General features: G+C 61.3%; 44 protein-coding genes (2 of these 44 only partly in view). 12 read left to right on the forward strand and 32 right to left on the reverse strand.

The features are described 5' to 3' along the window. On the forward strand, positions 1 to 1,657 hold the 3' portion of the coding sequence (locus N688_RS14450) for a glycoside hydrolase family 10-like protein (RefSeq protein WP_162179564.1). It extends 2 nt beyond the left edge of the window; only the last 1,657 of its 1,659 coding nucleotides appear in the window; the start codon is cut by the window's left edge — 1 of its three bases falls inside, at position 1; its stop codon occupies positions 1,655 to 1,657. Between the two features lie 233 nt (positions 1,658 to 1,890). On the opposite strand, the gene N688_RS14455 is transcribed toward N688_RS14450, so the two are convergent. The 4 genes from N688_RS14455 to N688_RS14470 form a co-directional block, all read right to left on the reverse strand. Next, positions 1,891 to 4,080 (reverse strand): alkaline phosphatase family protein, encoded by a 2,190-nt coding sequence (locus tag N688_RS14455; protein ID WP_052889938.1) that lies wholly within the window; start codon positions 4,078 to 4,080, stop codon positions 1,891 to 1,893. A 618-nt stretch (positions 4,081 to 4,698) separates the two neighbouring features. Further along, the gene (locus N688_RS14460) at positions 4,699 to 5,172 is read right to left on the reverse strand and encodes a nuclear transport factor 2 family protein (RefSeq protein WP_052889939.1); all 474 of its coding nucleotides are present in this window, start codon (positions 5,170 to 5,172) and stop codon (positions 4,699 to 4,701) included. Between the two features lie 745 nt (positions 5,173 to 5,917). Beyond that, positions 5,918 to 7,705, reverse strand: a complete 1,788-nt coding sequence (locus N688_RS14465) for a substrate-binding and vWA domain-containing protein (RefSeq protein WP_052889940.1) — start codon at positions 7,703 to 7,705, stop codon at positions 5,918 to 5,920. Positions 7,706 to 7,845: 140 nt separating this feature from the next. Next, positions 7,846 to 10,266 carry a protein kinase domain-containing protein gene (locus N688_RS14470; RefSeq protein ID WP_052889941.1) on the reverse strand — a complete coding sequence of 807 codons (2,421 nt, stop codon included), beginning with the start codon at positions 10,264 to 10,266 and terminating at the stop codon, positions 7,846 to 7,848. Between the two features lie 465 nt (positions 10,267 to 10,731). Here N688_RS14470 and N688_RS14475 point away from each other — a divergent pair, with 465 nt between their 5' ends. Then, entirely contained in the window at positions 10,732 to 11,319 is a 588-nt protein-coding gene (locus N688_RS14475; protein ID WP_052889942.1) for an RpnC/YadD family protein, read from the forward strand. 98 nt (positions 11,320 to 11,417) lie between these two features. Here the strand turns inward: N688_RS14475 and N688_RS14480 are convergent, their stop codons facing one another. The 3 genes from N688_RS14480 to N688_RS14490 form a co-directional block, all read right to left on the reverse strand. Further along, positions 11,418 to 12,983 (reverse strand): class I SAM-dependent DNA methyltransferase, encoded by a 1,566-nt coding sequence (locus tag N688_RS14480; RefSeq protein WP_081838869.1) that lies wholly within the window; start codon positions 12,981 to 12,983, stop codon positions 11,418 to 11,420. A gap of 111 nt (positions 12,984 to 13,094) precedes the next feature. Next, complete coding sequence (locus tag N688_RS14485) at positions 13,095 to 14,807, reverse strand: restriction endonuclease subunit S (protein ID WP_081838870.1); 1,713 nt, start codon at positions 14,805 to 14,807, stop codon at positions 13,095 to 13,097. Then, positions 14,804 to 17,635, reverse strand: coding sequence for a type I restriction endonuclease subunit R (locus N688_RS14490; protein WP_202901931.1), 2,832 nt, complete (start codon positions 17,633 to 17,635; stop codon positions 14,804 to 14,806). The genes N688_RS14485 and N688_RS14490 overlap by 4 nt, the downstream gene beginning before the upstream one ends. Positions 17,636 to 18,414: 779 nt before the next feature. On the opposite strand from N688_RS14490, the gene N688_RS14495 reads away from it, so the two are divergent. Together N688_RS14495 and yedA are read left to right on the forward strand one after the other, a co-directional pair. Further along, entirely contained in the window at positions 18,415 to 19,812 is a 1,398-nt protein-coding gene (locus N688_RS14495; RefSeq protein WP_052889945.1) for an FAD-binding oxidoreductase, read from the forward strand. A 451-nt stretch (positions 19,813 to 20,263) separates the two neighbouring features. Beyond that, on the forward strand, positions 20,264 to 21,304 hold the full coding sequence (gene yedA, locus N688_RS14500; protein ID WP_202901932.1) for a drug/metabolite exporter YedA: 1,041 nt from the start codon (positions 20,264 to 20,266) through the stop codon (positions 21,302 to 21,304). Positions 21,305 to 21,460: 156 nt separating this feature from the next. Here the strand turns inward: yedA and N688_RS14505 are convergent, their stop codons facing one another. From N688_RS14505 to N688_RS14525, 5 genes are all read right to left on the reverse strand, one after another. Beyond that, positions 21,461 to 22,429 (reverse strand): aldo/keto reductase, encoded by a 969-nt coding sequence (locus N688_RS14505; protein ID WP_052889946.1) that lies wholly within the window; start codon positions 22,427 to 22,429, stop codon positions 21,461 to 21,463. Between the two features lie 460 nt (positions 22,430 to 22,889). Continuing rightward, complete coding sequence (locus N688_RS14510) at positions 22,890 to 23,885, reverse strand: helix-turn-helix domain-containing protein (protein WP_052889947.1); 996 nt, start codon at positions 23,883 to 23,885, stop codon at positions 22,890 to 22,892. A gap of 398 nt (positions 23,886 to 24,283) precedes the next feature. Beyond that, a complete protein-coding gene (locus N688_RS14515) occupies positions 24,284 to 26,134 on the reverse strand; it encodes an SHOCT-like domain-containing protein (RefSeq protein ID WP_052889948.1) in 1,851 nt (616 codons plus the stop codon). A 176-nt stretch (positions 26,135 to 26,310) separates the two neighbouring features. Then, complete coding sequence (locus N688_RS14520) at positions 26,311 to 26,694, reverse strand: SHOCT-like domain-containing protein (RefSeq protein ID WP_052889949.1); 384 nt, start codon at positions 26,692 to 26,694, stop codon at positions 26,311 to 26,313. Further along, the gene (locus N688_RS14525; protein ID WP_052889950.1) at positions 26,678 to 27,064 is read right to left on the reverse strand and encodes a DUF2089 domain-containing protein; all 387 of its coding nucleotides are present in this window, start codon (positions 27,062 to 27,064) and stop codon (positions 26,678 to 26,680) included. The genes N688_RS14520 and N688_RS14525 overlap by 17 nt, the downstream gene beginning before the upstream one ends. A gap of 421 nt (positions 27,065 to 27,485) precedes the next feature. On the opposite strand from N688_RS14525, the gene N688_RS14530 reads away from it, so the two are divergent. From N688_RS14530 to sufB, 3 genes are all read left to right on the forward strand, one after another. After that, positions 27,486 to 28,259 carry a glycosyltransferase family 39 protein gene (locus N688_RS14530; RefSeq protein ID WP_081838871.1) on the forward strand — a complete coding sequence of 258 codons (774 nt, stop codon included), beginning with the start codon at positions 27,486 to 27,488 and terminating at the stop codon, positions 28,257 to 28,259. 5 nt (positions 28,260 to 28,264) lie between these two features. Continuing rightward, positions 28,265 to 29,242: a hypothetical protein gene (locus N688_RS14535; RefSeq protein WP_052889952.1), complete on the forward strand. Its 978-nt coding sequence runs from the start codon at positions 28,265 to 28,267 to the stop codon at positions 29,240 to 29,242. 175 nt (positions 29,243 to 29,417) lie between these two features. Continuing rightward, positions 29,418 to 30,824 (forward strand): Fe-S cluster assembly protein SufB, encoded by a 1,407-nt coding sequence (gene sufB / locus N688_RS14540; RefSeq protein WP_052889953.1) that lies wholly within the window; start codon positions 29,418 to 29,420, stop codon positions 30,822 to 30,824. Positions 30,825 to 31,019: 195 nt separating this feature from the next. On the opposite strand, the gene N688_RS14545 is transcribed toward sufB, so the two are convergent. The 7 genes from N688_RS14545 to N688_RS14575 form a co-directional block, all read right to left on the reverse strand. Continuing rightward, the gene (locus N688_RS14545) at positions 31,020 to 31,823 is read right to left on the reverse strand and encodes a TetR/AcrR family transcriptional regulator (protein WP_052889954.1); all 804 of its coding nucleotides are present in this window, start codon (positions 31,821 to 31,823) and stop codon (positions 31,020 to 31,022) included. Further along, positions 31,810 to 33,435 carry an MFS transporter gene (locus N688_RS14550; protein WP_156025429.1) on the reverse strand — a complete coding sequence of 542 codons (1,626 nt, stop codon included), beginning with the start codon at positions 33,433 to 33,435 and terminating at the stop codon, positions 31,810 to 31,812. Before N688_RS14550 ends, N688_RS14545 begins: the two co-directional genes overlap by 14 nt. Before the next feature lie 137 nt (positions 33,436 to 33,572). Continuing rightward, positions 33,573 to 33,971, reverse strand: a complete 399-nt coding sequence (locus N688_RS14555; RefSeq protein ID WP_052889955.1) for a hypothetical protein — start codon at positions 33,969 to 33,971, stop codon at positions 33,573 to 33,575. Positions 33,972 to 34,281: 310 nt separating this feature from the next. Then, positions 34,282 to 34,818, reverse strand: a complete 537-nt coding sequence (locus N688_RS14560) for a hypothetical protein (RefSeq protein WP_052889956.1) — start codon at positions 34,816 to 34,818, stop codon at positions 34,282 to 34,284. Next, positions 34,811 to 35,293, reverse strand: coding sequence for a stage II sporulation protein M (locus N688_RS23205; RefSeq protein WP_052889957.1), 483 nt, complete (start codon positions 35,291 to 35,293; stop codon positions 34,811 to 34,813). The genes N688_RS14560 and N688_RS23205 overlap by 8 nt, the downstream gene beginning before the upstream one ends. Continuing rightward, positions 35,287 to 36,318: a hypothetical protein gene (locus N688_RS23210; protein ID WP_052889958.1), complete on the reverse strand. Its 1,032-nt coding sequence runs from the start codon at positions 36,316 to 36,318 to the stop codon at positions 35,287 to 35,289. Before N688_RS23210 ends, N688_RS23205 begins: the two co-directional genes overlap by 7 nt. Positions 36,319 to 36,624: 306 nt before the next feature. Continuing rightward, a complete protein-coding gene (locus tag N688_RS14575; protein ID WP_052889959.1) occupies positions 36,625 to 36,996 on the reverse strand; it encodes a hypothetical protein in 372 nt (123 codons plus the stop codon). 352 nt (positions 36,997 to 37,348) lie between these two features. Here N688_RS14575 and N688_RS14580 point away from each other — a divergent pair, with 352 nt between their 5' ends. The 3 genes from N688_RS14580 (at position 37,349) to N688_RS14590 (ending at position 40,648) form a co-directional block, all read left to right on the forward strand. Continuing rightward, the gene (locus N688_RS14580; protein ID WP_052889960.1) at positions 37,349 to 37,996 is read left to right on the forward strand and encodes a response regulator transcription factor; all 648 of its coding nucleotides are present in this window, start codon (positions 37,349 to 37,351) and stop codon (positions 37,994 to 37,996) included. 58 nt (positions 37,997 to 38,054) lie between these two features. Continuing rightward, a complete protein-coding gene (locus N688_RS14585; RefSeq protein WP_052889961.1) occupies positions 38,055 to 38,321 on the forward strand; it encodes a hypothetical protein in 267 nt (88 codons plus the stop codon). Positions 38,322 to 38,734: 413 nt separating this feature from the next. Continuing rightward, a complete protein-coding gene (locus tag N688_RS14590) occupies positions 38,735 to 40,648 on the forward strand; it encodes a protein kinase domain-containing protein (protein ID WP_052889962.1) in 1,914 nt (637 codons plus the stop codon). 61 nt (positions 40,649 to 40,709) lie between these two features. On the opposite strand, the gene N688_RS14595 is transcribed toward N688_RS14590, so the two are convergent. The 4 genes from N688_RS14595 to N688_RS14610 all read right to left on the reverse strand — a co-directional run bounded on the left by N688_RS14595 (position 40,710) and on the right by N688_RS14610 (position 45,108). Continuing rightward, a complete protein-coding gene (locus tag N688_RS14595; RefSeq protein ID WP_052889963.1) occupies positions 40,710 to 41,357 on the reverse strand; it encodes an NAD(P)-dependent oxidoreductase in 648 nt (215 codons plus the stop codon). Positions 41,358 to 41,486: 129 nt separating this feature from the next. Next, on the reverse strand, positions 41,487 to 41,933 hold the full coding sequence (locus N688_RS14600) for an Rrf2 family transcriptional regulator (protein ID WP_052889964.1): 447 nt from the start codon (positions 41,931 to 41,933) through the stop codon (positions 41,487 to 41,489). A 237-nt stretch (positions 41,934 to 42,170) separates the two neighbouring features. After that, positions 42,171 to 43,313, reverse strand: coding sequence for a citrate synthase (locus N688_RS14605; protein WP_052889965.1), 1,143 nt, complete (start codon positions 43,311 to 43,313; stop codon positions 42,171 to 42,173). Positions 43,314 to 43,632: 319 nt separating this feature from the next. Further along, positions 43,633 to 45,108, reverse strand: coding sequence for an acyltransferase family protein (locus N688_RS14610; RefSeq protein ID WP_081838873.1), 1,476 nt, complete (start codon positions 45,106 to 45,108; stop codon positions 43,633 to 43,635). Between the two features lie 217 nt (positions 45,109 to 45,325). Here N688_RS14610 and N688_RS14615 point away from each other — a divergent pair, with 217 nt between their 5' ends. Continuing rightward, a complete protein-coding gene (locus N688_RS14615; protein ID WP_052889967.1) occupies positions 45,326 to 46,732 on the forward strand; it encodes a cobyrinic acid a,c-diamide synthase CobB in 1,407 nt (468 codons plus the stop codon). An 80-nt stretch (positions 46,733 to 46,812) separates the two neighbouring features. Here the strand turns inward: N688_RS14615 and N688_RS14620 are convergent, their stop codons facing one another. From N688_RS14620 to N688_RS14660, 9 genes are all read right to left on the reverse strand, one after another. Next, positions 46,813 to 47,787, reverse strand: a complete 975-nt coding sequence (locus tag N688_RS14620) for a D-ribose ABC transporter substrate-binding protein (protein ID WP_081838874.1) — start codon at positions 47,785 to 47,787, stop codon at positions 46,813 to 46,815. 281 nt (positions 47,788 to 48,068) lie between these two features. Next, complete coding sequence (locus tag N688_RS14625) at positions 48,069 to 49,139, reverse strand: ABC transporter permease (protein WP_052889968.1); 1,071 nt, start codon at positions 49,137 to 49,139, stop codon at positions 48,069 to 48,071. A 12-nt stretch (positions 49,140 to 49,151) separates the two neighbouring features. After that, complete coding sequence (locus tag N688_RS14630; RefSeq protein ID WP_081838875.1) at positions 49,152 to 50,825, reverse strand: sugar ABC transporter ATP-binding protein; 1,674 nt, start codon at positions 50,823 to 50,825, stop codon at positions 49,152 to 49,154. Continuing rightward, positions 50,822 to 51,556: a DUF2291 family protein gene (locus tag N688_RS14635; protein ID WP_052889969.1), complete on the reverse strand. Its 735-nt coding sequence runs from the start codon at positions 51,554 to 51,556 to the stop codon at positions 50,822 to 50,824. The genes N688_RS14630 and N688_RS14635 overlap by 4 nt, the downstream gene beginning before the upstream one ends. An 84-nt stretch (positions 51,557 to 51,640) precedes the next feature. Beyond that, on the reverse strand, positions 51,641 to 52,660 hold the full coding sequence (locus tag N688_RS14640) for a sugar-binding transcriptional regulator (protein WP_081838876.1): 1,020 nt from the start codon (positions 52,658 to 52,660) through the stop codon (positions 51,641 to 51,643). A gap of 23 nt (positions 52,661 to 52,683) precedes the next feature. Continuing rightward, on the reverse strand, positions 52,684 to 54,195 hold the full coding sequence (locus N688_RS14645; protein ID WP_052889970.1) for an FGGY family carbohydrate kinase: 1,512 nt from the start codon (positions 54,193 to 54,195) through the stop codon (positions 52,684 to 52,686). Beyond that, positions 54,192 to 55,139 (reverse strand): transketolase family protein, encoded by a 948-nt coding sequence (locus tag N688_RS14650; RefSeq protein ID WP_052889971.1) that lies wholly within the window; start codon positions 55,137 to 55,139, stop codon positions 54,192 to 54,194. Before N688_RS14650 ends, N688_RS14645 begins: the two co-directional genes overlap by 4 nt. Continuing rightward, positions 55,136 to 55,978, reverse strand: a complete 843-nt coding sequence (locus N688_RS14655; protein ID WP_052889972.1) for a transketolase — start codon at positions 55,976 to 55,978, stop codon at positions 55,136 to 55,138. The genes N688_RS14650 and N688_RS14655 overlap by 4 nt, the downstream gene beginning before the upstream one ends. A 2-nt stretch (positions 55,979 to 55,980) precedes the next feature. Further along, positions 55,981 to 56,976 carry a sugar phosphate isomerase/epimerase family protein gene (locus tag N688_RS14660; RefSeq protein ID WP_052889973.1) on the reverse strand — a complete coding sequence of 332 codons (996 nt, stop codon included), beginning with the start codon at positions 56,974 to 56,976 and terminating at the stop codon, positions 55,981 to 55,983. A gap of 271 nt (positions 56,977 to 57,247) precedes the next feature. Between N688_RS14660 and N688_RS14665 the strand changes: the two genes are divergently transcribed. Beyond that, positions 57,248 to 57,671 carry the 5' portion of a sigma-70 family RNA polymerase sigma factor gene (locus N688_RS14665; RefSeq protein WP_052889974.1) on the forward strand. The gene runs 203 nt beyond the window's last position, so the window shows 424 of its 627 coding nt (coding positions 1–424); its start codon is at positions 57,248 to 57,250; its stop codon lies off the right edge, out of view.

Below are 57,671 nucleotides of genomic sequence, written 5' to 3' on the forward strand. Positions count from 1 at the left end.
GGGAGCTTATGGGTACCTGCACTGGGTGGCAGGGGTGCTGTTCTGGCTGGTGAGTTCGCTGCCGTTGAGTCCGGCTCTGGGCAGGGCCAGTCTACCTGCGGTGCAAGTGCAGGCGCAGAGCTGGCATCGGGAAGGGGCCGGCGCCTGGTCGTGCTCCCCTTCGTCAACGACGGGAGCGCCGCGTCGACAGTTGCGTGGGGTCTGGATCGCTACGGTGGCCAATCTGGACTGGCCTTCACGCCCGGGTCTGCCCACCGCCGTGCAGCAGAAAGAAGGACGGCGCTTGCTTGACCAGGTAAGGGCCTTGGGCTTCAATGCGGTGTTTGTGCAGGTACGCCCGCTTGGGGACGCTTTCTATCCGTCGCGCTACGCTCCCTGGTCAGCCTACCTGAGCGGCGTTCAGGGACGCAGCCCTGGTTACGATCCGCTGGGGTTCCTGCTGAGCGAGGCTCACCGGCGTAACCTGGAGTTCCACGCCTGGCTGAACCCGTTTCGCGTCAGCTTTCACGACAATCTCGCCGCCCTGGCGCCGACGAATCCCGCGCGGCAGCATCCCGCGTGGGTCGTACACTATGCCGGGGCCCTCTACTTGAATCCGGGCCTGCCTGCTGTACGTCGGCTCCTGGCAGCTACGGTTGAAGAGCTGGTGCGCCGCTACGATGTTGACGGCGTTCACCTGGATGATTATTTCTACCCCTATCCAGTGGGAAAGCTGCCGTTTCCAGATAGCGAGACCTATCGCCAGTACGGCGCCGGTCGCTATCACTCGATCGCCGATTGGCGACGCGCGAACGTGAACGAGCTGATCGCTACCCTGAGCCAGACGATCCACCGCCTGCGTCCAGCCGTCAAGTTCGGCGTGAGTCCTTTCGGGGTCTGGCGCAACCGCCGCAGCGATCCGTCAGGATCGGCAACTGAGGCCGCAGTGACAAGCTACGATTCGCTCTATGCAGATACCCGTACCTGGATCAGACATGGCTGGCTGGATTATATTGCCCCCCAGTTGTATTGGCCCATTGGCTTTCGCCGCGCTGAGTACACTACGCTCGTGCGCTGGTGGGTCCATGAGGTAGAGGGTTGGCCGGTTCATCTTTACATTGGGCAGGCAGCTTATAAGATCGGGAGCGGTGGCCCCTGGAGCGATGCAGAGGAGATGCCACGCCATCTGCGTTTTGACCTGGGCTTTGCAGCGGTCAAAGGCGAGATCTTCTTTCGTGTGAGGTCGGTACTGGCCGATCCGCTCGGCTTTGCCCGGCGCTTGCGCACAGCGATCTATCGCCATCCCGCGCTGATCCCTGTGATGTCCTGGTTGGGTGGCAGCCCTCCAGCGACTCCCAGAGCTTTACAGGCCCAGTTGCAGCCCCAGGGGACGAGTAGATGGAGCGTAACGCTGCGCTGGCAGGATGGCCCCACTGGTCAGGTTGCAACGACTTACTATGCGATCTATCGCCTGGATGGCGTGGCCTCCCCTGATCCATGCGCGCTGAAGACTCCTACTGCCCTACTGGCAACCCAGCGGGGCCTTGGCGCGGATTGGCAGGTCTTTGTCGACCAGCTCGCTCCCCCGGAGACGCTCTATACTTACTATGTGACAGCGCTGGACCGCCTGCATCACGAAAGCCCTCCCAGCACCGCCCTGGTGGTCCATCTCCCATGAGAGGGACGAGCGTTGTCACTCAGGGGCGCCTCTCTCTCTGCCCAGCCTGGCGCTGTGCGTGAGGGCGAAGCGGGAGGAGCAGCCCCGCCGCGCCAGGCTGTGTCGCCCGACGCGCAGAGAGGCCCTGGCCTGGTGAGAGCAGAGCGGCTGAGAGGGAGCACGTCGGCACATTACCTTTGCGTTCGTAGCCCATTCAGTCGCCGTTCACCAGGGCCAGGGTAGGCTCGAGGGGGCTAATGGGAGCGCCGGGTCGTCAGGCTACGGGCGCGTTGGAGCAGATTGTTGCCTTTTGCCACCAGGGTAGCCGTGCGGGCCGGGGTGAGCTTTGCCGCGGCTTGCTGTCCGCTGCCACCGAACTCGGCTCCCTCCAGGATGGTCAGAAGCTCGTCGGCCAGGGCATTGCGCTGCGCTGTCAGCAGCTGGAGCTGAGACGCCATGCGGGTATAGGTGCTGTCGTTGTCGGGGCTGCCGCTCTCCAGCGCTAGGGTGGAGATGCGCAGTGTGCTCAAAGCAAGGTCACCTACGGGCGCATCGATGCGCTTGAGGAGTTGACCAAGCTGGAGAAGCAGGCCTCGACTGCGCCGCACTGTCGGCGGGAGGGCACTGTCGTCCAGCGCTTCGATAAGAACTCGTCCATCATGACGGTAGTCGTCTTTGAGGCCGAGCAGCTCCATCATGGTGGGACGAATGTCGGCGTGATCGGCCCAGATGCTGTTGTTGCGGCCAAGATGGCGCACGCCAGGTCCAACCAGCCCCAGCCAGGTACGGTTGATGTCGGGGGCAATATCTCCGTGGTTCCAGGCGTAGGTGGGCACGACCTGGACACAGGGTGTGTTGCAGTTGGCTGGCCCAGCGTAGATGTAGTAGTCGGGATTGGCAAACCAGACAAAGGTAGGGGTCCGGGCCGGGTCGGCGGTGACCATGTGGAGTAGCTTCATCTCGATAGGATCAGCCATGTATTGGGTGAGCTGCTCTGTTTTGCCCGTGATGGGGTTAACAGCGGAGAGTTTGCCGGTGGCTCGCTCAAAGGCTCGCGTCACTGGATCGCTGCGCCCCGGGTTGCCAGTGATGTAGATTGCGGGAGCAGAGTCGGCGTGAAGCTGGAAAGGAGTGGTCACGCCTTGCTGGGTGGCCAGCAGGCCCGCCATGTTGACGTTGATTTCGCCAATGACGCTGTAGTTACAGGGGAGAGTGATGCCGTCGCAGTCCGCCGGGGTCGGTGGCCCGCCGACGAAATGGTCGCCTTCGTCAGCGGTGATGACAAAAAGGGTGTTGGCAGGCGTGATGCCGTCTTGCTCTAACCGCTGGAAGAAGCGGGCAAAGGCTTGATCATAGGCGCGCAGGGCTGCAACGTAGCCCGCCTGACCAGGCCCAAAGGCCGGCCCCCCAGGGTGTTTGTCATGTACATCGGAGATGTAGGCGTAGGTGATCGGGACACCGTGCTCTTGCATGGCGGCTACATAGGCGAGACTGACGCTGGCGCTCATGCCATCAAAGCCGGGAAAGCCGATGTGCCCCTGGGAGTCCTGGATGATGTGCCCGTCAAGGTCAGTGAGTGGCCCGTCAGGACTGATCTGGGAGACGACGTATTTGTGGCCGAAGAGGGCCTGGTAGCCTTGATAGCCCCCAGGTTCGTCAGGCAGAAGATCAGGTTTGCCGCTATGCTCAGCCGAGCATAGCGGGCTGTTGAGGGCACAGTGAATGCTGATGCCTACGAAATCAGCAGAGGCCTGGGCTGGATTGGCTTTGACTTCGCTGGCTTCCGGTGAGTCAGCCCCGAAGACCGTGGGGATGTCAGCCCCGATGTTCTCCAGGACCATGTTGGCCGCCCCAACTCCCCCAACATTACAGCCAGCTCGCGTGTAGGGCACCCACGGCGCAGGGGCATTGACTCCTAGCTCGTTGAGCATGTTGTAGGTGGTGTCGGTCGGCGCCGGGTTGCTGGGATCGTAAAGGGGATCAGTCCAGTAGGCAAAGGCAGAGGCCGGGCTGCTGGTCCCGTCAGGATTGAAATAGCGATAGCTGTTGCTGACCGCTACTCCGTGACGATCTGGGTAAACACCGGTGAGTGAGGTGAGAATGTTGGTGCCAGTGTGGGCAATCAGAGGCGTGTGGTTGTTAGAGAGCATGACGCCGTTGCTCTCGATAAAGTTGAGGAGATGGGGCATCTGCTCTAAATCAGAGGGAACATTAGGGTTGTCCCTCATCAGATGCACATTGTCAAATTGGATGTAGATGACGTGCTTGATGCCGTTTTTGAGACGACAGGTCGCATCACTCTCGCTCATCGCTACAGCCGCGGTACCAGCAGGCTTCACCGCCGGTAGCAGGATGCCGATGACGAGGAGAAGCAGACAGCTCGCTTCGATGAGGCGGAAGCGTCCCCCCACGGGGTTGCGCTGGGACCAGGTGCGATGACACATAGGTTCCTCCTTTATCGCTGCAGGTCCACCGGTTGGTCGGTCGATTGGCAGACAAGAACAGCATGGCAGCAACTCGCTCCTCGCAGCACGGGTAAGGTCCTCCTCCGCCACCCAGTCGCTGGGTGCGGCCCGGACGCTGACCTCCCTTCCCCGCCACGTTCTGCCCTGTCCTTGCGCTTCCAGTGTTGAGAGCCTGTCAGGTGGCACTCCTGACAGAGAGGCCTCCTCAAGTCGCGTTCCTCTCGACTCTCCGAGGAGATGCAATTAGAGTATAGCACTCTATTGAATAGATATCAATGATCTAAATGGCAAAGTGTTAAGAATATGTAAAATAGAGACATTCATGCAAGTCCATAAGAGGGGAAGGGGAGACCTAACCCAGGAAGAAGGCTCAGGTTGGAGAAGAGCACCGCTAGCTCGGATCACACTCAGCTCGTTGACTACTCTGCCTGATCAATCGGGGCCGTGAGTCTACGCCGAGGTGCGTTAGTTAGTCGGTCAGCGAGTTGGCCGGCTGGCTGGCTAGTCTCACAGGCTTCCTGAATGAGAAGCACAGCACGCCTGGAAGAAAGCCAGTACCCCGATGGCTCTCTGACTGGGGTTGCTCCGCTTCAAGGCTTAGAGCCTGAAGGGGAGCCAGCGCAGAGGGGGAAAGACCTGCTCGACGATCGCAAAATGATCGTAGTAGTCGCTCTGCCGCAGGATCAGACCGCTTCTGACCAGGAAGATGCTGACGCCATCGACTTGAAAAGGGCGCGAGAGCCAGGATTGCTTCAGGAGACGCGGCGTTTTGCCGGAGGCGATCCAACAGACTACCGCCTGCCCCTCTCCAAAGAAACGGCGCGTCGGCGTATACTGGATAGTCGGCATACTGCTGAACCGCTGACTAAACCAGTGCGCAATCTCTTGATGGCCGCGACGCGCATGGCGCATACCGGTGTCAAAGAGTTCAGCGCTCTCATGATAGAGGGCAATGAGTTCATCAACGTCGTGAGCATTGAAGGCGACGACCCAGCGATTGATAAGAATAGGCAGCTCCATACCTCCAGGCGTAGGGCCGCCGTGCTCAAAGCCGTCCCGGTTGGTTCGCACGCCACGTTCTCCTCTGCTTCTCTCTGGCTGGCTGCTCTCAGATGGTGGCATCCTCGTGCTCTGTATTGTAGCGCAGGAGGACGCTAAGGACAAATACTCTGGTCAATGGAAGTGGGAACTGCGTCGGATGTGGCTGGTTGGCGCCTCTCTTTGCCTGCCTATCCGCCGATCGCCCTCGCTGACCTCCTCTACCGGGCGAACAAGGCCCGATCAAGACCAAAGCCAGGAGAAAGCGGAGAGCGAGAAGACACAAGCCTCACCGGTCGCCGCTCTTTTCGCCAACGGGGGAGAAGAGAGGAGATTGCCACGCTCATGCTGTCCAGGCACAGTGCTGAGGGGAGTCCCTCGCTGGATGAGGGTGTGATGACTGGAAACTGGGATACGATCTTTTGGCCGCACCCGACTAGCTTCCTGGCCGGAACCGTGCTTAGCTGGACGTTCATTACCAGTTTCTCCCGACGATGCCGTCTTCTCTGATGGGAGCGCTTCCCGTGGGCCTCGGCAGCGGAGACCGAGAGCCGCATGGGAGACGTTCCTTTCTCCTCTTCCTTGCTCGCTTGCTCATGGGCTGGTGCGGAGAGAGATGCTGGCTCCCTTTCAAACTGTTCTGAGCGCCGCAAGGGGACGGACCAGTGACGCGGGAGCGGCAAGAGCGGCCAGAGGAGGAACATCAGTTCGCCATTGGCTGGAACCACTCTTGTCGTTCTGGCGGCGAACTGACGGGGCCTCCTCCTGTCGGACGCTGTCAGAAGAAGAGGCTGATTTGATTGTAGACAGCGCGAATGTTTTGCGGTGTGCCAGCATATTCCTGGGCACCGGTGGCCGCGGCGATCGACTTGAGGGCCTCGACATCGGCATCGTCGCCATAGGCGATCGTGAAGACTTTGATACCCCTGCCGGCGTCTTCTCCTTCCGGCGTAATGCGCCGGAGCAGCTCATCTCGCGAGAGCTGACTGACGTTATCCTGCCCATCGGTCAGGACGACGATGGCTTTGATGTCATCGGTGGCAAAACTATTGAGCGTCTGCACTTGCTCAGCAATGGTATCAAAGAGACGAGTACTGCCATCCGCTGCAATGGTGGCAATTTGTTGAAGGACCTGCTGACGCTTGGAGCCAACCAGCGAGAGCGGACTGATAACTCTGGCTTGATCGCTGAAGATCGTTAGCCCAAGCAGGTCATCGTCGCTCATGAGCCGCACAAAGTCGCTGAGGCCCTGCCGCGCAGCGTCGATCTTGCTCATCCCGTTGAAGTCATCGTTCATGCTCCCCGAGGTATCCAGAATGAGCATGGCGGCCACACGGCGTTTTTGGGCCTGCCAGGTGCTCTCAATAGCATTGACGACGTCTACCGAGGGAACCTGCAGGATGGTCCGCGGCTGCTTTGGGTCGACACCGTGGGCGCTGTCAATGGGAGCGCCAATTGCTACCGAGGCCACAGCAGGGCGGAAGCCGTAGCGCAGGGCTTTGGCTTGCTGTTGGGGCGCCAGGAGGAAGGCTCGAAGGATCTCAGCGGCGCTCTCTTTGGCCGGAGTCAGCCAGCTGCCGTGGAGAATGGCATAGGGGTGATCGCTGTAGAAGGTGCCCTCTTTGGGATAGATGGCTACAACGGGAAGGGGAAGATGGGGATAGCTATGGCCGTCATTGGCTTCGACCACCAGGTTTTCGTACATGACCGCTGCACTGAGAAAGCTGGGCCCTTTGTTGAACATTTCGTCGGCGAAGAAGCCGGTGCTGTCTCCGTAGTGAATGACTGCTTCTTCAATGTCTCCGATGAGGCTGCGGACGCGAGGATCGCTGATATCTGCCACGGTGAGCCCGCGCTGTTTGCCCAGAGCGGCGTAGCTCATGGCAATGATGGCGTCGAGGCCGGAGTTGGAGTAGGCTGGATGGGTGTGACCGAATTTGAAGCTGCCTGCTTCGGGATGCCCATAGGCGGCCCACCCCTGCGGATTGCTGCTCAGGCGCGCGATGTCGCTCCAGCCAATGGCACGCTGCGGCCAGCCAAGCGCTTGAGCCAGCGGTTTCCACATGGCAATGACGACAGGACTGCTGACCAGCGAGGGGGTGGCGCTGGCCCCCATGTCGATGAGAGTCTGTCCGCTCTTCTGCTGCCAGCGGGCATTGAGGAGGCTGAGCCAGACGCTGCCAGCCGGGCTCCAGACGTCGGGCCTGATACTGCCATTGAGAATCTGCTGCAGGGAGTCGCCGGAGCCAATGGGAATGGCGTTGACAGTGATGAGGCCATCACAGCCAGCGTAGTGGTGGTTGTTGAAGTCGGCAATGACGTCGCTCATCCAGGCTTCTTTCTCGGAGCCGTAGTAGAGGGTGAGGGTCACCGGGTCGCTCGAATGATGCTGACAGTTCACTGGATAGGGGGCCGGCGTGGGCGTCGGGGAAGCGGTGGCGCTCCAGGGCGCCTCACAGCTTACCAGGAACGTGAAGAGCATCAATAAAGCAGAAAAAGAGTAGAAGAGGTTGCTCCAGGGCGCTCTTCGTCTTCGTCGGCTGAGGGTCTCATTTGCTCTCAGCATTGTCTTCGCCTATCCTTTCCTGTCGAAAGCACGAGTATCGTGGTCGTGGCAGCATCAGGAATCGGAGGGATTTGGGGTCGCCTCTCTCGGAGGTGGCGCCTCCGCTGATGTGCTGGCTTCTCTTCCTCCTATCGGACCGGTTAACTGGTGGCGGTGGCGCTATTGCCGTAGGCGCTGAGCCACGCTTGAAGCAAGGCATCGGTTACAGGGCCGGCTGGTGGCTGCGCCTCGGGGCCAAGCTGCGCCGGTATCTTGAGACTGCTCGCCAGGCTGGGAAAAGGGTTGCCTGCCAGGCGGTCGTAGATGGTGACCGCGGCGTTGGTGGGCCGGAAGCCGCTTTTGAGGGCTGCGCGCTGCTGCTCCTCGCCGAGGAGGAAGTCGCGAAAGAGGCGCGCCGCTTCTTGCTGCTCACTGGTGACCCACTCGGCGTCAAGGATGGCAAAGGGATGATCGCTCAGCAGGTTCAGGCTGGGATAGAAGGGGAGGAGAGCCATGCCCTGGCGCTGACGGGCTTCCGCCTGATAGGTCAGCACGAGGTTTTCGTAGGTGAAGGCCAGATCATAGGAAGAAGGCCCTTTGAGAATGACTTCACGCTCTAGATAGGTACCGCTGCTGCGCCCGAATTGGGTGACGGCTCCCTCAATATCGTTGAGGTAGCGCAGAAAACCCTTGTCACGTACCTGGTCGCTGGTAAGACCTCGCTGTTGATGGAAGTAGGCATAGGCCAGCAGGGTAATGCTCAGCAGGCCGCTATTCGACTGATCGGGACGAGTCTGGGCCAGCTTGATCTGACCCCAGTCGCCCGGCCCTCCCAGGTCCTGCCAGCCGTTTTTGAGGAGAATGGCGCTGTGAATGGCCTCCCAGTCGATGGCGTGGTAACGCTGAAGCAGGAGGCGCGCACGCTCTTCCCAGACAGCAAAGACCAGGGGGCTGAAGACGAGCGAGCGTGGTGATAGGTCTGCTGAGGAGGCCACGATCTCTTTGCCGCCGTGTGCAGCTTTCCAGGCATCATTGAGCTGGTTGAGTTCTAGTGTGCTGGCCGGACTCCAGACGATGGGCCGCAGCTGGCCATTGAGAATGCGGTCGCGGGCATCGAGCGAGCCACGCTCTTCGGCTTGCGGCAGGGTGATGCGTTTGCCGCCCAGGGTCACGCCTCGCTGGTTAAAGGCTGCGACGGCGGCGCTGATCCAGCTTTCTTTTTCGGTGCTGTAGACAAAGCTGAGGGCAATCTGCCCGGCCACTCCTGTCGTTCCTCCGCTACGCTGACGCGAGAAGAAGAAAGGGAGGCTGAGCAGGCCAGCACCCGCGACAAGGCTCACTGCGCCTGCGGTGAGTAGCAAGCGACGTGAGATGCGTCTCCCTCTTTGAATGGCAGGCTGCGCCTGGGGTCCCTGGCCCGGCGTTACGGGTAACGGTGTTAGTGGCGTCGGTGGACTGCCGGCGGGCAGCGGGGTCACTGGCAGAGCGTTCACCGGTGGCGAGGTCACCGGCGAGGCTGTTCGGCCAGCCGCGGCAACATTGGGCAGGCCAGGAGGGGAGCCTCTCAAGGCGCCAGAGGAGCTGAAGCCGGCAGCCAGGATTGCCATGTACATGGCAGCGGCAGTTTGATAGCGCTGCGCTGGATCTTCAGCCATCGCTGTCAGGATGATCTCCTCGCTGGCGGCAGAGATTCCCGGGTTCAAGGTGCGTGGAGTCTGAAAGAGGCCAGGATTGAGGCGCCTGGTCGGGGCGTCAAGGGGGAGCTCACCGGTGAGGAGCTCGTAGAGCGTGGCCCCCAGGGCGTAGATGTCCGAACGCGCATCACTTTGACCGCGCCCGTACTGCTCTAGCGGGACATAGCCCTGAGAGCCAAGCAGGGTGGTGTCGCGTGTGACCTGGCTCTTAAAGATGCGGGCGATGCCGAAATCGATAAGCTTGAGCTGACCATCTGGGGTCAGCATGACGTTGGCCGGCTTCATGTCACGGAAGATGATCGCCTGGGGGCGGGTGTGGAGGTAGTGCAGGACAGCACCTAGCTCCAGACCCCAGCCCATGACGGTCGCTTCGTCGAGCGGTCCGCCGTGTTCTTCCAGGATCTTCGCCAGCGTTTTGCCTTCGATGAATTCCATGACAAGGTAGGCTTTGCCCGCTTCTTCGAAGAAGTCGCTGACGTTGGGCAGGTTGGGATGCTGGAGCTGAACCAGGAGATCTGCCTCTTGGCGAAAGTCGGCCAGGGCACGCGCTTTCTCGCCAGGGGTGAGCAGGGCGTCGCCCATCTCTTTGATGGCGACCTGCCGGCGAGCCGAGAAGCGCAAGTCCAGGGCTTTGTAGACGGCTCCAAAGCCCCCTTTGCCAACAAGGTCGACGATGCGGTAGCGTCCACTGAGCAGGGTGCCAGGACTCAGGGCCCCAGTGATCCGTCGACCTCCTCCGGTGACCGCTGGCGAGGTGGCTACGGCAGCATAGACGCCGGTTGGCGGTCCGGCCAGCGTGTAACCACAGTTGCTACAGAATTGTTCACCGGGCGCGTTCGGGGTACCACAATGGCCACAGGTGTGGAATCCTCCAGTATGACTCTGCAAGGTTGCTCACTTCCTCGTGAATAGCACGTACAAGCACGTATGGCTCTCGGCCTTTGATCGGTCGTGATGAGTCGCGCACTCGTGATGCTCATGTTCTACTTATCCAATTGCCACGCTGCGAGTATGTCGCCAGAGCTTTATCTCTGCTTTACGGCTCTGTTATGGGAATGTAAAGGCTCAATTAACAAATAGGGATATGCTGACCTGGCTCTGTGCCGGGGTGGAACTGATCGGCGAGTGTGAGGAGGAGCCTCGCCTCTCTGGTGAGATGCAGAGTCTGCAGCTGGGCGCCGATGAGCTGTGTCGTGTTCGGGTCGACGGGCGCCCGCGCCTCTTCCATATCGAGTTTCAAGCGCGAGGCGATGCGCAGATGGCTAACCGCCTGCTGGAGTGTAATAGAGTTGCACGGCGCCTATACCAGCAAGAGGTCTTTTCGTGGGTGATCTACTTGCATGAGGGGGCAAGATGCCGCCACCGCCTTTGCGCTGGCCCGGCTTGCATAAGGGCGAGGCCGATACGCTCTCGTTCTCTTATCGCGTGGTGAAGCTGTGGGAGGTGGCAGCGGAGGATCTGCTGTGTCTCGATCCGCCAGGCATCTGGCCACTGGCACCGCTCTGCCGCGGGGGCCGACGCTATGAGATTGTGGAGCGCGTGATTACAGGCCTGGAGCAGGCCCAAAGGCGTCAGCGTATCTCAGAGCAGCAGCTACGCGATCTTCTTGCTCATGCTAAGACGCTTGCCAGTTTGACATTTCAAGGTCACGTGGATTCCAGTCGCGTTCACAGGAGATTCGAGATGCTTCGCGAAATCTATCGGGAATCGCCAGCCGTTCAGGAGTGGCTCGCCGAAGGCCGTGCTGAGGGCCGTCTCCTCACAGAGCAGGAGCTTGTGCTTTCCCTGCTGGCCCGCCGCTTTCCCGCTCTCGTCCCCGAGCTGGAGCCGCATATCCGCGCGCTGCAGGACCCCGACCACCTGCGTGCCCTCTTGCTCGCTTTCTGCGATACCTTCGATCCCGAAGCGGCGCGCACGCTCTTTCTCACAACAGACCTCTGACATGCCGGCAAGCGCCTGGCTACGGGTCAGCCAGCCAGCCAGCCTGAGAGCAAGCGGGACGCTCCTTTACTTGCACCTTATCCGCTTGCTCTCCTTTTCTAGCCGTCCGCCAGTATCGTGATTTCGCTCTCTTCAGCAGTGAGGCCTTCTTCTGTTTTCCTCTTGCCATTGCCGTTACCGTTGCCGTTGCCGTTGAGGTCCTCGATCATGGCGTTCAGCTGCTCTAAGGCTGCCTGCAGGTCTTCGACAATATCGCCAATGATCTCGTCTGGCGCTGGCAGATCGCTGGCATCTTCCAGACTGCGATCGCGCAGCCAGACGATGTCAAGGTTCACTTTGTCGCGCTTGATCAGCTCTTCATAGCTGAAGGGGCGGAAGCGCTCGGTCTCTTCGCGCTCATGGCGCTTCCCAGGCTTATAGCAGGCGACAAAGTCGTCGAGGTGGGCCCGCGTCAGCGGCCTGGAGCGCAGGGTGAAATGCTGGTTAGTGCGCAGGTCGTAAATCCAGAGCTGCTCGGTCCAGGGCCGGGCGCTGGCCGGCTTGCGCTCAAAAAAGAGGACGTTGGCTTTGACTCCCTGGGCGTAGAAGATGCCGGTCGGCAGGCGCAGCAGGGTATGGACGTCGCAGGTGTCGAGCAGGTCACGGCGGATGATCTCGCCGGCGCCGCCCTCGAAGAGGACGTTGTCGGGCACGACAATGGCAGCCTGGCCGTGGGCCTTGAGCAGGGATTTGACGTGCTGGAGAAAGTTCAGTTGCTTGTTGCTGGTGCTGGCGATGAAGTCGTCGCGCACGATGACGCTGGCTTCGCGCTCTTCACGCCCTTTTTCGTTGATGTAGGTGATGCTGCTTTTGCGCCCAAAAGGGGGATTGGTGAGCACGAGGTCGAAATAGTCGCCGGGATGACTGCGCAGGCTGTCAGCGACCCGAATGGGAGAGTGCTCACTTTCGTCGTCGCCGATGCCGTGCAGGAAGAGGTTCATGACGCAGAGGCGGGCGGCAGCATCGACGATCTCCCAGCCGTGCAGGGCCTCGTGTTTGAGAAAGCGCCTCTGGTCCCGGTTCATCTGCTGGCTGTAGTGCTTGACGATGTAGTCGTGGGCAGCCAGGAGAAAGCCGCCGGTGCCGCAGGCGGGATCGCAGATGCGTTGGCCTGGTTTGGGTTGCATGACGTCGACGATGGCGCTGATGAGGGGGCGCGGGGTGAAATATTGGCCGGCGCCGCCTTTGATGTCTTCGGCGTTCTTCTGGAGCAGGCCCTCGTAGGCGTCGCCTTTGACGTCGGCACTGAGGGAGGTCCATTGTTCGCGGTCGATGAGGTCGACGATGAGGCGCCGGAGTTTGGCCGGGTCTTGAATCTTGTTCTGGGCCTTGCGGAAGATGATGCCTAGCATGCCGTTGCGCTGTCCTAGCTCGCTGAGGATGCGGCGATAATGGGCTTCCAGAGCTTCGCCGTCGAGCTTGAGCAGGCTGGCCCAGCTCAGTTCTTCCGGGATGCGCGCCGGTTGGTTGTAGGGCGGTTGGGTGCGCTCATGGGCCATTTTGAGGAAGAGCAGATAGGTGAGTTGTTCGAGATAGTCACCGTAGGACAGGCCTTCATCGCGCAGGATGTTGCAGTAGTTCCAGAGTCGCTGGACGATGTATTGTGCGTTGTGCGTGTCGCTCATTGTGTTTACGTGCTCTCTTTTTGTGTTGGTGCTGAGCTAGAAAATCGCTTGAGTCGGACGGTCCGATCGATCAGTGTGGTGGCAGGCCGGACGGCGGCAGCGCCGAGCTGGCTAGGTCTGGCTCCGGCCTTCGCCGCCGCCGGTGTCGCTTTCGGCTTCCCAGAGGCTGGGCCGCGCGAGCTGCTGGGGGTCGAGCGGCTCTGGAGGCTGGGGGTTGGAGCCGACCACTCCACCAGGACCACTGCCGGACAGGGATGGGTCGCCCGGCCCGGCTCCCATGCCGCTGCGGCGCTGCCCAGGGCGCCGACCCTCTTTCTCACGCTGGCGCCGGGCGCGCTCGGCCTGAATGCGCTCCAGAAGCTGGCTGGCCGGCTCGTCGCGCGGGTCCTGGGGGACGAGCTGGCCGCTGAAGGCGCGCTTGAGGATGCTCTGACGCAGGCGCTCGGCGCGCTTGAGGCTACGCTCGATGGTTTCCTCCGCCTGCTGGATGATGGTGAGCCGCCTCTCTACTTCGGCGACAATCTGCCGCTGCTCTTCAAGAGGGGGCAGGGGAAAGGACAAGGCTTCTAACTTTGAACCACTGACATTTGCCTGACCGACCTGTTGAGAGACAACACTAGCAACCCATTTTCTCCCGTAGATTGAATTCAAAAAATAGCATAAATACTCGGAAATTTGCTTTTCAATAGTTCGAATGCATATTAGATAGGAAGCATAAGAGCATTTCTTGAAATTTCCATGATAGACAGCGGATTTCCCTACAAGTTCCGCACTATTAGTGCGGTTAAACAATAAGTCCCCAGTTTCTAGCAATAAGTCAGGAAACTCGGGATGATCGTCAGGTAAATACTTCAAATCACTGAAGTCGAGACGGCCATCTTGAATATTACCCATCCTTAATACAGGGACACCTACTAACTCCCTTGAGGCTTTAGCAGAAGTTCCGTATCTTACTAGACACGACACCTGCTCCACGGTGGCCCAGCACCAGCCGGGGGGCAGTGGCGGTAGTGTGCTGGTATCCGGGCCAGCCGGCTCGCGATAGGCCTGCTTCCAACGATCGTCGCGCGGCTCCTGGCCGCGGGCGCGCATCTTCTCCAACTGCTCGGCCTCCCAGCGCGCGCGCCGCTCGGCCAGAATGCGCCTGAGCAGGGCCTGCCCGTCTTCGCTCACCGGATGGCTCGCCCGCCAGCCCTCGGTCAGCTTCCCCTCGACCGCATCGCGCAGCAGGGCCGCCCGCGCATTCTTCAGCTTGATGCGATCCCGGCGCAGCGTCTCAACCACCGCATCCAGCCGCGTCAGATGCCGCTCAATGGCCGCCACTATGCGCCGCTGCTCGGCAAGAGGAGGAAGAGGGACAAGTAATTCTTTCAACGTTGATTTAGAAATTTCTTTAAAGGTAGTGCCCTTCGCTAATTGATTGAGGTGATCCTTCTCCGAAAGCAACCACCAGGCAATGTACTTAGCTTCAATATTCTGATGAATAGCGAAAGAAGCAAAACCTTGATTGGTAGTCAAGCGGACTCCAGCTATTGCCACATGACCGATGCTTGCTCTTGATGTCAATAGAACGCTTCCCTCGGGTATCCAGCGGACTCCACTAGAATTAAAGCCCTTTGCCGTTAGTTTTTCTTTAGAATCAAAAATAATACTAACCGTTCCCTTTGGAATCTCTGTAGGAGTCAACCAGACAATATCACCACCAAAATTCTGCGGGTCATCTCTCGACGGTGTGCTCCCACCTATAACATCGGCCAAAAGCCCTAGAGGAATCCATGCCCACCCTGGGGGCAGGGTCTGATCGTGGGCATTAGCGGCGCTCATGAAGCCAACCTCTCATTCAGGGAGCGCAGGATTGCGGGCAAATCAGCCCCAAACAGGGATATGGCCCGTCCCAGGCCACCGAGCTGATGAAAAGGTGCCATCTCGAAATCTGTCAACTCGATACTCAGCGAGGTGGCGATCGCATCCCGTATCGCCTCCAGCCAGAGCCGTTGCTCCCTTGTAAAGGGAGCACCGCGACGCTCCTCCTCCTCCGCCAGCCAGGCAGCAAAGCGATGCTCAGCCAGCGTGCGATACGGCACCAGGACGGCCTCGCCGGCGCGCTCACGCTCTATAGTATAGCGCAGCAGGGCAATCAAGTCCGTCTCCAGACTCCCAAATTGGCCAGGCACCCGCCCCGGCTCCAGGCGCGCATAGGCCTGCACGAGTCGCGGCAAGGACAACTGCCAGGGTGGCGCAGCCAGCGCCTCCGTCAGGCGCTTCAGATCCGCCTCGCGCCAGGGTTCGCCAGCCTCGCCCAGCCAGAGCCGGCGCAGAATCGGCTGCTCCTGGGCACACTCCTCAATAAAGCGGCGCAAGCGCGCCAGCACTTCCTGATCGTCTTCCACCGTCGTCGCCTGCCAGCCAGCCTCGATCACCCGATCCTGGCTCACCTCATCAAGCACCTGCTCGCGCGAACCCTGCAAGCGCAGCAGCGCCTGACGTAGCTCCGGCTGATCAAAGGGAGCCGCCGCCTCCTGCAAGAGCCGCAGCCGTACCGCCTGCACCTCCGGCGCCTCGGGCATCAGCAGGCTTTGCCCCGTCTCAGCCATCGCCCGCTCTAGCTGGACATCGGGATCGAGCGCCTCCACAATGCGCCGGGCCAGCGCGCGCAGGTCCAAACCGCCGCTCGCCGCCATCACCGCCGCCTGCTGCTCCGGCGTCGCTCGTCGGGCCAACCGCCCCAGGCGTCCCGCCAGCGAACGCAGCAGATCGGGATCGTTCCGCCACTTCCCTAGCGCAACATCCTGAAGCAACTTCTCCAGACTCAGGCCCGACTTGCGCTCCAACGGCCCACTATCGATCATGACCCGCTCACTGACCCCCACCGCATCGATCACCACAAAGCGCGTCTTCCCCACCTCCTCGCCCATCACCCGCTGAAACTCCGTCTCATCAATCGTCCGGCTCCCACGCCCCAGCATCTGCTCATAAAAGCCCCGGCTGCGCACCGGACGCATAAAAATCAAGACCTCCAGCGGCTTAATATCCGTACCGGTTGCAATCATATCGACCGTCACCACAATCCGCGGCGTCAGCCGGTTGCGGAAGGCCGTAATCAGATCTTCGGGTCGCGCCCCTGTCGTTCGATAGGTAATCTTGCGCACGTAATCGTTAGCGCTGCACCCCTCGCGCAGAATCTCCGGCATGAACTCCTCACGCGCAATCTCCACAATCGTATCGGCATGACTATCATCCTTGGCAAAGATCAGCGTCTTGGGCACCTTCGTGCGCTCCGGGAAGAGCTGGCGATAGCTATCACGATAGGCGCGAATAATGGTACGGATCTGGTCCAGCGAGACCACCTCGCGATCAAGCTGCTCTGGATAGTAAACCAGCTCATCTTCAAGCTGCTCCCAGCGCACGGCGCGCGTCCGCCGATCGCGCAGACCCACGACCGAGAGCGGCTCGATCCTGCTCCCGCGCTCGCTAATATCGGTGCGCAGGCGGAAGATCCCGTAATCGACATTGACGCCATCGGCCACCGCCCGCTCATGTCCATACTCCATCACCAGATTGCGATGAAAAAAGCCAAAGGTCTGCTTATTGGGCGTCGCCGTCAACCCCACAATAAAGGCATCGAAGTACTCGAGTACAGCGCGCCAGACATGATAGATACTGCGGTGGCACTCATCCACAAAGATCACATCAAAAGTCTCAACAGGCACTGCAGGATTGTAGCGCACCTGCTTCGGCCTCTCCTTCAGCAGCTCCTCCTCGCGATCAAAGAGCGAACGCTCCTCCTGCTCGCCCTCTAGCTCCGGCTCGCCGCTCAGGATCGAATAGAGGCGCTGGATGGTGGTAATGCAGACATTGGCCGCCCGATCGATGGCATTATGCGTGAGCAGCTGCACATTGTAGAGCTCGCCAAACCTGCGCTTGCTGTCAGGAGTCACGTACTGCAAAAACTCATTGAGGGCCTGGCGCCCCAGATTCGCGCGATCGACCAGAAAGAGCACACGCCGCGCCCCACCGAACTTGAGCAGGCGGTAGATGCTGGCGACGGCGGTGTAGGTCTTGCCACTACCAGTCGCCATCTGGATCAGCGCCCGCGGACGGTTATCGGCAAAGGAGCGCTCCAGGTTGGTAATGGCCTCGTACTGGCAGTCGCGCAGACCAGTGCGGGCTAAAGGCGGGAGGCGTCGCAGCCGCGCACGCAGCGTCTCGTTCTCCTGCTCCGGCACCCCCTCGGGGGCCTGCTCTAGCCAGGTAGCCAGCGTCTCGGGCCGGTGAAAAGCAAAGACTTGCCGGCTGCTGGCAGCAGGCTCCAGATAGTTAGTAAAGCGCGTCTCGACCCCGGTCGACTCGTAGACGAAAGGGAGGGGCAGGCGCGCCGCCGGCAGATCAGCAGGAACCCCGTGGCGATATTTGCTGCTCTGCTCCTCAACCCCGGTCAGCGTGGTCCCCACCTTTTTGGCCTCGATGATCCCCACAGCCTTGCGGTCCACAAAGAGAAGATAGTCCGCATCCCCCGTCTTGAGCGAGGCTTCACAGAGGGCCACACCACGCGCCGCACCCAGGTTGAGAGTCGCCTTCACCTGAACGGCCCAGCCTGCCTGACGGAGCAGCTCGTCAATCTGTTGTCGTGCCTCTTGCTCTGGTTTCAGCACTGCATTCACTCCTTGCTTCATGGGAACAGCTCACGCCCCGCATCTCTCCCACCCCTGCACTCCAGCCAGCTCCATCAAAAGAGCACAGGGCAGAATGACCCATCATTGCGCAACACCCATCAAACCAATCGCCCATCTCGTTATTACCGCCTGCCTGTTCTTCGAATCACAGAACGTTTCTTTACCGCCTGCTTGTTGGTGGAAGAGAGCCAACAGGCTCAGGTCCGGCTGAAGGTGGTGCAGGCCATCACATTACTGTGGGTAGCAGACCAGGCGAGGAGGAAGGCGGGTCGGGCATGGAGCAAAGAGAGAGGCAAGGCAGCCCAGATAAGATATTGCGTCCGAGCACGGCCAATTTGCGCCCCAGGGTCTCCACCGCCTGACAGCCCGACGATCACATAGCAACACAGGTAGGGCAATGCAGCATAGCACAGAACTGGCACAACAGTCAACGGGCAGCGAACTACCAGCAGCCCCAGGAGGTTGCCCCGGGTGAGGGGCCCCCAATGAGGTGAGTCCCCCTCGTTCACACGGCTCCCCCTCGACACGGCCCGCCCGGTAGAGAGATGTCCGCAAGGCCAACAAGCGCGACCAACAGCCCTCGTTCCCGCGAAGGAACCATTCCGGGCAGCAATGCAAACGAGGTAGGTAGCCCTGCGCTTGCCCACACGATCCAGCACTGAGTAGAATTGCTTATGATCAGGCTGCCCCACGTCTGCAGGAAAGCAGAGCGTTTTTTTAGTGCATCGACCTCGACAGAGATAAGGAGCGAAAGAAGTATGGCCATCGAGGAGAGGTCTTCAGCGATCAACGCGAGCGCCCTGCAGACGAATCTGCGCGGGCAAGTCATCCAGAAAGGCGAGGCCGCCTACGAGGCAGCTCGCCGCGTCTACAACGCCATGATCGATAAGCGGCCAGCCCTCATCGCGCGCTGCGCCGATGTAGCCGACGTGACCACCGCCGTCAACTTCGCCCGCGAGCATGGGCTGCCGCTGGCGATCCGCAGCGGCGGTCACAACGCCGGCGGATTGGGAATCTGCGACGATGGACTGGTGATCGATCTATCCCTGCTGCGCTACACCCACGTCGATCCCGACCGGCGCACAGCGCGCGTCGGCGCCGGCTGCACCTGGGGCGACGTCGATCACGCCACCCATGCCTTTGGTCTGGCCGTGCCCTCGGGGATCATCTCGACCACTGGCGTCGGCGGCCTGACGCTCGGCGGCGGCCTGGGCCATCTCACGCGCGCCTACGGCCTGGCCATCGACAACCTGCTGGAAGCGACCGTGGTGCTGGCAGACGGCAGCGTCGTCGTGGCCAGCGAGCAGCAGCACCCTGATCTTTTCTGGGGCTTGCGCGGCGGCGGCGGCAATTTCGGCGTCGTCACCTCCTTCCTGTTTCGCACCCAGCCAGTCGACACGGTTTATGCTGGCCCCATGCTCTGGGAGTTAGAGAAGGCCCCCGAGATCCTTCACTGGTACCAGCACCTGATTACGACCGCCCCCGAGGATCTCAACGGCTTCTTCGCCTTCCTGACCGTGCCGCCAGGCCCACCGTTCCCGGAGCATTTGCACCATAAGAAGGTCTGCGGCGTGGTCTGGTGCTACACAGGGCCACTGGACAGAGCAGAACAGACCTTCCAGCCGATCCGCCAGTTCCATCAGCCAGCACTGGACCTCGTCGGGCCATTCCCCTTCCCCGCGCTGCAGAGCATGTTTGACGCGCTCTATCCACCTGGCCTGCAGTGGTACTGGAAAGCGGACTTCGTGAAAGAGCTGAGCGACGAAGCGATCCGCCTGCACATGCAGCACGGTCCTCAGCTCCCCACACTGCAATCGACCATGCACCTCTACCCGGTGAATGGGGCCGCCAGCCACGTGAGCAACAACGCCACCGCCTGGAGCTACCGCGATGCCACCTGGGCCGAGGTGATCGTGGGAGTCAGTCCCGACCCCACCCAGAAGGAGACGATTACTGACTGGGCACGTGCCTACTGGACAGCGCTGCATCCCTACGCCGAAAACGGAGCCTACATCAATTTCATGATGGAGGGAGAAGGCGATGAACGTGTCCGCGCCGCCTACCGCGAGAACTACCAGCGACTCAGCCAGGTGAAGCGGCACTACGACCCCGCCAACCTGTTCCATATCAACCAGAATATCCAGCCCGCCCCCTAAGCTCACCCCTTCCTGCAGACTCAGGCTTGCAACCAGATCAGGGCGAGCCAGCAGCGACGCGCAGCCCAGGCGAGGAGCATCCTCCGAGCTGCACGTCGCTGGCATTGACCTCTGCCCCCCTCCCTCCCGATTCTGCCGCTGAACACGCACACGCGGAGCAGTCGGCCCAGCCCAGCCAATCCCGCCCACTGGCCCCCGATTGGCTGTAGCCAGGGAACGCGCAGGCAGCTACAATTTGTGTAGATACCCTTGCAAGCGATCCCGATCGGACTCGGACACCCGCCCTTCACCTCCGATCCAGCCAGACAGCCCAGCAGCAGCTACGCCACGGAGCGAACCAATTCCCGCCCTGTGACGCCAGACAATTTATTCACTGTCGTATTATCTTGTTCACCTTTTACTTTATCAGCATATTTAAAGAGCTATGCAGAGAAAACAGGCAAACACTTTTGTGAGTGAAGAACATCTCACGATCGTCCGTGACTCTGGCGAGTCAGGCCCAGCCGCCGCCCAGCAGCGCCCGGGCAGCTTGCGCCCTGCCGATCGCCTGGGCATCATCCTGGCCCTGCTTGCCCTCTACATTATCTGGGGTTCCACCTATCTGGGCATGCGCCAGGCGCTCACCAGCTTTCCGCCCTTTCTCATGGGCGGCCTCCGCTTCGTCTGCGCCGGCATCCTGCTCTATCTCTTCCTGCGCCTGCGCGGCGAGCCGCGGCCTGGCCTGCGCCAGTGGCTGGCCGGAGCCGGCATCGGCATCCTCATGCTGGTCGGCAGCAATGGCATGGTCGCTTTCGCCGAACAGTGGGTCGCCAGTGGCCTGGCCGCCATTGCCCTGGCCGCCGTCCCGCTATGGACTGCGCTCTTCGCTGGCCTCAGCGGGCGCTGGCCGCGACGCCTCGAATGGCTCGGCCTCCTCGTTGGCTTCGCCGGTGTCATCCTGCTCAACCTGCAGAGCGGCCTGCGAGCCAATCCCCAGGGGGCCATCGCCCTCTTGATTGCCCCCATCTGCTGGTCGCTTGGCTCCGTCTGGAGCGCGCGCCTGCCACTGGCCTCCGGCCTGATGGCCAGCGCCACCCAGATGCTGGCTGGCGGCCTGGCCCAGCTCACCATCGGCCTGCTGCTAGGAGAACGCCCCAGCCTGCCGCCAGCTCCGGGGGCACTCCTGGCGATCATCTATCTGGTCGGCGCCGGCTCCCTGCTCGGCTACTGCGCCTACGGCTACCTGCTGCGCCGCGTGCGGCCCGCGCTCGCCACCAGCTACGCCTATGTCAATCCCCTAGTCGCCGTGTTCCTGGGCGCCTTCTTTGCCCACGAGCAGATCTCGCCGCTCGAATTGCTGGCCATGCTCATCATCCTGGGCAGCGTCGCCCTCATCTCGCTCCAGCCGCGTCCAGCTCCTCCCGCGAGCGTGAGCGACATCGAGCAGCCCACCAGCCTCCTCGACAGCCAGAGCGAGCCCCAGCAGATCAGCTCACTACGGGCCGACCGCTAGCGGGGAGCCAAACAGAGCAAGAGAGAAAAAGGAGAAGGAGGAGCAGTTAAGGGATAAAGAGGGAAGAGAGGGGAAAAGGGAAAATACATAGCCAACGGCGAGCGAGGCCGGGTCGGCCTCGCTGCCGAGAGAGGCTTCTCCTCAGCAAGAGGTCAGTCAGGGATTGGCGCGCAGGAAATTTTCGATCTCCTCCAGGTCGCTTGGAGAGAGACGGAACTCCGCCGCCCCGATCAGCTCGCTGATCTGCTCAGGTCGGCGCGCCCCCACGATCGCCCCCGTTACCGCCGGATGGCGCAGCGTCCAGGCAACCGCCACCTCGCCCGCCGTGCGCCCATAGCGATAGCCAATATCGCCCAGGAGCTTCGCCAGAGCCAGATTGCGCGACAGGCGCGGCTCCTGGAAATCGGGGTGATGCTTACGCCAGTCGTTATCGGGCAGAGTCTCGACCCGCTCTTTAGTGACCCGCCCCGTCAGCAGGCCCGAGGCCATCGGAGAATAGACAATCACCCCGATATTATGCTGCTGGCAATAGGGCAGAATCTCCTCCTCAATCTCGCGATGGATCAGAGAGTAGGGCGGCTGCAGCGAGCTGATAGGAGCAATAGCCCGCGCCCGCTCCATCTGGGCCACATTGAAGTTCGAGACCCCAATATAGCGCACCTTACCGGCGCGCTGCAGCTCGGCGAGCGCGCTCCAGCCCTCCTCGATATCCTCATCGGGCACCGGCCAGTGAACCTGATAGAGATCGATCGCCTCGACGCCCAAACGGCGCAGGCTCGCCTCGGCCTCACGGCGAATCGAATCGGCCTTGAGCACATTACGCACCTGCCCATTGCTGTCCTCATCCCAGACAAGCGAGCACTTCGTAAAAATGTACGGGCGGTCGTTGGGACCGCGCTCGCGCACGGCTCGCCCGACAACCTCCTCGGAATGCCCCAGGCCATAGGCTGCCGCCGTATCGATCCAATTGATCCCAAGATCCAAAGCCTTATGAATCGCCGCCAACGAGTCCGCATCATCCTGTGGACCCCAGCCAAAGCTCCAATTGCCGCCACCAATCGCCCATGTTCCCAGCCCCAGCGGCGTGATTTCCATGTTGGTGTTTCCCAAGCGTCGCTTCTGCATAGACACTCCTTCCGCAACCTGTTCGCCATCTCAGCTGCTTTGTGGCAGGTGCACAGGAGGCCGTCACAGCCCCTGGCCTTCCCATCTTATTCCAAAGGAAGCCCAGAGCGCAAACTCAGGCAAAGCGCCTGTCGGCAGGGAATACGCAGGGGACACCGCCAGGGCAGCCGCCCAGCCCTTGTTTGCCAGAGCCACTACTCTCCGCGATACATCGGCGGAAGGATGTCTCGCTCATAGCTCCCATATGGCAAGAGGATCAGAGAAGCGCAACTTTCTCGCACTTTTCGACCACAGAGGACCGGAGCCTGTCCGGGCTGACAGAGCAACGAGCAAGAAGGTGGAGCCGGCGAGTGCTCGCATCTACGAGCAAGTGAGTGGTGAGCAAGGTCGCAAGGGAACGAGTGAGCATGGCAGGAGGAAGCAGGAGCATGACCTCGGCTGCACTCCTCCTGGCCTGGCCTCACTCCTGCAAGTCCGGTACTGGCAGCCCCAGCAGCTCCTCCTCCAGTTGCTGCCAGACCAGCTGCTCCGCCTGCGTCACCTTCAGCGGACGGTTATTCAAAGCAGCCTCGCGCATCAAGGCCGCCACCCGTCGCTGGAAATGCTTGAAATGTTCCTCTTGAACCTGCGAGGGAGGCATAGTTTGCAGATCAATCTGCTGCAGCTCATAGAACTCATGAGGCTCAAAGGCCAGCGCCAGGAGATCAGCATACTCCTGCACCAGCCGACCGCGCCCAGGCGAGAAGAAGTCAGACCGCGTGCTGGAGACCAGCAGGCCCCCAGCCACACAGCTGGAGCGCAGAACGGGGGCAATGGCACAGCCCACCTCTCCCTCGATCGGGCGCGCAGGATAGTACCCCTGATCGCGCATCAGGTCCTGAATGACAATCAGCCGCCCCTGGGCCACCGTATAGCCGGCGAGCGACTCCGCTCCCAAAAAACCAGCTTTCTGCTCAACACTGCTCTGCCAGGGACCAGTGCCGATACCAATGCGCTTGCGCAGGCTGCGCACTTTGCCATCGGGGCCGGAGGGCGGCATGCACTGTGCCACCGTAATCGCAATGCCAACCTGATGGGGATCAAGCTGTCCAATCGCTTGCTGGAGGATGAGACTGGCGATGGACCAGAAGCGCAGCATGGCCAGCGCCGTGGCATGGGTATTGAGGACACGAGCATAGAAGGCCGAGGGGATCTCTTCCTCTTCCAGCTCCAGCATTGGCTCCCCTAGATTGGCAAGGCCAAACTCTTCACCGAACGCTTGCTGCAGCTCCGCACGATACTGTGGGAGAGCTTCAGCCAACAACCTCAGATTCTGAGGACGGGGCTGCGACTCTCCTTCAGCCCAGCGCGTGAGGGTCAGTGGCGTGACCCCCAACTTGTTGGCCAGCGTCTGTTTCTGCCGCGGGTCACTAATGAGGCTTGCCAGCAGTTCCCGCCAGTTTCGGCTCTGTTGCATCTAACTACCTTGGTCCTTTGAAATAGTGGGTGGATACAGATTGCGTTCTCAGGCGATAGCAAAAACTGAGATCCTTCGGATCAGGTGACAGTGGTAAAACAATCCCCTCTCGCAGCGGCTCCGCGTGGTCAGAAATATTGACAGCGGTTGTAATTATACCACAATTCGCCCAGTGGAGAACGATAGTTGTGCAGACTCAAGATCCGAAAAGCGGCATTTAGGCTATCTAAATAGAGAGAAGGGGCCGGCGAAGGCGCTGTCCAGCGGCGGAGAAGCAGGCAAGCAAACAAGACAGTAGACCAGAGCGCCCCCAGAATCGGGGACTCTTGAGCCGCTGGACAGGGATGCGGCAACGGCCCGCCGGCTTTGCGCGCTGCCGAAGTCGATCCCTACCCAGCTCAGGCGCCCAGGGCCTCCAGCAACATATCGCCCTCTTCAGGAGAGAGTCGGCCCTCAGCGATCATGCGCAAAATCGCTTCGCGCTCGCGCTCGCGCTCAACGGCAGCAGCTGCTGCGAGATCAGGCGAGGTCTCTGCGTCTGACTGGGACTGCTCTGCTGGGGGCTGCTCTGCTGGGGGCTGCTCTGCTGGCTGCGAGCCAGGCTGCTCGGCAGAGGGGGCCGGCTCCGGCGACTCCGTTCTGGAAGCGGGCGTCGCGGACCGCATGGGAGGCATGTCTGTTCCCTCCTTTGATCCGCTCGAAGATGTCGATGAAGCTCGCCAGCGCTCTTCAGTCGATGAGGCCAGACCCAGATTGCGCAGGGCCCGCTCCACGGCCTCCATTGCCCCTGCTACCCCCTCCGCCGCAGCCCGCTGAGCCTGATCGAGCATGCGATAGAGACGTTCCGGGTCCATCTGCCACTCATGTTCCTGGAAGCGCAGGCGCACGCGCGGTCCCCCACCCTGGGGCCTGAACCGGGCAAAGCGGCGCTCCCAGGCCGCAGCCCGCTCCTGCGCACGTCGTGCTTGCTCCTCCAGCATGCGCAGTACCTCCTCAGACCAGCGCGCGCTCGACTCCACTCCAGCCCCTGCCAGCTCGCGGGCCAGGTCTTGAGCCAGACGCGTCATCTCCCGGGCCAGCTCCTGACCCAGAGTGGTCATGGTGCGACCGAAGGCCCTCATCTCCTGCTCAAAGTCCTCCCAAGACCACAACCAGGAGCGCCAAGGTCCCTCATCGGCACGGGGATGATCCCCACCCTGCAGGCGCAGATCGCCGCCAACGCGCAGCTCTACCTGCGCCTCTCCCGAGCCATACACCAGCGAGAGCAGGCGCGTCTCACCCTGTTCCTGGCCGAGGCCAGCACCACTGACGCTACCGCCGACCACGGCCCGCAAGGTGAGATTGGCCTGCGCCGGCAACGAGAGCACCGCATCGCCACTTACATTCAAGCGCGTGAATGAGTCTGGCGGAAAGTCCGCCTGCAACGAAAGATCGCCATCCACAGCTCCCATCTCCAGAGAGGCATGGATCTTCTTCAGGACCGCATCGGCCATCACCTGGCTCACCCTCACCTGGCCCATCACCTCGCGGCAATCGAAGTCACCACTGATACGCCCGATTTCTACCTCCCCGCTGATATCGCGCAGCACCGCGTCGCCCTCGATGCCACCTATATAGACCTGGGCAGCGCCGAGCAGCTCCAGATCACCCCCAATCTGCCCAAGCACCACCTTCGTATCAGCCCCTCCCTGGACCAGGGCATCGCCACCAACACGCCCACAGCGTAATGAGCTGGCAACGGCAGGCAGGCGCAGATCGCCGCCAACGGAGCCGAGCAGGACCGTACTGCCGCCCTCCACAACAAGATCGCCGCTCACCGAGGACATTTCCAGCCGCTCGACATCTTTGGCCTGGCCCTCACCGATCTCGCCGCGCGCGCGCACCAGCGGCACCTCCTGCACGCGCAGATCTCCCGCGACGCGCCCGAGAATCAGCGCCTCGCTCAGACGCTTCACCGCCAGATCAGCACGCGCCTCCTCCAACTCACAGAGGCGAATGCCTTGAATGTCTCCGTCCCCAGCGAGCCAGCTCACGGAGAGAGCTGCATCTGCTGGCAGCCAGAGCGTCAGGTCACCACGACAATCGCTCAGCATCAGGCTTTCCTGGCCTTCACGCCCCAGTTCCGTCTCCAGGGCGCGGTCACTCTCGATCAGCACGCGCTGAAGCTCACCAGGACGCACCACGAGATCGCCACTGATGCGGCCCACCCTGATTCGCGGCTGGGGTCCAACACTCACCGTTTGTCGCATAAGGCAGCCTCCTCGGGGCGCACAAAACCCTCATACCGAGCAGAGCACCAGCCAGCGCGAGGCCGCAGTCTCCGCTCGTTCCTTTCAGATCATCTTCTGTCGAGTAAGCTGGTACCCAGGGCCTGGCTCATCGGCTTGCCAGATACGAGAGCGCCTGGCTACCTGGCGCGCCCACGCTAGCGCTCTTCCAGGAAAATCTCTACGCGCTCATTCTCTTCCAGATCCTGGAAATCGAGCAGGCGGCCTGTGGAAGCCTGAGCAATGGCCCGCAGCAGCTGCTCCAGGGCACTGCCACTGATCTGAGGGGCCAGACGAGTCGCCAGGCGCAGACCCACCTCGATAAGCTCCACCGGGATCGTCACACTCGTCCGCGGACGATTCTGCAGCAGATCAGTCACACGGATATGTACCAGGCGCTGGCGTGGCCTGGCTCGCGAGGAAGGCACGGCCTCCACAGGCGAAGCCAGGGCATCGAGCAGACGAGCAGCCTCAGCGGCGCTGACCTGACCAGCCTCAACCAAACGCAGGATGCGATCGCGCTCCTCAGCGGGAACTGGCATCTGACTGACCTCGCAGCAGGCGCATGGCCTCCTCAACCGTGATCTCGCGCGCGGCCAGGCGATCCAGAATCGTGCGCCGATCAACACTAGAGCGAGGCTCACTCTCGGGCGGCCCCCCAAGAGCAGCTACAATCTCATCCAGGCGGCTGCGCGCCGTGTTGTAGGCAATATCCAGCTCGCCAGCCAGCTTCTGAATATTACCGCGATTCTTGACCAGGCGCTCCACAAAATCGAGCTGCTCGGGAGTAAGACGCCCAATCCACCCAAGGCTAAAACGCCCCTCGATCACTACACCGCTCTCGGGACACTCCAGGCGCGTCACGATCAGCTCTCCGCCGCTCACCGGGTCTCTGGTTATCAGCCTGTGCATGCTTCTCTCTTCTTCACCGGAGCCATGATCTCGCCCCGGGCCTCCTGAATCCAATTTCCCATATGGACCACCTGGACCTGGAACCGGCCACCGGCCCAGTTCGGGAATGGCTGTGCGTTCCTGCTCATGATTTTAGCACAGTCACTCAATTTCGTCAATATACATGGCAAAAATACGCCCCAAAATGGAGATATATACCATTGATGATACCATCTCTAGACTCGCATGTCCCGAGATGAGCCAAAAGATCAACAATTAAGTATTTATACTTAGACAATAATCGTTACCACTTTCTACTTAACCCGTCACAACATTGCGGAGCCGCCTGGCAGAGCCAGGCGAAAGCGACCCTGCCTATTCCTCCGGCATAGCATGCTCTTCGTCCAGCCTGGCGACTAGCTCTCTCATCAGGAGTGTAACTATGGAAGACATCTATTGCTCTCATCCTAAAGCATTCTTAAGGACTTCTACTCCTGAAAGCGTCTCCCTATCGAACTCCTTCTATGAGCGAAGGTCCAGTTCCTTTATAAGGAGCCTCTCGCCTTACTGGCCTCTGCTGAGCGGTGAGGGAATCTGGACTACGTTGCTGGCCCTGGTGGCTCTGGCCCTGGGCTTGTACCATCTTGGCATGCCTAGCCTCTGGTTCGACGAATTCCTCTCGGTCTCGCGGGCCTCGCAATCGTTGCCCACGCTCTGGCGCATCATCACCACCAGCCAGCCCAATATGATGCTCTACTATCTGCTGCTGCACGTCTGGCTCCGACTGACAGCCTTGATGGGTTTCCTGCCAACGGAAGCCATTGTGCGCCTCCCCTCGACCTGTTGCGCTGCCCTGGCTGTCGCGCTCGTCTATCTGTTGGCCCGGCGTTTCTTCAGCCGTTTCCTGGCCTGCTGTGCTGCTCTCCTCTATCTCGTCAGCAACCTCCAACTCTTCTACGCTCAGGATGCCCGCGCCTATGGCCTTCAGCTGCTTTTTCTGACGCTCGGCTGGTACGCGCTGCTCACGGCGCTGCAGCGACCAGAGCGTTGGCGGCGCTGGCTGCCATGCTATGTTCTGGCGATGACCCTGGCGGTCTATGTCCATTTCTTCAGTCTGCTGATTTTGGGCGCTCAGGGGGGGCGCTGCTTGGCCTGCTCGTACTGCCGACGCCCTGGCGCGCGCCAACGCGCCGCCTGCTGCGTCCGCTGGCGCTGAGCCTGATGGCCATTACGCTGTTAGTGACGCCGATGTTGATCTTGAGCCGAGTAGGGGCGCAGACGGAGTGGATTCCCATTCCGGGGCCGCGCGACCTGCTGCACCTCTTCCAGACGTTTGCTGATCATGGACGCGTCTATCTGGCTCTGTTAACGGCTCTGAGCCTGCTGGGCCTGGGCATCGGAGTCGCCAGCCTCTCGGAACGAGGGCAGAGACTGCTGCTGAGGCTGATGCTGCTGCTCCGCCGCTCCAGCTCTGAGGAGAGAATCGCCCGGGCCAGGCAGCAGGTGCAAGACGATCAGCAGCTGGCTGCCTTTGGTTTCGTCTTGCTATGCTGGCTGCTGATCCCCACGCTGCTGAGCTATGCCATCACCCAGGTGTCGATTCACCTCTTTCTCGATCGCTATCTGGTCTCGGTGCTGGCGGCCTTCTTCTTGCTGGCTGTGGTGGGCCTGAGCACGCTCCCCTGGCGACTGCCGCGCACAGCCCTGGCCCTGCTGCTGCTGGCGCTCGCGCTCTATCATATGCCCTACTATTATGCCCACGCCGAGCAGGAGAGCTGGCGCCCTGCCGCTTTTTGGGTAGCCGCCCACTATCAGGAGGGCGACGGACTGGTCTGCTACGATAATGGTCAGGGCTGCGCCCTGGCTTTCGAGTACTATTTCTCGCTGACGCCAACACTGGCCCATTTCGATAGCGATTCGCCCGGCGCCTTTCACTGGGTGGATTACGATCTCTTGCCCTACAACGTCGCTCGCGTTACCCTGGGTACAGAAAAGGCCAGCCAGGCGACTGATCCGTCCGCGCTGGCTGCTTACGCCAGGCACCATGCACGCCTCTTTTATGTCGTCGCACGCTTACCAAACGCGGCAGCGGTCCAGCGCGCCCAGGCCAGCGTCGCCTGGCTCTCCGCCCACTACCGCCTGCTGGCCTCTTTTGCTACCAGCACCGCTCATGTCTACCTCTTTGAGACGACAAGCTAGAACCGGAGAGGCGTGACGACGCGCCAGCTCACGTTAAACTGGCCTTGACAGGCCGTCACAACGGGCCGTATAATTAGAGGAGCAAATCCGAGTGTTAGAGTAAGGATTAATCGAGGTGGCGCTGTTTCCTCATGTGTGAGGCAGGGGTCTCGACGCCACACTGAGGTGATGTGACATGAGCACGCAAGAAATCTTCGGTACAGCCGAGCCGAGCTACACCGCTGGCTTCCATGTACCTGAAAATTACGCCTTCAAGTCGAAGAAGGGGCTGAGCCGCGAGGTCGTTGAGCAGATCTCGGAGATGAAGGGTGAGCCTGAGTGGATGCGCCGCTTCCGTCTCAAGAGCCTCGACCTCTTTCTGAAGCGGCCTCTGCCTACCTGGGGTGCAGACCTCTCGGGGATCAACTTCGACGATATCTACTACTACATTAAGCCCGTCAGGGAACAGGGCCGCTCGTGGGACGAGGTGCCCCCCGAGATTAAGGAGACCTTCGATCGCCTGGGCATCCCAGAGGCAGAGCGCAAGTATCTGGCCGGCGTGACGGCCCAGTATGAGAGCGAGGCGGTCTATCATAAGGTCCGCGAGGATCTGGAAAAGATGGGCGTGATCTTTATGGATATGGATAGCGCCCTACGCCTCTACCCGGATCTGGTGAAGGAGTACTTCGGCACGATCGTTCCGCCTTCCGATAATAAGTTCGCTTCGCTCAATAGCGCCGTCTGGAGCGGTGGTAGCTTTGTCTATGTGCCGGAAAATGTGCGCGTGGAGATTCCTCTCCAGGCCTACTTCCGCATCAATGCCCAGAATATGGGCCAGTTCGAGCGGACGCTGATTATCGCCGAACCCGGCTCCTATGTCCACTACGTGGAGGGCTGTACAGCTCCAACCTATTCGACCGACAGCCTCCATAGCGCCGTGGTGGAGATTATCGTGAAGCGCGGCGCCCGCGTGCGCTATACGACGATCCAGAACTGGTCGAAGAACGTCTATAATCTGGTGACGAAGCGCGCTGCTGCCTACGCCGATGCGACGATGGAGTGGGTCGATGGCAATCTGGGATCGAAGGTGACAATGAAGTACCCCGCCGTCCTGCTGATGGAACCGGGCGCGCGCGGCGATATTCTGTCAGTGGCCTTCGCTGGCGACGGTCAGCACCAGGATGCTGGCGCGAAGGTGACCCACCTGGCTCCCTATACAACTTCGCAGATTCTCTCGAAGTCGGTCTCCAAGGGCACGGGCCGCGCTTCCTATCGCGGACTGGTGCGCGTCAATCCGGAGGCCCACCATACGAAGTGCAGCGTGCGCTGCGACGCCCTGCTGCTGGATGAGCAGGCCCGCACCGATACCTATCCGACGATGCGGATCGAGAACAATGAAACGGAGATCGGCCACGAGGCTACCGTCTCGAAGGTCGGTGAGGATCAGCTCTTCTACCTGATGAGCCGCGGTCTGGACGAGTCGGAGGCCTATTCGTTGATCGTGAACGGCTTCATCGAGCCGATCACGAAGGAGCTGCCGATGGAGTACGCGGTCGAGCTGAATCGCCTCATCCAGCTGGAGATGTCGGGTAGCGTGGGTTGATCCCCTCTGCCCAACCGACGCCCAGCACAGAGCAGAAGCTCTCAATCAAGGGTCATCGCCTGCCTACGGCGATGGCCCTTTTGTGTCGGTCCACTCACTCCCGTCGAGCAGAGGACAAAACTCACCCCTGTGTCGGCGCTCACGAAAAGAAAGAGAGATCGCTCGCCAGCGCCAGGGAGCCGGGAGCCAGGGGACTCAGGAAGTGGTGGCCTGCGGGGCAATGCCTTCAAAGACTGTGTCGATGAGCCGTTCGATGATGTCTTCGTTGAAGGGCTGTGGCTGCGAGGGCGCCAGGGGACCCAGCATGAGGTGATAGAAGAGAGGCCCGGCTACCAGATCGATGATCAACCAGGGGTCCAGATCAGAGCGCACCTCACCGCGCTCCTGAGCCTGCCTGATCAGCTCGATAAACTGCTGTAGACGCGGCGCAAAGAGACGCTCAACAAAGGCACGATAGATCTCAGGGTTGATGTGGACTTCGCCAAGAGCGCGGAAGAGCAGCCGCTGCAGAAAAGGATTCTGTTGGATTGTCCGATAGGCCAGGGTGTAGATGGCGATGAAGTCGCGCCGCAGGTGACCGGTGTTGATGACCGGGATGTCGGTGTAGATGCGATGGGCGGCTTCTATGACCAGCTCTTCCTTTGAGGACCAGCGACGGTAGATGGTGGCTTTGCTGACACCAGCCCGGGCCGCAACGCTCTCGATGGTCATGCCCTGATAGCCCCCTTCGGCTAGCTCTTCCAGGGTGGCCTGGAGGATGGCCATGTGAGCCTGGGCGCTCCGTGGACGCCCAGGCCGTCGCTGGGCTGATTCTAGCTCAGAGTCAGGAATAATGAGGTTGGCCATGTGAGCCTGGGCGCTCCGTGGACGCCCAGGCCGCCGTTGGGCTGATTCTAGCTCAGAGTCAGGAATAATGAGGTTGGCCATGTGAGCCTGGGCGCTCCGTGGACGCCCAGGCCGCCGTTGGGCTGATTCTGGCTCAGAGTCAGGAATGATCATGAGTTGGCTCTTCCTCCCTTGCCTCCATTGTAGTAGGTGACCCTGCAGGCGTCAAGTCCACTGACGGGGCTGGCTCGCTCGCTGCCCACGGCGGCAGGAAGAGCAGCGCCCCTAGACTTCCAACAATCAGGATGGCAGTGGCAACCAGGGCGCTGTGGTTGAGCGCCTCGATGAAGGCTCGACGGGCAGTCTCTATCAGAACTCCTCTGGCAGGCAGGGGAACCTGCTCAGCCGCAAGCAGGGCCTTGCCGATGGAGTCACGCACGGCATCGGCCAGGGCCAGTGGCAAGCGATTGATCTGGTCCTGCCCATCGAGCGCCCCTCGATAGAAGCTGGAGAGTACACTACCGAGGACGGCGATACCAAGCGCTCCCCCGACTTGACGGGTCGTGTCGTTGACGGCAGAGCCAACGCCAGCCCGCGCGACCGGCAGGGCATCCATAATGGCGGTGGCTGCCGGAGCCGCGGCTAACCCCAGTCCCAGACCAGTGACAAGCAGCACCAGAGCTACCAGTCCATAGCCACTGCTCCAGTTCACCACGGTCAGCAGGGCCGCACCACCCGCCGTGATAAACAGCCCTCCACTCACAGGGAGCTTGATGCCAATGCGCTCGCTGAGACGTGGAGCGACGACGGACCCGATGACCAGGGTCGGTACCAGAGGCATCAGGGCCACCCCAGCTTGTAAGGGGGTCTGACCAAGCACAAACTGGAGGTACTGCGTCAAGAGCAGAAGGGTCCCGAAGGCGATAAAAGAGAAGAGGGTCAGGGTCAGACTGGACACAGAGAAACGCGGGTTGCGGAAAAGACGCACGTCCAGCATCGGCTTGGACGTATGGATCTCCCAAACGGCAAAGGCAAGCAGCAGTAGCAGAGCGAGCGCCAGCGCACCCAGGATCTGCCAATCTCCCCAGCCACGCGTGGGAGCTTCAATCAGACCCCAGACCAGGGCTCCCAGGCCGCCAATGGAGAGTAGAACGCCCAAGAGGTCGAGATGGGCTTGCTCGGGATCGCGCGATTCGGGGATGATCAGCAGCGCGCCTACCAGGGCTACAAGAATGACCGGTAGGTTGATGAGAAAGATGCTGCCCCAGGCGAAGTGATCGAGCAACCAGCCACCGATAACAGGCCCAATGATGAGGCCCAGCCCGGTAAGACCAGACCAGGCGCCGATGGCTCGCCCGCGCTCAGGTCCGCTGAAGACAGCGGCAATGATCGAGAGAGTGGAGGGCATGATGAGCGCGGCCCCCAGTCCCATGACGGCGCGTGCAGCAATCAGGAGATTGGCAGAACCGGACAGCGCCGCCCAGAGCGAGCCAGCGACAAAGAGCAGCTGTCCCACCATGAGGATAAGCCGCCGCCCATAACGGTCGCTCAGGCTACCTGCGGTGAGGAGCAGTCCGGCAAAGACCAGGGTGTAGGCGTCGACGAACCACTGGAGCTGGCTCTCCCCCGCTCCCAGAGCCCGCGCCAGCGTCGGCAGAGCCACGTTTAAGATGGTGTTGTCCATGTCAATGGCCAGGAGACTGAGACAGACAACGGCGAAGATCCACCAGCGCCGCTCGTTGACCTCCTTCTTCTGGCTCAGCTGCAGACCGCTTACGTCGTGCATGCTCTGATCCTCGCTTTCAATTACGATACGAAACGGTATCGTTTCTATATCCAATTTAACACAGAATACGGAGAACTGCAATAGCCTCGTATTCCTTCCTGGCGAGGAATTCGAGCTGAGTGGCTACTCTCACGCGCTCAGCGCCAATCGAGTACCGCCCCTTGCTGCACGTACTTCAGAAAGCCTTTGCGGCCCATGCTGTTCCTGAACGTCAGGCCGGGCAGCAGCGCATGTGAGACAAAGGCGCGCGGCCTGCCAGTAGCATCCACCTCGTAGAGACCATTGTAGTGCTGCCAGCGCGGCAGGAAGCTGATTCCGAGAAGTGAGTGCAAGACGAACAAGATAGAGGCCAGTATCTCCAGATGCCAGACAAAGAAGAGAAGAGCGAGGACAGTGACTACCAGCGCTCCAGCCAGGGGAGCAACCAGCATCTGTCTAGGAAGCGCCCAGGCCAGTGGTGGGGCATCCTCCCGCCACCAATAGCGGCAGACCACGAGCTGACGATCACTCAGCGGTTCTTGAGCCGAGCGTTCCATCCCCTTATCTCCTTTCCAATGCGGATCAGCCGGAGCGCCTGGGCGGTGCCTTCCGGGCATCGCTGGCGCTCCTGTTCGGCTTCCATTCACTATAAACGCAGGTGAAGTCGGTTACTCCAACAGAGGCGTCGGGAAGGGATGGCATCGGGAGAAGAGGGCAGGACGATGCAGGCGAGATGAGCGCAAGACAACGATGTGACCCTTTCCTTTCAAGGGTAGCCCCTCTTCATTCAACTCAGGCAGCTGCGGAGCTGCTTTTGCCGTCAGAGGTCCCCTATGGCAACAGTCCCGCGAGATCGTCCGTCAGCGGTTAGAGAAGTCTGACCAGGAGACCAAGCAGGAGCTGGAGGCCAAAGCCCAGGCACAGGACCTGCAAGAGTGTTGAGCGCGCTTCCTGCCGGCGGTAGAGGGCCGTCGCGACCGTGGCAATGATGAGCATCACTGGAAAGGAGGTGTTGAAGATGGAGAGTAAGGCCAGACCGTGCCGACCGCTGCCAATGGCTAGACAGAGAATGCCAAGCTCGCCTACCATAGCGCGGATATATCCCCGCAGTATTGTCGCGCTCACAGTTGGAAAGCGAAGAAGCCAGGGCTGTTGGCGCCGCCTGTACCAGATTTTTTCCAGGAGCTTGTAGGCCACCAGAAAGAGCAGCAATTGCCCCAGCAAGTTGAGCACGAGCAGGCCAGCCACCAGCACAACCCCTATTGACCAGGAGAGAGAGGTCTCGGCCTGGAGCAGGACCCCAGCCCCGCCCAGGGTCCCAAGACACAAGAGAGTATCGGGTCCAATCTGCCCTATCACCTTCACCAGCGGCTGCAGCTGTGCTCTTCCTCTCTCTTCAGACATGTAGCATTCCTCCTTCAATGATGGCTGCCGCCATGAGCAAGAAGAGGCAAACAAATAATAAGAGATAAACCGTTTTTCGATGAATGGGCCAGCCACGCAGCAGCGACCAGAAAAGATCAAGCCCTACCTGAGTTGCAATGATCAGCGCGCTAAATTCAAACCAGGGAAAAATAGCAGCCAGAGGTGAGTCGTGCCAGTAGAGATGCAGTACTCTGCCGTAGACAAAGAGATTCTCGAAGATGACGCAGCCGCCCACAAAGCCCCCTGTCAGGGCGCTCCCCAGAGCGATGCAGAGGATCAGGAGCAGATTGCTGCCCAAGATAAACCAGAGGGAGAACTGCCCGCTAGGGGCGCTGGCGGTCGGCCAGTCTTCGATAGGCCACTGGACTCCGAGGATCAGCGCGCTGAGGGCGATCGCTGCTAGCAAGGCATACTCTAACAGATAGCGCCTGGGGAAGGCTGCTCTCGTCACCATGATGCCGCGCCCTCCAGCGAATAACAGCGCTGGAGATAGAGACGGGCAGCCTCCAGGGCTCCCGGCCCCAGATGAGCGACGGCCCACTGGTCGGCCTCTTTTTCCCAGCGCCGCAGACAGAGCAGCTTGCCCAGCAACGGCGCCATGACCAGCATGCTCCAGAGGAGCAGACAGAGCGCGGCAACCGGGCCGCTCAGTTCGTCGAGGAACTGCGGGAGGCACACAGCAGCCAGAAGGCCCACCAGCACCGCCCCTAGCTGGCAGTCCCATAGACTACGCAACCGAGTCGTGTGACCACGAGCAATATGACCCTGCTCATGGAGCAGCAGCACCTGCAGCACCTGGACCGGTACTTGCAGCCAGGCGTCCAGGTAGATCTCTTGTTGCCCCGACCAGGTTCGACGTGAGAAAGCAGGGGCATCTTTTTGGGGCAGATAAGAGGTGAAGAGCTTGACCGCCGGCTCCGGCAGTAAGGCCACGCCTTCGGGCAGCTCCTTTAATTCTTCACGTAGATAGCGCTGAAAGGCTATCCTGCGGAGCAGTATCCATATGAGGGCGGGAGCTGTGCACACCGCTATCAGGAGTTTGAAATCTGTGAGAACGAGACCACAGGCGGGCAGCAGCGCCAGCAGGACCACGCCGATGGCCTGGGCGGATTCTCTCCATGTTAGTGGCTGCTCCGGGGAAAAACGCAGGGCGTAGCCCCTGGCTTCGGCTACCAGCGAGAGGCGCCAACGGAGAGTCATGGCCTCTCCCGTCAGGGCCGGCATATCCAACCGCAGGAGCCAGGCCACCCAGCATGGCAACGGACGCGACCAATGCGGCCCCGGCTCCCTCCCTGGCCAGGGCTTCTCCTTTCCAGCAGGTAGCCGTCCGCCTCTCTCCCAAAGTACAATAAGACAGAGGGCCAGCACCGGCAGCGGGCGCAGGTAGACAGGCACCCATATCAGCGGGTAGATTACTGCCGACGCCGCATGGAAAGCTGCCAGGAGATCGATGCCCTGCAGTTTTCTCAGGTTTGTCACGAGTGGGCTCCTCCGCCAGTGATTGCGATGCGGAAGGAAAGGGCCTTCCGGCTTTCCTTTGTGATACGATCCCAGGCTGGAATAGCCATTCACTGAATCTCTCTGAAGGCCGCTTTCTCCTCAGAGAGAATGACCTCGATGCGCTTACTGCAAACGGCAATGGCTTGCAATCTCAGCTCAGCCTTATTTGAAATAGTTACAACATTTCCCTGACTGGGATTTTCCCGCCAAAGGAGAACGATGCAGGAGCCGGTCGCATCGCTCTCCTCGCCACTGTGGGAAAGAGATCAATCGCCAGCGTGCCGCTTAGCCGAGAAAAGCGACGCCCGCGATCGCTATGATGATGCCTCCCCAGCCAGTGGCGCTCATGGTTGCCAGAATAGTGCCTATCGCACCAATCCCATCATAAGCAACCCAGGTAATAATCCAGCGGACCCCTTCAATGATCCAGGGCAGCCCCCGGATATAGCCCGGTAGAGCGCTGAGCAGCATCCCAATCGCCTGGGCAATCCCAAGGCGATGGGTTGCTACCATGTAAAGCAACCAGTGTAGGTGACCACCTGCACCCTGCAGGGGCAGCAGGCTCACGAGTGCCGCCCCCCCACACAGAGCAGCAACGAGCAGGAGCCAGTTCCACTCTTCTTTGACGGCACGCGGCACAGCTCTAATGGAATTCACTCTGAACCTCCTTGGGCTGTCCTTTGACTGCTTAAGATATTGGCACCGAGGTGCCCGATTCAAGGGTAATCTCTTGAGTTGCTTTCTTCAATCGTTCTTTGAATGATTTTATCACAATCATCCTCCAATAATCGCATATCCCCAAAGCAAGGTCTTACTATTAGTACACCACAAAATAAAACAAATCAAAGTATCATCTATTCTTTCTCTGAACTCCTATCCTTAAGGATAGATACCATATTCCCTGGCTATTCTACACGTCATTTCCCCCTTCGGAGGATTGACAAGCCACTAGCATCACTCATAAAATAGAGGATGGAGAAACAAATGCAGTATATTTTTCAGGATCAAGATGAGAGTTATCATTATAGATCCTAATATTTCGAACTGCCAAAAGATTACCAGCATCTTAGGAGAAGAGCATCATATCGCGATCTCTAGCGCCAACGACTCTCTCTCTCTTCTTCAAGAGCAGAGCCTGCAGAGGCCGCCCCCTGATCTCTGGATTATCAATCAGGAGATCCTGCCAAAGCTGGCAGCGCCACCCCGAGGTCAGTACATCGTGCTGGCCAGCGACGTTCGTTTTGACCAGCTCCACTGGGCCTACGAACAAGGCGCTCTCGGCTATCTGCTTGCTAGCGCCCCTGCTCCTCTTTGGCGCAGTGCCATCCAGCTCCCCCCTGGCCATTTTCTCATCGACCCCTCAGTTGTTCCTCTGCTCTTCAGCGACGTCTTCTCCTCGCCCAGACTCCACGCGGGACTCAGTCAGCTCACAGCTCGCGAGCGCGAGATCCTTTCTCTGCTCGCGGCGGGTGGCTCCAATAAGGAGATCGCGGCGCAGCTCGGCATCTCCCAGACGACTGTTAAAACGCATATCGCCCATATCTATCGCAAGCTTGATATTCGAGGAAGAGCTTCCAAATGTTCACGTTATCCTCTTGAAAAGGTCACAGCAGTCGACAATAGCAGCGATGAATGCGGCGGCTTGCTGGCAATTTAGTCAAGGACCGCTCGCTGTGTAGTCAATCCCTAAGTACGAGACAAAGGAGGCAATCGCTATGATTCTCTGGGTCGGTATCGTGCTGATCGCCATTGGGCTGCTGATCGGGTTGATTCTGGTCAGCATCGGGCGGCGATCCATTCCCATGCGCTCCCCCGAGGAGCAGGCCCGCTTGCGCGAGCAACTGATCGCCTCCGGTCTCTCGCCTCGTGTGGCCGAATATATCGCTCAGGGGAAACGCCTCGAAGCCATCAAAGCCTATCGGGATGAGACGGGCCAGAGCCTCAAGGAGGCTGTCCGCTCTATTGACCCGCTGCTCCAGTAAGAGGGTGAGCCAGCGCTTGCCAGGAGGCCAGACGAGGGACTGACCGGCCTTCGAGAGAGGGTGGCAGCCAGGGAGGTCGCCAGGTCAGGGTCAGTGCCAGAACGTCATAGTTGTGCCCTTCGCCAACTGTCCTGACGGATCAGAGCCGCCAACCCGTCAGGTGGGCATGCCCAGGCAGACCTTGCCATATGGCAGAGAGGCCAGGGCCAGGCCAGCGATCAGTGACGAGCGAGACCAGACCAGCACCTGCTTCTTCTCCAGAATAGGCCACGTAACTTGCGGAGGACGTCGACGTAGATATATAGTGAAGAGCAAACAGCCCAGCGCAGCCCAGACAGCGTGCCCTACCAGGCGCGCTGAGCGGGCCTATGCGTTTTAGCGGTTCAGCCAGTCTGGTCCGGGCGAAAGGAAGTATGGTGGCTCGTTGTCTCAATCCGCGCGGAGGACACGACAATCCTGATACTGCCGTTTCGTGCCGTCGCTGCGAGTTCCTCATGGAGGGAGCGCGCGTCGGCAACTACCAGATTACGGCCTTCATTGGCTCGGGCAGCTACGGCCACGTCTACCAGGTGCGCGAATCGGAGCCGCTCAGCCGGACGCTGGCGCTCAAAGTCCTGCGCTTTGACCAGCTCAACGACAAGGCCCTTGGCAGCTTCTTTGATGAAGCGCGGCGCATCGCGACCTTGCAACACCCCAACATTCTCCCCGTCTACAGCTTTGGCCAGCTGGAAGACGAGCGCCCCTATCTGGTCATGGAATATGCGCCCCAGACCATCTACGATCTCTTCCGCAAGGCCGACGGCAGCCGGCGCCCGGCCTTTGCCGAGGAACTCCTCCCCTATGTCGAGCAGGCCGCCCAGGCCCTCTATTACGTGCACCAGAACGGCCTGATTCACCAGGATGTCAAGCCAGGGAACCTGCTCATCGGACGCAACGGGCAGCTCCTGCTCTCGGATTTCGGCACCACTTTCTACCTGGGCATGCAGACCCACGCCTCGCTCGGCGAGGTGACGGGCACCGCCGCCTACATGGCCCCCGAGCAGTGGCAGGGCAATCCGCGCCGCGAGAGCGACCAGTACGCCCTGGCCATCTGTTGCTACGAACTGCTCACGGGGCGCCTGCCTTTCACCTTCAACCGCCTGGAAGAGATGTGGCGTGCCCACCTGCACGAGCCGCCGCCCCCGCCACAGCAGTGGAATCCGCGTCTGCCCGCTGAGGTCGCCGCCGTTCTCCTGCGAGCCTTGTCCAAGGATTATCATCAACGCTACCACGATATCCAGCAATTCGCCAGCGCCTACGCCGAGGCAGTCGCGACCGCCTTGCAACGCTATGTCTGCGAGCGCTGCGGCTTCCAGAATCGCAGCGGCGCCCAGCGCTGTAGCAACTGCGGCGCCGATTACGACGACCGCACCTGTCCCTATTGCCAGGCCCCGGTACGCTTCGGCCAGCGTTGCTGCTCGGCCTGTGGGCGTCTGACCATCCCGCCGACACTTGTCCGCCACAGCCCTTTACTTGGCATCAGCATCCGCCAGGGACGCTACGACATCAAGCGCGTCCTCAAAAGCCGCGAGGAGACGCGCGTCACGACGATGGTCGCCAGCGATCACCAGGCCAACGGCGCAGAGGTAGTGCTCAAGCGCTGGGAATGCACCGACTTCCCTCTGGCGCGGCGCGCCCAGGAGCTGGCCTACTACGACCACGCCAGCGAGGCCCTGGCTCGTCTGCGCCATCCGCTGGTCCCCCAGGTACGCGAGCGCTTCGCCGAGGGCCGCCACTACTACGTGGTCCTGACCTACATCGACGGCGAGAGCCTGGAGGAACGCCTGCAAAAGCTGCTGCGCCCTTTGCCCGAGCGCGAGGTGGTGGTCTGGTTCTACAGCGTGCTCAATATTCTGGCCGCCCTGGAGCAACAGCAGCCGCCTCTCTATCACTTCGATATCTCGCCCGCGAACATCTTGATCGAGCGCCAGCGCGGGCGGGCCATGCTCACCGGCTTCCAGATTCCACCTCCACCGCTCGACAGCCCGCCCGGTAGCCGCAGCCAGCACCGCACGACGCGCAAGCTGGCGCTCTCTCCCTACCTGCCGATCAAGGATCGGCGCTACGACCAGCGGACCTGTATCTATATGCTGGCGGCGAGCATCCACCATGTCCTGACGAACCAGGCGCCGCCACACTACCCGGTCTACCCACCGGTGCGCCAGCTCAATCCCGCCGTTTCGCCGGCGCTAGAGGCGCTTCTGACACGGGCCTTGCAGGAGGAGCCTGCCGCCCGCTATCAGACCTATCAAGAGATGCAGCGCGCGCTGAAGCCGCTCCTGCCCTAGCGAGAGCCAGCACAGGAGCGGCTCCCAGCTCACGTGACACCGGAGTACGCCGACCAGACAGCTAGTAGGCGACGGTGAAACGCTGACGCACAAAGCGGGGCTGCTCTACCTCGTCGAGGAGGGCCACCGCGTAATCCTCCATCGAAATGCGGCTCTCACCTTGCTCATCGGTTACGAGCTGCTCGGTTCCCACGCGATAGCGTCCCGTGCGCTGGCCCGGCTCAATGAAGGCCGCCGGACTGAGATAGGTCCAGTCGAGATCAGCACCCTGCCGACGATAGACCTCCAGGGCCTCAGCCGCAGCCGTGGCAATGGGACGCCATCCCGCGGGGAAGCCAGGCGTGTCCATCAGGCGAACGCCGGGCGCCACTTCCAGACTGCCCGCGCCGCCAACAACCACCAGGCGCTTGACCCCGGCCCGCTTCAGTCCCTCGATGAGGGCCTGAGCCGCCTGCACGACCATAGCCGGGTCCTCCTCTCTATCGCGCGCCGGCCCCACCGCACTGATCACCACGTCGGAGCCACCGACCAGCCGCGCGACATCGGCAGGGTCAAGCACATTGCCCGCCTCCAGACTAAACCGCGGATGACTCAGAGCAAGACGCTCGGGGCGCCGCGCCACCCCCTTCACTTCATGGCCACGGTTAAGGGCCTCTTGAATGAGACGCTGACCAATGCCGCCAGTCGCTCCAAAGACTACGATTTTCATGCAGGTCACTCCTTTCAATTCCTGAAGACCCTGAGTCCAGCCCCGCACGAGGCTTCAGGGTACTCCGTTCTGGCTCAGCCAATCTGTAACTGTGACAGTTCGCAATTCCAACAAAAAAAAAAGACGCCACTAGGCCGGCGGCGACAGTTCCCCCTCCCGCGCTCTCTCCAGCACCTGAGCGATCGTCTGGCGCGCTAACATCTGCTTGAAAGCCACTTCGGCCTCGCCGAAGTAGTGCAGCAGAGTGCGCTGGATGTTGCGACCGATCAGACAGTCGGGATTTGGCTGGCGGTGGTGAAGAGCCAGCAGAGGACCAGCCCCGACGGCCTCGTAGACATCCAGCAAGCTAATACTGGCAGCATCGCGCTGCAAGCGCCAGCCGCCACCAACTCCCGGCTGCGAGGCCACCAATCCGGCCCGACTGAGCAAGCCCAGAACGCGGCGAATAAAGACCGGGTTCGTATTGACGCTGCCAGCAATATACTCAGAAGTCAGGGGATCTTCCTCGCTTTGCTGAGCGAGCAACGTCAGAATATGCACTGCAACGGCCAGACGTGTATCTCGCGTAGTCGCCATTCCTTCCCGTGGTAGTCTATCCGTAACCAGTATAGTTTCAGATCAGAGGGTCTGTCAAGGCCAGACCCGGGACCGGGCCAGGCTCGGAAGCAGGTGCCGCTCCGGCTGACCGGCGCCCGTCCCAATCCCAAAAAGCAAAGGGAGCAATCTGGTGACGATTGCTCCCGGCGAAACAGCAGAGTGGACTCTCCTTGTGGCGCGTAGCAGATTGGCGAGCGCCCGAGCGTCCTTCTAAGCCTACTGATGGCTTACCTGGGCCTGCTCGCGCTGCTCGATCGGCACGTAGGGGACATCTTGGGGGCCGACATACTCGCCGCGCGGGCGAATCAGGCGGTTGTTGGCATACTGTTCCATGACGTGGGCCGTCCAGCCCACCACACGGCTGCAGGCGAAGACGGGCGTGTCCAGATCGACAGGAATACCCAGCAAGTAGTAGACCGTGGCCGAGTAGAAATCGACGTTAGCGTGCAGACCCTTCTGCTCTTTGACATAGGACTCGACGACGCGCGACATCTCTACCCAGCGCGTGTCGCCCTTGCGCTGGCTCAGCTCCACGGCGAAGGCATCCATATGCTTGCCGCGCGGGTCTTCGGTGCGATAAACGCGGTGACCAAAGCCCATGATCCGCTCTTTGCGCTCGAGCATGCCGCGGATATACTCCTGGGCCTGGCTCACCTCGCCGATGCGCTGGAACATGCGCATCACCTGCTCATTGGCACCACCATGCAGTGGGCCAGAGAGCGTGCCAATGGCCGCCGTGACTGCCGCGTACATATCGGCCAGCGTGCTCGCGGCCACACGAGCGGAGAAGGTCGAGGCATTTAGCTCATGATCGGCATGCAAGATTAAGGCCACATCGAGTACATGGGCATCATATGGATCGGGTCGCTCCCCCTTGAGCATGTAGAGGAAGTTCTCCGCCAGGCTCCCATCCTCCAGCGGCGCTACCGGCTCTCTCCCATTGCGAATGTGATCCCAGCCGGCCACGATCGAGGGTAGCAGCGCGGTCAGGCGCACTGCTCGCCGCCGATTGGCTTCCTGGGAGCGATCGCTGAGATCGGGGTCGGTGGTGGAGAGGGCAGAAACGACGGTTCGGAGAACATCCATCGGGGGCGTCGAGGAAGGAAGTAAGCGCATCAGATCGATCAGCCGTCCCGGCAAGGCGCGGTTGGCACGTAGCTCCGCGCTGAGCGCCTCTAGCTGGGTGCGGGTCGGCAGTGTCCCATGCCAGAGCAGATACGCTGTTTCTTCGAACGAGGAATGAGTGGCCAGGTCGTGAACGTCGACACCGTAATATGTCAGTTTGCCGCGCTGACCATCCAGATTACAGATACGGGTATGTGCGGCAACGACATCTTCGAGACCTTCGGTGGTAGGCATAGAAGCTCCTTTTGGGGACGTATGCTTCGCTTGAGCAGGAGGCGGAGCTCAACGTCCGACGTGTCGGGCAACCGCTGCTTCCACAGCGAAGCAGACTACTTCGCCACAACAAATCATATGGGTTGTGTAAAGTATTATAATCTTGCCTTCCCATCGGTGTCAACGTAAATCGAGCTGGCAGGCGCCTGTTTGTCTGCCATCTGTCAGGCAAGCGCCTGCCACCAACTCACCCACTCACTCGCCTGGCCCCGGTCAGGTCTAGCCAGGGGCCAGGCGCCACCAGGTCCAGATCAGAGAGCAGGCGTTAGGGTAGTTGCCCCTAACGCCTGCGCGAGGGGGCCAGCTCCCGTAAGGGCTTGCCAGCGAGCGTCTGGCCACTTTGGCCACCACCTCCCTTGAGTCGGCGCTGACCAAGCTTGATAAAGGGACGCTCGATGAGCAGATACGAGAGGAAGGCCAGCGGCAGCACCGCCACTATCACCCATAGCCAATAGCAGCCGTAGACCAGCCAGTGGCTGAGCCCGTTGAGCCAGGGCTGGATACGAACGCTAAAGTAGGTGATCAGTGGGAGATGCCAGATGTACAGACTATAGGATACCAGGCCGATCCAGCGCAGGTAGCGCCAGGAGAAGACGGCCCGCAGCAAGGACGGCCCGAAGAGCAGACCGGTCAGACATGAGCCGTAGGCCAGAGCAAAGCCAAACTCGCTCAAGGTATCGTAGAGGGGTAAGAGGCCATTTAGCCAGGGGAAGGCCCCCACATCATGGTTCAGATGCCAGGTGGCCATACCCACCAGCAGGATCAGCCCCAAGGCCCAGAGTGCCAGGCTCCAGCGCTGCAAACCCCTCACCAAGATGCCTGTGGGCCTGACCATGCGCCCATAGGTGTAACAGGTGGCAATCAGCATCCCGATGGCAAAGTCCTCCAGAAACTTGCCGTCCATGCCGTAGACAAAGAAGAGGGCCACGTTGAGGGCCGCGCGCGGCACGAGCGGCAGGCTCGCCTCGGGATGATCGATGTAGTAGTCCCCCCAGTGACGCACCAGCAGCGCGTAGACGATGACCAGGGCTAGCGTGAGGCAGAGCAAGGGGAAACGCCGACGCTGCGGCAAGCGTCTAAGTAAGAGCGAGACCACCAGCGCCAATAAGGGCAGCAGCAAATAAAACTGCCACTCGACGGCCAATGTCCAGTAGGGACCATTGATCTTGCGAAAGGTCTCCGGCGTCGAGTCCATGAAGAAGGTCACAAACAGCAATAGATCGCGCCAGTGCGCCGGCTGCCAGTATTGTGGCTGCCAGAGCGCGATCAAGGCGAAGAGCGAGACATAGTAAGCCGGCCAGATGCGCAAGATTCGCCGCAGATAGAAGCGGCGCCCCGAAGGCCACGGTCGCTCTTCGCCCAATACGGCCCCGACATAGGGCAGAAAGAGCAGAAAGCCCGACAAGATAAAGAAGAGCGTCACCCCTGTGCTGCCGACCAGCAATAAGGAACCTACCAGTGGATAGTGCAGCGGCTGCCAGAGATGCTGATGATACGTTGTCCAGTTGACGTGAAATACGAGCACAGCCAGACAGGCCAGCGCCCGCACACCGTCTAGCACTGGAATGGTATTGCCGCGAAGATCGTTCTCCAGAAGCACCGGTAGGCCCTGAAAGAGACGCAGCAGCCAGCCCGCAGCAGCCCGCAGCCATCGCCAGAGGGGAAACTGAGCGATCGCTTCCAACAACATAGATAGAGCACCCATTGTTTTCACGTAATAGGACAACGGCGTGAGGGTGGCGGCGGTGACAGGCATCGGCACATTTTCCTACATCTTGGGATAAGTTGAGCCATGAGCACGCATCGCTGAGCAAAGTCAGCCGGATCGTGCTTGACTGGACGCACGAGCGAGTGATTAGCTTGTCGTTAGCGACATCGAACGGTGGTGCGGAATACCCCCATCAGGTTGCCTGGCGGGCTGAAGTCTACCGCACCAGCGCCCCCGTCAGTGGGCGCAGCACAGGAGTCTGACAATGCCTCTTGATCTGCCACGCTTACTCATCGCTGGCACGGCCAGCGGCGTCGGTAAGACGCTGCTGAGCTACCTGCTGATCGCCGAGCTGCGGGCGCGCGGCTGGCGCGTGCAGCCATTCAAGGTCGGCCCCGATTATCTGGATGCCTCACACCTGGCCCAGGCCGCCGGACGGCCCTGCTACAACCTCGATACCTGGCTGATGCCTCCCGAGCGCCTGGAGGCCAGCGTTGCTTCTGTCTGTCGCGATGCCGACCTGGCCATTATCGAGGGCATGATGGGCCTCTACGACGGGCGCGAAGCCCAGAGCGATGCCGGCAGCGCCGCGGAGATTGCTCGCTTGCTGCAGGCGCCGGTTCTTCTGGTGCTGGACGCCTGGGCCCAGGCGCGCAGCGCTGCGGCGGTCGTGCTGGGTTTCCAGCGCTTTGCCCCGCAGCTGGCGCTCGTTGGTGTAATGGCCAATCGCGTGGCTGGTCCTGGCCATGCGCGCCTGTTGCGCGAGGCCCTGGCCTCATCCAGTGGGCCGCCGCTGCTGGCGGCTTTTCCCGCTCTGAGCGAGGCCCCGTGGCCCGAGCGCCACCTTGGCCTGTTGCCCGCCAGCGAGCAGGCCCTTGGCGGCGAACGCCTCGACACCCTGTTGACGCTCTTCCGCCAATCCTGCCAGCTGGAACAGGTGTTGACCCTGGCGCGTCAGGCCCCTCCCCTGGCGACGGGCGAGGCTCAGAGCGAGACGCGCTCGACCGCCCCAGGCGAGGAGCGCGTGCCTTTAGCCCTGGCCTATGATGAAGCTTTCAGCTTCTATTATGCCGATACGCTCGATCTGCTACGCCAGGCAGGAGCTGAGCTGGTGCCCTTCAGTCCGCTGCGTGATTCTCAGCTACCAGCGGGTAGCGCCGGTCTCTATCTCGGCGGTGGCTTTCCCGAAGAGTACGCCGCGCCGCTGGCTGCTAACGAAAGGCTGCGCCGTCAGCTTGCCGAATTGGTGGCAGCAGGCTTCCCCTGCTATGCCGAATGCGGTGGGCTGATGTACCTCTGTCGTCAGATGCGCACGGCCAGCGGCCAAAGCTACCCCATGCTTGGAGTCATCGAGCGTGAGAGTATGCTCGAAGGTGGCAGCGCGGGTCTGCGCATCGGCTATCGTCTGGCCCGGGTGGAGCGCGAGAGCCTGCTGCTGCCGCGTGGGGTACAGGTACGTGGGCACGAGTTTCACTATTCTCACCTGGATGCCGGGCCGAGTCCGGAGGAGGCCGCCTATCTGCTCAGCTCGCCCGACGGTCAGCACCAGCAGCCGGAGGGCTTCGCTCGTGGCAATCTTCTGGCCAGCTACCTGCACCTCTCCTTTAGCGGCTATCCCGAGGCAGCCCGGCGTTTTGTGGCTGCCGCCCGCCGCTGGTTGCGACTCCTCTAGCTGGATCGACAACAAGAGAGGGCCGACAAGCCGCTGCCTGCAGGCAGCGGCTGCCGGCCCCCTTTCAGGCACTCACTGGCTCACTTTGGTCCAAAGACCCCGAACTGATCGGCGTTCTGCGCCGTCACCAGGATGCAGTCGATCGACTGCTTCTCCGGTTGTCCTGTAGAACCGGTCTTGAGGTACTTATCGGCCTCATCAACGGCGAGTTGGGAGATACGAACGGCAGGCTGCAACACTGTTGCCTTGATGCCGCCCTGCTTGATCGAGGCAATGACATCAGGGCTGCCATCGAAGCCCACCACGATCACATTGGTCTTGTGAGCCGCTTGCAGCGCTGCCCAGGCACCCAGGGCCATCGTATCGTTCCCCGAAATCACTCCCTTGATGTCGGGGTGCGCCTGCAGGATAGTCTGCATCTTCTGGAAGGCCTCGGTCTGGTCCCAGTTGGCACTCTGTTGGGCCACCATCTTCAGACGTGGATACTGATCGATGACGTCGTGGTAGCCGCGCGAGCGGATGGCTGCGTTGGTATCCGACTGCTTGCCGAGCAGCTCGACATAGTTGCCCTCTTCGCCCATCAGCTTGACGAACTCCTGGGCGCCCAGCGTTGCCCCCTGATAGTTATTGGAGACGATCTGCGCTGCGGCCACGCCGGTGGCGTTGATCTCGCGGTCGATGAGGAAGACCGGGATGCCAGCATTCTTGGCTTTGCGCACCGCCGCCACCGTGGCATCGGCGCCCGCATTGTCGAGAACGATGGCCGCCGCATGACGGGCGATGGCGGTGTCGATCAGCTGATTCTGTTTGTTGACATCATCATCGTGGGTGGCGGCCACCGTATCGTAGCCGAGCGCCTTGGCGCGGGCCACGGCGGCATCGGCCTCCGCCTTGAAGAAAATATTGTCGTAGGCCGGGGTAATAACGAAGATCAGTTTTTTCCCCCCGGAGCTGCCAGAAGTTGTCGACGATGACTGGCCCGAGTTGCCACAGGCAACCAGGCTGAGGCTGACCAGCACTAGCACTGTCAGCAGGTAGAGCATCCGTCGAAGCATAGTCGTTTCCCTTCCTTTCGGCACTCTTCTTTGAGAGATCGTCTCTGCTGCTCTCGTTCCACCTCGCGCGGGTAGAAGAGAGCAAGCGTGTCACGCCAGTTGGGTCGAGTTGATCGCGCAGCCAGTCACTGCCCTGGCTAGAGCCAGCGGCGCTGCGCGGTGTGGGCGCTTCCCTCCCTTGCGACCGAGGGGACGCGCAGTGAGTGCATCCTCCTTCCCAGGGTCCTGTCTTGCCCTGTTTTGGCGCAGGTCCTCCCCTGGCCGTCGCTCGCGCTCGCGTATCAGGCCAGGGCGGCGCGCTTCTGCCACCGCTGCTGGAGCTGGTCAATAATGACCGCCAGCACAATGACGGCTCCCTTGATGACCATCTGCCAGAACTCGGAAACGCCGATCAGCACCAGGCCATCGCTGAGGACGCCGATCACAAACGCGCCGATGATGCTGCCCAGGATCGTCCCCCGCCCTCCGAAGAGCGAGGTCCCGCCCAACACCACCGCCGCGATGGCATTCAATTCATAGCTCTCGCCCGTCGCCGGCTGGGCCGCCTGCAGCTGGGAGGCAATCACCAGCCCTGTCATGGCCGCGCAGAAGCCGGAGATCACATAGACCAACAGCTTGACGCGGTTGACTCGAATGCCCGACAGCTGCGCCGCCCGCTCGTTACCGCCGATAGCATAGACCTGGCGCCCGAACGGTGTGCGGCTGGCCACAAAGGAGGCGACCAGGCCAAAGAGGATCATCAGCCAGATGGGCATCGGCACCCCCAGGATGTTCCCCGTGCCCAAGAAGGGGAAGCCTGTGTTTCCCAGCGAGGGATCGCCTCCCAGGTCGGGAAAGGTCGCTCCGTTGGAGGTCAAGAGCGCCAGGCCGCGGGCGGCGTAGAGCATGCCCAGGGTAGCGATGAAGGGGGCCACGCTCAGGCGCGTGATGACCAGCCCATTGACGAGACCGAGGATGATCCCGACCAGCAGGCTGATCAGGATCACCACCCAGACGTTGAAGTAGACTACCACGCCAAACATGGGCAGCGGCAGCCCCTGGCTGATAAGATAGCCAGCCACCATCGCCGTCAGACCGACAATGGAGCCGACCGAGAGATCGATGCCCGCCGTCAGGATGACGAACGATTGCCCAATGGCCAGCAGGGCATTGATCGAGACGTGCTCGGCCACGATGGTCAGGTCGTTGAGCGTCAGAAAGTCGGGCGAGAGGATCGAGAAAATCACCACCAGGATGATGAGCGCCACAAAGGCACGCAATTGAAAGAGAATGGTCTGAATTTGTCGTCGCTGCAGTGCGAAGCTGCGACGGGCCGCCGGCTCGCGGCTGGTCACAGATGACGGATTGCGCATGATCTCCCTCTTCTAGGCTCGTGGGCGCGGCTGATGGCGCCGCTCTTCCAAGGCAGATGCCGCAGGCGCCGTGGCCTGGGCCTGCCTGTCCACAGGGTCCGCTGCTCCCGATGGCACCGGGCCGTGAGCGGCCTCCTCGTCTCCGGTGGCCGGTCCCTGGCCAGCTGAGGCGGCGGCTACCAGGGCCTCCTCGCTGGCTTCCTCACGGCGAAACTCGCCAGTCAGCCGTCCGCGCGCCAGAACCAGGATGCGATCGGCGACGCTCATGACCTCGCGTAGCTCGGAGGAGACAAACAGAATGCCGAGTCCCTCGCTGGCCAGGCGGTTCATGAGACGGAATAGATCAGCCTTGGCTCCAATATCGATGCCACGGGTTGGCTCATCCAGCAGCAGGAGGCGTGGCTCGGTCAGCAGGCCACGGGCAACGACTACTTTCTGCTGGTTGCCACCGCTGAGCGCCTCGATCAGGGTCTGGGGCGAGGGTGCTTTGATCCCCAGGTCGCCCATGAGCCGGCGTACTGCCGCCAGCTCCTTCTGGCGCGAGAGGGCCGGGCCGCTCAGATAGCGACGCAGGCTTGCCAGGACCATATTCTGGGCCACCGAGAGCGTGGGCACGAGTCCCTCGCGCTGGCGATCCTCCGGCACGAGCACCAGCCCCTCGGCAATGCGCTCGCCGACGTGGCGCCCGCGCAGGCGCTGGCCCGCGATCCACAGAGAGCCACTGGCTTCAGGATGCAGCCCCATCAGACACTCTAGCAGCTCGGTCCGGCCTGCCCCCAGCAGCCCATAGAGGGCCACAATCTCGCCGGCACGCACCTGGAACGAGACATCGTCGAGCAGCAGCCCCCCGCCAGGCCGGGGCAGGCTCAGATGCTCCACCCGCAGCAGCTCCTGGCCAGGAGTGCGCTCCTGGTGCACGTAGGTCTCGCTGACGCTGCGCCCAATCATCTGCTCGACGATCCAGTTGACGTCGATCGTACTCACGGGCGCCTCGGCAATGCGGTGGCTGTCGCGCAGCACCGTCACGTAGTCGCCAATGCGCAGCAGCTCCTCTAGCTTGTGCGAGATATAGATGATCGAGACCCCCTGCGCCTTCAGCTCGCGAATGACGCGGAAGAGAATCTCCACCTCGGCAGTGGTCAGGGCCGAGGTCGGCTCGTCCATGATGAGAATGCGTACGTCACGGGCCAGCGCCTTGGCGATCTCGACAATCTGCTGCTGGCCAAGGCGCAGATGGCCCACCAACGCCTGGGGATCAATGGGCTGCTCCAGCCGCTGCAGCAGGCGCCGGGCCTCGGTTTGCTGGCGGCGCCGATCGACCAGCATGCCGTAACGATGGAGGGCCTCATGGTCGAGAAAGATGTTTTCGGCCACGCTCAGATTCGGAAAGAGGTTCAGCTCCTGATAGATGATGCCGATGCCAGCCCGCGCCGCCTCACGCGGCGACTTGAACTGCACTGGCTGCCCCTCCAGAAGCAGGTGGCCACGGGTGGCAGTCTCCGCCCCAGCAATGATCTTCATTAAGGTCGATTTGCCCGCCCCGTTTTCGCCAATCAGGACGTTGACCTTGCCACGGTAAACGTTGAAGTCCACGTTGTCGAGGGCCACGGTGCCACCGTAGATCTTGGTAATGCCTTCGGCCCGCAGGACAATGTCAGGAGCCTTCTCCTGGTCAGGTGCCTTCATGAGCCGGAACCCTCCACCGCGAGTTTGACCGGGGCCACCAGAATGAACTGCGGATCGGTCAGGGCAAAGACCCCGTAGAACTGGATGAGCTTGCCCTTGAGCTGCGTGGGATGGATGCTTTGCGCTACCTGAACCGCCCGCGCGTTAAGGGCGTCAGCTACCTGGGCATATTGAATCTGGTTGACAAACTGGCTGAAGTGGATGAAGCCCACACCATCACGGATGGCTGTGCCCAGAATGACTGGCCCGATCTGCAGGGAGAGGTCGGCCCGCCCATCGTAAGGAGGCAGATCAAGGCTGAGTGTGCCATTGCGCGAGGTGGTATTGACGCTGACGACGCGCCCCAGGCCCTTCACCATGAAGGTGTAGGGACCGTCCCCTTCTTGATGGCCATAGCGCTGCTGGGCCGCTTGCTGGTTGGCTTTCAGCGCCGCCAGTACCTCGCTGGCGTCGTGGGCCTGCTGGACAACGGTCGGCACCACGCGGCTGGCCCAGATCCGCTGGACATAGGTCTCAGGATCAAAGGTCTGGGAGCTGCCACTGCCACCGCTGGTCGCGTTGCTCGCAGGAGCATTCAGTGGCCGCACCGTGTACAGGCTGCAAGCCGACAGAAGCAGACAGACGCATAAGGCCAGCCCGCTCCAGATCAGCGGCAGCCTGGGCGTTGAGGCCGTCCGTGGCCGCTTGGGCTGCTGCTTCGTGCGGCTCATCCTCTGAGCATGGTCGTACATAGGGTCCTCCCAACCAGACAATGGTCGGTCGTTGTTGGGTTGGCGCTCCTGCACACATGGCAGGTCGCTTGCTCTTGCCTGGGTTTAGTGCGCGACAGCGCCGGCGCTTCCGCCGCTCTCAGGCGCGGCTGCCTGGGCCTGAGCCTGCTTCTGCTCCACCAGCCAGCGCGCCGTCAGGTGATCAGTGATCAGGACGTTGATCCAGCGCCCTTCGAGGGCACCTCGAATAGCCGCCTGTTTGCGTTCGCCACCAGCAACACCCACCGCGTATTTGACGCGCTGCAGCTGCTCCAGGTGCATGCCAATGACGCGCTCGTCGAGCGGGGTCACGACCGGACGCCCCTGGGCATCAAAGAAGCGTAGCACGATGTCGCCAACGGCCCCATGCTCACGCAGTATGTGCAGCTCTTCGAGCGAGAAGATATTGCCGCTGCTGGCCAGCAAGGCCGAGGGTTCGACAGCCCCAATGCCGACCAGAGCCACCGTGACGCTGTCGAAGAGCTGGTAAGCTGCGCGCACAAATGGATCTTCAAAGAAGATCTGACGGGCCTCCGGCGAGCTGACAACGCCCGGCGCCGGCAGAAAGACAGCCTCTCCGTGCAGGAGTTCGGCCAGGCGGCGCGTCAGCTGCGTGGCATGGACCTCCGCCGCCGGGTTGCCGATGCCGCCCAGGATCTGCACAACTTTGGCCCGTGAGGGCTGCGCCAGTGGGTGCATGGCGTCGACCATCGCCAGGAGCGAGGCGCTCCAGGAGGAGATCCCTACAATCTCCCCCGGCGTGATCTTGGACTCCAGCCAGAAGGCCGCCGCTCCCCCGATGGCTTGTAGCATTTGCTCGTTGTTGGCATCCTCCGGGCAATCCGCGACAATGGCCTCTTTGAGGCCGTACAGGGCCTCTAACTGGTTCTCAAGATCAGTGTAGACCCCCCGCGGCATGCTCACCGTAATGCGTACAATCTGCTCTTGCTGGGCCCGCTTGAGCAGGCGTGAGACGTTGGACTGCGAGAGCTGCAGCCGCTCGGCAATTTCTACCTGCGAGAGACCACGCTCGTAGTAGAGACTGGCAACCTTGGCCATCAAGCGCAGATCGTCAATGCGTGCCATAGGTGCGTTACTCCTTACGCCGGCTAAGATCCTTCTTCCCGGCGCCCTGCGGATCGGTGCAGTGTAGTGCGCGCGACCGCCTCCTGCCAGCCGCTGTAGCGGGCCTCGCGCGCTTCCGCAGGCAGGGTCGGCGTGAAGCGTTGACGGGGGCGCGGCAGGGCGGCGATCTCCTCCTCGTTCGCCCAGAGGCCCACCGCCAGGCCCGCCAGATAGGCAGCCCCCAGCGCTGAAACATCTGCCGATTCACAGCGCAGCACCGGTTTGCCAATGATGTCGGCCTGAAATTGCATGAGCAGGTCATTACGAGTGGCACCACCATCGGCGAGTAACACTTGCAGTTTGACGCCCGCTTCCGCCTGCATGGCGTCAAAAACGGCACGCACCTGATAGGCAATGGCCTCGACAGTGGCCCGCGCTAACTGCGGCAGGGTACTGGCCTGAGTTAGACCACAGATGAGACCGCGCGCCTCTTTGTCCCAGTAGGGCGCCCCCAGGCCGCTGAGGGCCGGGACGAAGTAGAGGCCGCCACTGTCAGGCACACTAGCGGCCAAGGCCGCTAAGTCGACGACGGGATCGCTGAGACCAAGGAAGCGCCCTAGCCATTCGACGGCAGCCCCAGTGACGTAAATATTGCCTTCGAGGGCATAGGTGACCCGCTCGCCTATGGCCCAGGCGATCGTGGTCGAGAGCCCGCTCTGCGAGAGACGCGGCTCCGGCACCGGCGTCATGAGCGAGGAGCCAGTACCATAGGTGGCTTTCACGGCTCCCGGCAGAAAGCCGGCCTGGCCAAAGAGGGCGGCATGTGAGTCCCCGATCAGGGCCGCAATGGGTAGGCCCGCCGGCAGCGCGCCGCAGGCCACGGTCCGGGCGTGTATCGCTGCCGAAGGCTCAACGACAGGCAGGATCGCCGCCGGCACGCCCAGCAGCTGCAGCAGCTCCTCGTCCCAGGCTCGCCGCCCTAGATTGAAGAGCTGCGTGCGCGAGGCATTGGTCATGTCACAGATATGAGCCGCGCCGCCGCTCAGCTGCCAGCAGAGCCAGCTATCGACAGTGCCAGCACATAGCTCGCCAGCCTCCGCCCGCTCCAGGAGATCCTGCTCTTCCAACAGCCAGCGGATCTTCGTCCCGGAGAACATAGGGTCGAGAGTGAGGCCACTGCGCTCGCGGATGAATGGCTCCAACCCCCGATCTTGTAGGGACTGACAGAGCTGACGCGAGCGCTGACATTGCCAGCTCACACATGGCCCCAGAGGCCGACCGCTGGCCCGCTCCCAGAGCAGAACCGACTCGCGCTGGTTACTGATGGCCACGGCTACCAGCTCTACGTTGGCACCGCCCTGCTCCAGACAGGCGGTGCTGGCCTCCAGCACGCTCTGCCAGAGCTCCAGCGGGTCCTGTTCAACCCAGGCCGGACGCGGATAGCGGCGCTGCACAGGACGGCTGGCCCGCGCCAGAACATTGCCCGCTGCGTCGACGAGCAAGGCTTTGGTATTGGTGGTTCCCTGATCGATGGCCAGGATTGCCGTCTGCTTCATTGCTCTGCTCTCGCCTTGAGAAGCTCTAACGCCGCCGCACGAATGCCCGCGGGCGTCAGAGCGAAATGCTCTAAGAGATACTCGGGCGAGCCGGTGGGCGCGAAGACGCCGGGGACGCCCAGGATACGCATCGGCACGGGATAGGTGGTCACCACTGCCTCGGCAACCGCTCCTCCTAGCCCACCATAGATGGTGTGCTCTTCAACGGTGACAATGGCCCCGCTGCGCCGCGCAGCCTCGACCACCGCCTCACGATCGAGCGGACGAATGGTCGCCATGTTGATCACTGCCGCCTCGATGCCGTCGTTGGCCAGGAGCGCGGCAGCCTCCAGGGCCCGAGCCACCATGACCCCCGTGGCGATCAGCGTGATATCGCTCCCCTGACGCAGCCAGCTCGCTTTACCGAGGCGGAAGCGATAGTCCGCCGGATGAACCTGCGGCACCGGCATACGGCTGATGCGCAGGAAGAAGGGACCAGAGAGGCGAGCTGCTTCGTGCACAGCTTGAGCGGTCTCCAGTGGATCAGCAGGCACGATCACTGTGAGATTGGCGATGGCGCGCGTCCAGGCCAGGTCTTCAATGGAGTGATGCGTCGGCCCCAGCTCGCCGTAGGCCAGGCCGCTACTCATGCCGCAGAGCTTGACGTTGGCCTGCGAGTAGGCCAGGTCAACCTTGATCTGTTCGAGGGCGCGCGCTGTCAGAAAAGGCGAGGCCCCGCTGACAAAAGGAACCTTGCCGCCATTGGCGAGGCCAGCAGCTACCCCAACCATGTTCTGCTCGGCAATACCCACGTTGACCAGCCGCTGCGGGAAGGCCGCCTTGAAGCCTTTGAGCTTGCTGGAGCCAAGGGAGTCATTGATGACGACGACAATGCGCGGATCGTTACGCGCCGCCTCTTCGAGCGCCTGGGCAAAGGCATCTCGACAGTCGTAGAGCTGGCTCATCCGTGCACCGCCTCCCGCAGCTCCTGTAAAGCCCGCTCAGCCTCTTCGGGCGTCGGTACTCGATGGTGCCAGTCAACATTGTCGCACATAAAGGAAACCCCTTGACCTTTGTGTGTGTAGGCGATCAGACAGCGCGGACGCCCCGGCTCCCAGCTCTCGCTCTGCAACATGTGCAGGAGCGCGGCGTAGTCGTGCCCGTCGACCTCGCGCACCGCCCAGCCGAAGGCACGCCATTTGTCAGCCAGAGGCTCCAGCCGGATGGTGTCCTCGGTTGGCGCGCCCTGCTGCAGTCGGTTACGATCGACGATGACGGTCAGGTTGTCCAGTCCGTAGTGAGCGGCGGCCATCGCCGCTTCCCAGTTGCTGCCTTCTTGCAGCTCCCCGTCCCCCGTGAGCACGTAGGTGCGCCAGGCCGCTCCGTCAAGCCTGGCCGCCAGGGCCGCCCCAACGCCGATGGGGAGGCCATGACCCAGCGGGCCAGTGCTGGCCTCAACCCCCGGCACCTTGGTGCGATCGGGATGACCGTTGAGACGCGAGAGAGGCTTCATGAAGGTCTCTAGTTCGCTCGTTGGAAAGAAACCTACTTCGGCAATGGTGTTGTAGAGAGCACCAGCACAATGCCCTTTGCTCAGGATGAAGCGATCACGATCAGGAGCATCGGGATGCTGCGGGTCCACGCGCAGGACGGCAAAGTAGAGCGTGACCAGAATGTCCAGCGCGGAGAAGTCGCCCCCAAGGTGCCCCATGCCCGCGCGCTGGATCATCACAAGGTCCCGCTGCCGCAAGAGATTGGCTTTCCTGCTCAGGGCCGCAAGCTGGTCCTCACGATCCTGGGTCATGCTTACTCTTCGCCTCCGTCCAGTCCTAGCAGGGCGGCAAAGACAAGCTGCTGCGCCTGCAAGGCGTCTTGCTTCTCTTGGGCTTCCTTGAGAGCCCCCTGGTCGAGCCGCTGGCGCACACGGTCAAGGGCTCGGATGCGCTTGATGCTGACACGCGCCGCCTCGACGGGATCTTCGCGGAAGGGAAATTGATCCAGCAGGATGGGACGCTGCCAGCCAATACGCTCGACCGCTTGCAAAAATTCGATGGTTTCGATGAGGTGAATGGAGGCTACGGCCAGGTCGTCGTCCCATTCACGCCAGTTGTCGTTGACTTCGATGCTTGTCAGCTTGCCATGACGTGCGATCAACTGGAGGGCTTCCGCCGGCGTCTCTTTGGCAAACAGGGAGTGGCCAAGGTCCATGACGATGCCGACGTTGTTGACGCCCATCTCTTGAATGGCGAGGAGGGTGCGCGCGGAGGAGCTGAGGACAAGCTGGACACGCGGCTCTTTGGCTTTGTATTCAATGGCGTATTGCAGGTCAGGGTTGGCCTCCGCAACCGCGCGAATGCCGTTGACGGTGAAGTCCCACAGCTGTAGATGGTCAGCCTGGAAGGGGTAGTCGTAGCCGTCTTGCCCAGGCCAGAATTTGACGTAATCAGCTCCCAGGACCCGGGCAACGTCGCTGGCCCGCTTGCCCAGGTCAATGGCCTGCTGCCGCACAGCGGGATCAGGATGGGTGAAGCTGCCACGGGCGAAACGCTGGTCATAGATGACAGGCGTGACGGCGATGGCTCGCAGTCCGTTGCGCTCCAGTGCCTCTTTGACTTGCTCCAGGCTCAGGTCCTCTTCGGGAAAGGGATAGTTGATGTCTAACCCAACCAGTCCCCCAACACGCCCGGCTCGCTCGATGGCTTCAAGGGTGCCAACCGGCGGCCCGTAGGCGTTGGTGGCATAACGGTCGATAAACTGGCCGAAGAGCCAGATGCCTGCGCCAAACCGGAGGCCGTTGCTCATGGTCTCTTTCTCCTCATCTCTGAATAATTATTCAGCACTGAAAAAATATTCATCACGCTGATAAGTGTACCGGGACAGGGCCGCTCTGTCAAGGGGCTGCGCCGGCAATTTTTGCCCGGCTGCCTGGGTTGGCGTCAGTAAACCGGGAGCAAGCAGGCAGAGTGCAGGCACGGGCTGCGTCTGGCCCGCCCCCGCCAGATCTAGGGTATAGTCACTGTTGCGGTTTTTATGCTACACTGGAGGCGATCTGACCAGGAAGAGAGGCAGGTTGATGCACGCACGGCCCGACGCTGATGAGGCGGAGCTGCTCACCAGGAGCCAAAACGGCGATGTGAGCGCCTTTAATGAGCTGGTTCTGCGCTATCAGTCCAGCGTCTATAATGTGGCTCTGCGCATGCTGGGCGACGCGGACCTGGCCGCCGATATTACACAGGACACCTTTCTGGCGGCTTTCCGCCATCTGGCTAATTTCCGCGGGGGGACGGCCTTTCGCTCCTGGCTGCTGCGCATTACCACCAACCTGGTCTACGATCATTGGCGCCGTCAGCGCCGTCATCCAGAAGAGTCATTGGAGGCGGCCAGCGACGAGGATGATCCGCAGTCCCCGGTCACCCTGGCCCAGCTGGCTTCAGCCGATCTGGAGGCTAACCCAGAGCTGTACTTGCTCCATCAGGAGCTGCAGGAACTGATCCAGC

The organism is Thermogemmatispora carboxidivorans (assembly GCF_000702505.1).
Lineage (GTDB): Bacteria > Chloroflexota > Ktedonobacteria > Ktedonobacterales > Ktedonobacteraceae > Thermogemmatispora > Thermogemmatispora carboxidivorans.

What these genes read in the sequence shown, in the direction of transcription:
- N688_RS14455 (WP_052889938.1), bottom strand. Translation starts at nt 4,080, where the DNA reads ATGTGTCATCGCACCTGGTCCCAGCGCAACCCCGTGGGGGGACGCTTC.
- N688_RS14465 (WP_052889940.1), bottom strand. Translation starts at nt 7,705, where the DNA reads ATGCTGAGAGCAAATGAGACCCTCAGCCGACGAAGACGAAGAGCGCCC.
- N688_RS14475 (WP_052889942.1), top strand. Translation starts at nt 10,732, where the DNA reads ATGCCGCCACCGCCTTTGCGCTGGCCCGGCTTGCATAAGGGCGAGGCC.
- N688_RS14480 (WP_081838869.1), bottom strand. Translation starts at nt 12,983, where the DNA reads ATGAGCGACACGCACAACGCACAATACATCGTCCAGCGACTCTGGAAC.
- N688_RS14485 (WP_081838870.1), bottom strand. Translation starts at nt 14,807, where the DNA reads ATGAGCGCCGCTAATGCCCACGATCAGACCCTGCCCCCAGGGTGGGCA.
- N688_RS14495 (WP_052889945.1), top strand. Translation starts at nt 18,415, where the DNA reads ATGGCCATCGAGGAGAGGTCTTCAGCGATCAACGCGAGCGCCCTGCAG.
- N688_RS14505 (WP_052889946.1), bottom strand. Translation starts at nt 22,429, where the DNA reads ATGCAGAAGCGACGCTTGGGAAACACCAACATGGAAATCACGCCGCTG.
- N688_RS14510 (WP_052889947.1), bottom strand. Translation starts at nt 23,885, where the DNA reads ATGCAACAGAGCCGAAACTGGCGGGAACTGCTGGCAAGCCTCATTAGT.
- N688_RS14515 (WP_052889948.1), bottom strand. Translation starts at nt 26,134, where the DNA reads ATGCGACAAACGGTGAGTGTTGGACCCCAGCCGCGAATCAGGGTGGGC.
- N688_RS14520 (WP_052889949.1), bottom strand. Translation starts at nt 26,694, where the DNA reads ATGCCAGTTCCCGCTGAGGAGCGCGATCGCATCCTGCGTTTGGTTGAG.
- N688_RS14525 (WP_052889950.1), bottom strand. Translation starts at nt 27,064, where the DNA reads ATGCACAGGCTGATAACCAGAGACCCGGTGAGCGGCGGAGAGCTGATC.
- N688_RS14530 (WP_081838871.1), top strand. Translation starts at nt 27,486, where the DNA reads ATGGAAGACATCTATTGCTCTCATCCTAAAGCATTCTTAAGGACTTCT.
- N688_RS14535 (WP_052889952.1), top strand. Translation starts at nt 28,265, where the DNA reads ATGGCCATTACGCTGTTAGTGACGCCGATGTTGATCTTGAGCCGAGTA.
- sufB (WP_052889953.1), top strand. Translation starts at nt 29,418, where the DNA reads ATGAGCACGCAAGAAATCTTCGGTACAGCCGAGCCGAGCTACACCGCT.
- N688_RS14545 (WP_052889954.1), bottom strand. Translation starts at nt 31,823, where the DNA reads ATGATCATTCCTGACTCTGAGCCAGAATCAGCCCAACGGCGGCCTGGG.
- N688_RS14550 (WP_156025429.1), bottom strand. Translation starts at nt 33,435, where the DNA reads ATGCACGACGTAAGCGGTCTGCAGCTGAGCCAGAAGAAGGAGGTCAAC.
- N688_RS14555 (WP_052889955.1), bottom strand. Translation starts at nt 33,971, where the DNA reads ATGGAACGCTCGGCTCAAGAACCGCTGAGTGATCGTCAGCTCGTGGTC.
- N688_RS14560 (WP_052889956.1), bottom strand. Translation starts at nt 34,818, where the DNA reads ATGTCTGAAGAGAGAGGAAGAGCACAGCTGCAGCCGCTGGTGAAGGTG.
- N688_RS23205 (WP_052889957.1), bottom strand. Translation starts at nt 35,293, where the DNA reads ATGGTGACGAGAGCAGCCTTCCCCAGGCGCTATCTGTTAGAGTATGCC.
- N688_RS14580 (WP_052889960.1), top strand. Translation starts at nt 37,349, where the DNA reads ATGAGAGTTATCATTATAGATCCTAATATTTCGAACTGCCAAAAGATT.
- N688_RS14585 (WP_052889961.1), top strand. Translation starts at nt 38,055, where the DNA reads ATGATTCTCTGGGTCGGTATCGTGCTGATCGCCATTGGGCTGCTGATC.
- N688_RS14590 (WP_052889962.1), top strand. Translation starts at nt 38,735, where the DNA reads ATGGTGGCTCGTTGTCTCAATCCGCGCGGAGGACACGACAATCCTGAT.
- N688_RS14595 (WP_052889963.1), bottom strand. Translation starts at nt 41,357, where the DNA reads ATGAAAATCGTAGTCTTTGGAGCGACTGGCGGCATTGGTCAGCGTCTC.
- N688_RS14600 (WP_052889964.1), bottom strand. Translation starts at nt 41,933, where the DNA reads ATGGCGACTACGCGAGATACACGTCTGGCCGTTGCAGTGCATATTCTG.
- N688_RS14605 (WP_052889965.1), bottom strand. Translation starts at nt 43,313, where the DNA reads ATGCCTACCACCGAAGGTCTCGAAGATGTCGTTGCCGCACATACCCGT.
- N688_RS14610 (WP_081838873.1), bottom strand. Translation starts at nt 45,108, where the DNA reads ATGCCTGTCACCGCCGCCACCCTCACGCCGTTGTCCTATTACGTGAAA.
- N688_RS14615 (WP_052889967.1), top strand. Translation starts at nt 45,326, where the DNA reads ATGCCTCTTGATCTGCCACGCTTACTCATCGCTGGCACGGCCAGCGGC.
- N688_RS14620 (WP_081838874.1), bottom strand. Translation starts at nt 47,787, where the DNA reads ATGCTTCGACGGATGCTCTACCTGCTGACAGTGCTAGTGCTGGTCAGC.
- N688_RS14625 (WP_052889968.1), bottom strand. Translation starts at nt 49,139, where the DNA reads ATGCGCAATCCGTCATCTGTGACCAGCCGCGAGCCGGCGGCCCGTCGC.
- N688_RS14630 (WP_081838875.1), bottom strand. Translation starts at nt 50,825, where the DNA reads ATGAAGGCACCTGACCAGGAGAAGGCTCCTGACATTGTCCTGCGGGCC.
- N688_RS14635 (WP_052889969.1), bottom strand. Translation starts at nt 51,556, where the DNA reads ATGTACGACCATGCTCAGAGGATGAGCCGCACGAAGCAGCAGCCCAAG.
- N688_RS14640 (WP_081838876.1), bottom strand. Translation starts at nt 52,660, where the DNA reads ATGGCACGCATTGACGATCTGCGCTTGATGGCCAAGGTTGCCAGTCTC.
- N688_RS14645 (WP_052889970.1), bottom strand. Translation starts at nt 54,195, where the DNA reads ATGAAGCAGACGGCAATCCTGGCCATCGATCAGGGAACCACCAATACC.
- N688_RS14650 (WP_052889971.1), bottom strand. Translation starts at nt 55,139, where the DNA reads ATGAGCCAGCTCTACGACTGTCGAGATGCCTTTGCCCAGGCGCTCGAA.
- N688_RS14655 (WP_052889972.1), bottom strand. Translation starts at nt 55,978, where the DNA reads ATGACCCAGGATCGTGAGGACCAGCTTGCGGCCCTGAGCAGGAAAGCC.
- N688_RS14660 (WP_052889973.1), bottom strand. Translation starts at nt 56,976, where the DNA reads ATGAGCAACGGCCTCCGGTTTGGCGCAGGCATCTGGCTCTTCGGCCAG.